At 40.8% G+C, this 57,671-nt stretch carries 46 protein-coding genes, 4 tRNA genes and 1 pseudogene; 28 read left to right on the plus strand and 23 right to left on the minus strand.

Features of this window, described 5'->3' with window-relative positions; genetic code table 11:
* Nucleotides 1–1,080 precede the first annotated feature (1,080 nt).
* Nucleotides 1,081–4,194, plus strand: coding sequence for a S8 family serine peptidase (locus tag ACYVIL_RS03595; protein ID WP_460311586.1), 3,114 nt, complete (start codon nucleotides 1,081–1,083; stop codon nucleotides 4,192–4,194).
* A gap of 104 nt (nucleotides 4,195–4,298) precedes the next feature.
* On the opposite strand, the pseudogene ACYVIL_RS03600 reads toward ACYVIL_RS03595, so the two are convergent.
* Nucleotides 4,299–4,397, minus strand: a pseudogene (locus ACYVIL_RS03600) (IS3 family transposase); the annotation flags it as partial.
* Between the two features lie 820 nt (nucleotides 4,398–5,217).
* Here ACYVIL_RS03600 and ACYVIL_RS03605 point away from each other — a divergent pair.
* The 5 genes from ACYVIL_RS03605 (at nucleotide 5,218) to ACYVIL_RS03625 (ending at nucleotide 7,184) form a co-directional block, all read left to right on the plus strand.
* Nucleotides 5,218–5,294, plus strand: a tRNA-Met gene (locus ACYVIL_RS03605).
* Nucleotides 5,295–5,318: 24 nt separating this feature from the next.
* Nucleotides 5,319–5,403: transfer RNA gene (locus ACYVIL_RS03610), tRNA-Leu, on the plus strand.
* Between the two features lie 7 nt (nucleotides 5,404–5,410).
* A tRNA-Gln gene (locus ACYVIL_RS03615) sits at nucleotides 5,411–5,485 on the plus strand.
* A 38-nt stretch (nucleotides 5,486–5,523) separates the two neighbouring features.
* Nucleotides 5,524–5,598 (plus strand) — tRNA-Gln (locus ACYVIL_RS03620).
* Nucleotides 5,599–5,726: 128 nt separating this feature from the next.
* Nucleotides 5,727–7,184, plus strand: coding sequence for an alanine/glycine:cation symporter family protein (locus ACYVIL_RS03625; RefSeq protein ID WP_460311587.1), 1,458 nt, complete (start codon nucleotides 5,727–5,729; stop codon nucleotides 7,182–7,184).
* 29 nt (nucleotides 7,185–7,213) lie between these two features.
* Here the strand turns inward: ACYVIL_RS03625 and ACYVIL_RS03630 are convergent, their stop codons facing one another.
* The gene (locus tag ACYVIL_RS03630; protein WP_460311588.1) at nucleotides 7,214–8,374 is read right to left on the minus strand and encodes an FAD-dependent oxidoreductase; all 1,161 of its coding nucleotides are present in this window, start codon (nucleotides 8,372–8,374) and stop codon (nucleotides 7,214–7,216) included.
* Between the two features lie 243 nt (nucleotides 8,375–8,617).
* Between ACYVIL_RS03630 and miaB the strand changes: the two genes are divergently transcribed.
* Genes miaB through lnt form a run of 5 tightly spaced genes read left to right on the plus strand, consistent with a single transcriptional unit; the run spans nucleotide 8,618 to nucleotide 13,987 of the window.
* Entirely contained in the window at nucleotides 8,618–10,054 is a 1,437-nt protein-coding gene (miaB, locus tag ACYVIL_RS03635) for a tRNA (N6-isopentenyl adenosine(37)-C2)-methylthiotransferase MiaB (RefSeq protein ID WP_303474776.1), read from the plus strand.
* Nucleotides 10,055–10,081: 27 nt separating this feature from the next.
* On the plus strand, nucleotides 10,082–11,128 hold the full coding sequence (locus ACYVIL_RS03640) for a PhoH family protein (RefSeq protein WP_460311589.1): 1,047 nt from the start codon (nucleotides 10,082–10,084) through the stop codon (nucleotides 11,126–11,128).
* Nucleotides 11,125–11,583 carry an rRNA maturation RNase YbeY gene (ybeY, locus tag ACYVIL_RS03645; protein ID WP_303474778.1) on the plus strand — a complete coding sequence of 153 codons (459 nt, stop codon included), beginning with the start codon at nucleotides 11,125–11,127 and terminating at the stop codon, nucleotides 11,581–11,583. Before ACYVIL_RS03640 ends, ybeY begins: the two co-directional genes overlap by 4 nt.
* 33 nt (nucleotides 11,584–11,616) lie before the next feature.
* A complete protein-coding gene (corC, locus tag ACYVIL_RS03650) occupies nucleotides 11,617–12,477 on the plus strand; it encodes a CNNM family magnesium/cobalt transport protein CorC (protein ID WP_303474779.1) in 861 nt (286 codons plus the stop codon).
* 13 nt (nucleotides 12,478–12,490) lie between these two features.
* Nucleotides 12,491–13,987 (plus strand): apolipoprotein N-acyltransferase, encoded by a 1,497-nt coding sequence (lnt, locus tag ACYVIL_RS03655; protein WP_460311590.1) that lies wholly within the window; start codon nucleotides 12,491–12,493, stop codon nucleotides 13,985–13,987.
* A 127-nt stretch (nucleotides 13,988–14,114) separates the two neighbouring features.
* On the opposite strand, the gene greA is transcribed toward lnt, so the two are convergent.
* The 4 genes from greA to dapB all read right to left on the minus strand — a co-directional run bounded on the left by greA (nucleotide 14,115) and on the right by dapB (nucleotide 20,234).
* Nucleotides 14,115–14,591 (minus strand): transcription elongation factor GreA, encoded by a 477-nt coding sequence (gene greA / locus ACYVIL_RS03660; protein WP_460311591.1) that lies wholly within the window; start codon nucleotides 14,589–14,591, stop codon nucleotides 14,115–14,117.
* A 106-nt stretch (nucleotides 14,592–14,697) separates the two neighbouring features.
* Complete coding sequence (carB, locus tag ACYVIL_RS03665; RefSeq protein ID WP_303474782.1) at nucleotides 14,698–17,922, minus strand: carbamoyl-phosphate synthase large subunit; 3,225 nt, start codon at nucleotides 17,920–17,922, stop codon at nucleotides 14,698–14,700.
* Nucleotides 17,923–17,941: 19 nt separating this feature from the next.
* Nucleotides 17,942–19,105, minus strand: a complete 1,164-nt coding sequence (gene carA / locus ACYVIL_RS03670; protein WP_460311592.1) for a glutamine-hydrolyzing carbamoyl-phosphate synthase small subunit — start codon at nucleotides 19,103–19,105, stop codon at nucleotides 17,942–17,944.
* Between the two features lie 325 nt (nucleotides 19,106–19,430).
* The gene (gene dapB, locus ACYVIL_RS03675; protein ID WP_460311593.1) at nucleotides 19,431–20,234 is read right to left on the minus strand and encodes a 4-hydroxy-tetrahydrodipicolinate reductase; all 804 of its coding nucleotides are present in this window, start codon (nucleotides 20,232–20,234) and stop codon (nucleotides 19,431–19,433) included.
* A 208-nt stretch (nucleotides 20,235–20,442) separates the two neighbouring features.
* On the opposite strand from dapB, the gene ACYVIL_RS03680 reads away from it, so the two are divergent.
* The 3 genes from ACYVIL_RS03680 to ACYVIL_RS03690 all read left to right on the plus strand — a co-directional run bounded on the left by ACYVIL_RS03680 (nucleotide 20,443) and on the right by ACYVIL_RS03690 (nucleotide 23,307).
* Nucleotides 20,443–20,970 (plus strand): PH domain-containing protein, encoded by a 528-nt coding sequence (locus tag ACYVIL_RS03680; RefSeq protein ID WP_460311594.1) that lies wholly within the window; start codon nucleotides 20,443–20,445, stop codon nucleotides 20,968–20,970.
* Complete coding sequence (locus ACYVIL_RS03685) at nucleotides 20,963–22,528, plus strand: PH domain-containing protein (RefSeq protein ID WP_460311595.1); 1,566 nt, start codon at nucleotides 20,963–20,965, stop codon at nucleotides 22,526–22,528. The genes ACYVIL_RS03680 and ACYVIL_RS03685 overlap by 8 nt, the downstream gene beginning before the upstream one ends.
* Nucleotides 22,529–22,605: 77 nt before the next feature.
* Nucleotides 22,606–23,307, plus strand: a complete 702-nt coding sequence (locus ACYVIL_RS03690) for a cytochrome b/b6 domain-containing protein (RefSeq protein WP_460311596.1) — start codon at nucleotides 22,606–22,608, stop codon at nucleotides 23,305–23,307.
* Between the two features lie 24 nt (nucleotides 23,308–23,331).
* On the opposite strand, the gene ACYVIL_RS03695 is transcribed toward ACYVIL_RS03690, so the two are convergent.
* From ACYVIL_RS03695 to grpE, 4 genes are all read right to left on the minus strand, one after another.
* Nucleotides 23,332–23,808: a c-type cytochrome gene (locus tag ACYVIL_RS03695; RefSeq protein ID WP_460311597.1), complete on the minus strand. Its 477-nt coding sequence runs from the start codon at nucleotides 23,806–23,808 to the stop codon at nucleotides 23,332–23,334.
* Between the two features lie 255 nt (nucleotides 23,809–24,063).
* A complete protein-coding gene (gene dnaJ, locus ACYVIL_RS03700) occupies nucleotides 24,064–25,203 on the minus strand; it encodes a molecular chaperone DnaJ (protein ID WP_460311598.1) in 1,140 nt (379 codons plus the stop codon).
* Between the two features lie 203 nt (nucleotides 25,204–25,406).
* Nucleotides 25,407–27,335, minus strand: coding sequence for a molecular chaperone DnaK (gene dnaK, locus ACYVIL_RS03705; protein ID WP_460311599.1), 1,929 nt, complete (start codon nucleotides 27,333–27,335; stop codon nucleotides 25,407–25,409).
* 102 nt (nucleotides 27,336–27,437) lie between these two features.
* A complete protein-coding gene (grpE, locus tag ACYVIL_RS03710; protein ID WP_460311600.1) occupies nucleotides 27,438–28,055 on the minus strand; it encodes a nucleotide exchange factor GrpE in 618 nt (205 codons plus the stop codon).
* Nucleotides 28,056–28,282: 227 nt separating this feature from the next.
* Here grpE and ACYVIL_RS03715 point away from each other — a divergent pair, with 227 nt between their 5' ends.
* Nucleotides 28,283–31,648 carry a PAS domain-containing hybrid sensor histidine kinase/response regulator gene (locus ACYVIL_RS03715; RefSeq protein WP_460311601.1) on the plus strand — a complete coding sequence of 1,122 codons (3,366 nt, stop codon included), beginning with the start codon at nucleotides 28,283–28,285 and terminating at the stop codon, nucleotides 31,646–31,648.
* Between the two features lie 46 nt (nucleotides 31,649–31,694).
* On the opposite strand, the gene ACYVIL_RS03720 is transcribed toward ACYVIL_RS03715, so the two are convergent.
* From ACYVIL_RS03720 to ACYVIL_RS03730, 3 genes are all read right to left on the minus strand, one after another.
* On the minus strand, nucleotides 31,695–32,069 hold the full coding sequence (locus tag ACYVIL_RS03720) for an MmcQ/YjbR family DNA-binding protein (protein WP_460311602.1): 375 nt from the start codon (nucleotides 32,067–32,069) through the stop codon (nucleotides 31,695–31,697).
* Between the two features lie 41 nt (nucleotides 32,070–32,110).
* Complete coding sequence (locus ACYVIL_RS03725; protein WP_303474794.1) at nucleotides 32,111–32,752, minus strand: response regulator; 642 nt, start codon at nucleotides 32,750–32,752, stop codon at nucleotides 32,111–32,113.
* Between the two features lie 132 nt (nucleotides 32,753–32,884).
* Complete coding sequence (locus ACYVIL_RS03730) at nucleotides 32,885–35,149, minus strand: TonB-dependent receptor (protein ID WP_303474795.1); 2,265 nt, start codon at nucleotides 35,147–35,149, stop codon at nucleotides 32,885–32,887.
* Between the two features lie 247 nt (nucleotides 35,150–35,396).
* Between ACYVIL_RS03730 and ACYVIL_RS03735 the strand changes: the two genes are divergently transcribed.
* The 11 genes from ACYVIL_RS03735 to ACYVIL_RS03785 all read left to right on the plus strand — a co-directional run bounded on the left by ACYVIL_RS03735 (nucleotide 35,397) and on the right by ACYVIL_RS03785 (nucleotide 46,394).
* Nucleotides 35,397–36,692, plus strand: a complete 1,296-nt coding sequence (locus tag ACYVIL_RS03735; RefSeq protein WP_303474796.1) for a GntP family permease — start codon at nucleotides 35,397–35,399, stop codon at nucleotides 36,690–36,692.
* A 29-nt stretch (nucleotides 36,693–36,721) separates the two neighbouring features.
* Nucleotides 36,722–37,963, plus strand: coding sequence for an E22 family MetX-like putative esterase (locus ACYVIL_RS03740; protein ID WP_460311603.1), 1,242 nt, complete (start codon nucleotides 36,722–36,724; stop codon nucleotides 37,961–37,963).
* A 12-nt stretch (nucleotides 37,964–37,975) separates the two neighbouring features.
* Entirely contained in the window at nucleotides 37,976–38,983 is a 1,008-nt protein-coding gene (locus ACYVIL_RS03745) for an extracellular catalytic domain type 2 short-chain-length polyhydroxyalkanoate depolymerase (RefSeq protein ID WP_460311604.1), read from the plus strand.
* A gap of 3 nt (nucleotides 38,984–38,986) precedes the next feature.
* Nucleotides 38,987–39,754, plus strand: a complete 768-nt coding sequence (locus tag ACYVIL_RS03750; RefSeq protein ID WP_460311605.1) for a 3-hydroxybutyrate dehydrogenase — start codon at nucleotides 38,987–38,989, stop codon at nucleotides 39,752–39,754.
* 87 nt (nucleotides 39,755–39,841) lie between these two features.
* Nucleotides 39,842–40,717, plus strand: a complete 876-nt coding sequence (nadK, locus tag ACYVIL_RS03755) for an NAD(+) kinase (protein ID WP_303474799.1) — start codon at nucleotides 39,842–39,844, stop codon at nucleotides 40,715–40,717.
* Between the two features lie 91 nt (nucleotides 40,718–40,808).
* Complete coding sequence (gene recN, locus ACYVIL_RS03760; protein WP_460311606.1) at nucleotides 40,809–42,500, plus strand: DNA repair protein RecN; 1,692 nt, start codon at nucleotides 40,809–40,811, stop codon at nucleotides 42,498–42,500.
* 112 nt (nucleotides 42,501–42,612) lie between these two features.
* Nucleotides 42,613–42,969 carry an outer membrane protein assembly factor BamE gene (locus ACYVIL_RS03765; protein ID WP_303474801.1) on the plus strand — a complete coding sequence of 119 codons (357 nt, stop codon included), beginning with the start codon at nucleotides 42,613–42,615 and terminating at the stop codon, nucleotides 42,967–42,969.
* 436 nt (nucleotides 42,970–43,405) lie between these two features.
* Nucleotides 43,406–44,998 carry an ABC-F family ATPase gene (locus ACYVIL_RS03770; RefSeq protein WP_460311607.1) on the plus strand — a complete coding sequence of 531 codons (1,593 nt, stop codon included), beginning with the start codon at nucleotides 43,406–43,408 and terminating at the stop codon, nucleotides 44,996–44,998.
* A gap of 31 nt (nucleotides 44,999–45,029) precedes the next feature.
* Nucleotides 45,030–45,521 carry a LabA-like NYN domain-containing protein gene (locus ACYVIL_RS03775; RefSeq protein ID WP_303474803.1) on the plus strand — a complete coding sequence of 164 codons (492 nt, stop codon included), beginning with the start codon at nucleotides 45,030–45,032 and terminating at the stop codon, nucleotides 45,519–45,521.
* A 117-nt stretch (nucleotides 45,522–45,638) separates the two neighbouring features.
* Nucleotides 45,639–45,929 (plus strand): YebG family protein, encoded by a 291-nt coding sequence (locus tag ACYVIL_RS03780; protein ID WP_303474804.1) that lies wholly within the window; start codon nucleotides 45,639–45,641, stop codon nucleotides 45,927–45,929.
* Nucleotides 45,930–46,115: 186 nt separating this feature from the next.
* On the plus strand, nucleotides 46,116–46,394 hold the full coding sequence (locus tag ACYVIL_RS03785) for a Na+/H+ antiporter NhaC family protein (RefSeq protein ID WP_460311609.1): 279 nt from the start codon (nucleotides 46,116–46,118) through the stop codon (nucleotides 46,392–46,394).
* A 129-nt stretch (nucleotides 46,395–46,523) separates the two neighbouring features.
* Here the strand turns inward: ACYVIL_RS03785 and ACYVIL_RS03790 are convergent, their stop codons facing one another.
* From ACYVIL_RS03790 to ACYVIL_RS03810, 5 genes are all read right to left on the minus strand, one after another.
* The gene (locus ACYVIL_RS03790) at nucleotides 46,524–47,723 is read right to left on the minus strand and encodes a serine hydrolase domain-containing protein (RefSeq protein ID WP_460311610.1); all 1,200 of its coding nucleotides are present in this window, start codon (nucleotides 47,721–47,723) and stop codon (nucleotides 46,524–46,526) included.
* 79 nt (nucleotides 47,724–47,802) lie between these two features.
* Nucleotides 47,803–48,462: a cyclase family protein gene (locus ACYVIL_RS03795; protein ID WP_460311611.1), complete on the minus strand. Its 660-nt coding sequence runs from the start codon at nucleotides 48,460–48,462 to the stop codon at nucleotides 47,803–47,805.
* A 17-nt stretch (nucleotides 48,463–48,479) separates the two neighbouring features.
* Nucleotides 48,480–48,950, minus strand: a complete 471-nt coding sequence (locus tag ACYVIL_RS03800; protein ID WP_303474905.1) for a nuclear transport factor 2 family protein — start codon at nucleotides 48,948–48,950, stop codon at nucleotides 48,480–48,482.
* A 195-nt stretch (nucleotides 48,951–49,145) separates the two neighbouring features.
* Nucleotides 49,146–50,492 (minus strand): class II 3-deoxy-7-phosphoheptulonate synthase, encoded by a 1,347-nt coding sequence (locus tag ACYVIL_RS03805; RefSeq protein ID WP_303474808.1) that lies wholly within the window; start codon nucleotides 50,490–50,492, stop codon nucleotides 49,146–49,148.
* 188 nt (nucleotides 50,493–50,680) lie between these two features.
* Nucleotides 50,681–51,166, minus strand: a complete 486-nt coding sequence (locus ACYVIL_RS03810; protein ID WP_460311612.1) for a low molecular weight protein-tyrosine-phosphatase — start codon at nucleotides 51,164–51,166, stop codon at nucleotides 50,681–50,683.
* Between the two features lie 98 nt (nucleotides 51,167–51,264).
* Here ACYVIL_RS03810 and pepE point away from each other — a divergent pair, with 98 nt between their 5' ends.
* Entirely contained in the window at nucleotides 51,265–51,966 is a 702-nt protein-coding gene (gene pepE, locus ACYVIL_RS03815) for a dipeptidase PepE (RefSeq protein WP_460311613.1), read from the plus strand.
* Here pepE and bioD read toward each other — a convergent pair.
* Genes bioD through bioB form a run of 4 tightly spaced genes read right to left on the minus strand, consistent with a single transcriptional unit; the run spans nucleotide 51,958 to nucleotide 55,737 of the window.
* A complete protein-coding gene (bioD, locus tag ACYVIL_RS03820; RefSeq protein ID WP_303474811.1) occupies nucleotides 51,958–52,635 on the minus strand; it encodes a dethiobiotin synthase in 678 nt (225 codons plus the stop codon). The two genes, pepE and bioD, sit on opposite strands and share 9 nt — an antisense overlap.
* A complete protein-coding gene (locus tag ACYVIL_RS03825; RefSeq protein ID WP_460311614.1) occupies nucleotides 52,632–53,432 on the minus strand; it encodes a methyltransferase domain-containing protein in 801 nt (266 codons plus the stop codon). Before ACYVIL_RS03825 ends, bioD begins: the two co-directional genes overlap by 4 nt.
* The gene (bioF, locus tag ACYVIL_RS03830) at nucleotides 53,425–54,624 is read right to left on the minus strand and encodes an 8-amino-7-oxononanoate synthase (protein ID WP_460311615.1); all 1,200 of its coding nucleotides are present in this window, start codon (nucleotides 54,622–54,624) and stop codon (nucleotides 53,425–53,427) included. The genes ACYVIL_RS03825 and bioF overlap by 8 nt, the downstream gene beginning before the upstream one ends.
* A gap of 3 nt (nucleotides 54,625–54,627) precedes the next feature.
* Nucleotides 54,628–55,737 (minus strand): biotin synthase BioB, encoded by a 1,110-nt coding sequence (gene bioB / locus ACYVIL_RS03835; protein ID WP_460311616.1) that lies wholly within the window; start codon nucleotides 55,735–55,737, stop codon nucleotides 54,628–54,630.
* Between the two features lie 98 nt (nucleotides 55,738–55,835).
* Between bioB and bioA the strand changes: the two genes are divergently transcribed.
* Nucleotides 55,836–57,125, plus strand: coding sequence for an adenosylmethionine--8-amino-7-oxononanoate transaminase (bioA, locus tag ACYVIL_RS03840; RefSeq protein WP_460311617.1), 1,290 nt, complete (start codon nucleotides 55,836–55,838; stop codon nucleotides 57,123–57,125).
* A gap of 7 nt (nucleotides 57,126–57,132) precedes the next feature.
* On the opposite strand, the gene ACYVIL_RS03845 is transcribed toward bioA, so the two are convergent.
* A complete protein-coding gene (locus ACYVIL_RS03845) occupies nucleotides 57,133–57,513 on the minus strand; it encodes a hypothetical protein (RefSeq protein ID WP_303474816.1) in 381 nt (126 codons plus the stop codon).
* Nucleotides 57,514–57,671 lie beyond the last annotated feature (158 nt).

A 57,671-nucleotide genomic window follows, 5' to 3' on the forward strand; every position in this document is an offset into this window, starting at 1 on the left:
GCCAGCGTTCAATCTGAGCCATGATCAAACTCTTCAATTAAACTTCTTTCGAAATATGAACTTTTTTTGGTAAGCACTCTTATAATGAGTGCCCACACAGATTGTCTTGTTGCAAATTGTTAAAGAGCGTTTAGTGCAAACTTATCAAAGCGTAATGCGGAACGAAGTGACGTCCGATTACTGCGATAATGTTTGCGCAAGGTGACTGTCATTACTTGACGTCGCCTAGGAAACTTTTTTACTTCGCTTAGCGAGCCCGTTAGGTCTCTCTCAAGCGGGAGGCGTATTCTACACTTCCGTTATTTGATGTCAACATTTTTATTTAGTTTTTTTGAATTTATTTCAAATCGCTAAATTGTCTCCATCCCGCTCCACACTTGCCTTACGGTGTGCTCTTAACTTCCCTATAAAGGTGATTAAGAAGAGACATTCTTTAAAGTTTGTCCCGAAGCGAGGCGCGCATTCTACAGACCATAATCGGAAGATCAAGCGCTATTTTAAAATAATTTGAAAAATCCGTTTGATTGCTGGTTTTTACGCCAAATATGAAGATTTAAACGCTTACTTTTATAATCGCTAACGAAATAGAGAGACCACTTAGAGAGATTGCCGAAATGACAGACCATTTTAGTCACTGTTAGCAGAAGAACTGTTGTTTCTAGATTCCCTAGCTTAATAAAACCTCAAATAAGCAAGAGCCTACTCATTACACACGAATTACAAAATTACTAATAATTCCTACATAAATAGCATTAATAAAAAGAAGGTAGCATAGATAAAAAACAAACAAATTGTGTATCAAACAAACAAAATTATGTCAGTATTTTTAACAACTTATGTTTAAACTTCTTAATGCAGCAAAAAATTATTATATATATCAGCGAGCTATATAGCGGGAATGTTTCTTGCTTCCGAAAAAGTCTAATTTACAAACACATCAAAAACAAAACGTTTTGATAGTGTAGAGATTAGATTTGGCCATCTTGGTCAAGTTACCAAACCAAAGAAGTTTGGAAAACGTTCCTAAACGTAAGCAGTAAATTACTGTTTCATAATTAAAAAATATAAAAGGAAATTTCTATGTTACGCAAACAGCTAGCCGTGCTCGGTACAGGGTGCTTTTTGGCGATGTCTGTACATAGTGCTTTGGCATTATCTAATCCAGACCGCAGTCTACTCAAATCAGATGCCTCAACTTTACCGTCTGTAAAATCTAGTACACGTTATATAGTACAACTAAAAGACCAACCAGCAGCCAATAGAAGTACAACATCAAGTTTGCCTCAAAAAGAAAATGGTGCTTTAAAAGCTGCAAAGTATGATGCAAATTCCCCAGCCTCAATTGTTTACCGAAAACAATTAGTAGATAAGCAAAAGCAAGTCATGAATAGTGTTGGAGTAAGTGAAGCGATTTATTCCTATGAGCACGCGTTAAACGGTTTCGCTGCTAACCTGACAGAAACGCAGATTACTAAGCTTAAATCTAATCCAGATGTAATAAATATTTGGCCTGACGAAATCAGAAAGATGGATACCTCGAATACTCCTGCATTTTTAGGTTTAACTTCACCTGATGGACTTCATAATTTAGGAAACAAAGGGGAAGATATTATTATCGGTGTGGTTGATTCTGGTGTATGGCCAGAAAACCCTAGTTTAGATGATGCAGGGTATGCGCCAATTCAGGACACTAGACCAGAATGGCCAGCTAAGGAGGATGTATGTGATGTAGGGACAGATCCCCTTTTCGATTGTAACAATAAATTGATCGGAGCCCGCTACTTCAATTCAGGCTTTTCGCCGGAATCAATTCTACCTGGTGAATTTGATTCCCCTAGAGACGCAGACGGGCATGGTACACATACTATAACAACAGCAGGTGGGAACGAGAGTGTTAACGCTTCAATTTTGGGTATTGAAGTTGGCACAGTAACCGGTATGGCGCCTCGTGCCCGTGTTGCAGCATACAAAGTGTGTTGGAATGGCAGTGCCGAAGGTAATAGCGGTTGTCCTACATCCGATTCAGTTGCCGCTATTGATGCAGCTGTGGCCGATGGTGTTGATGTTATTAACTTTTCCATCAGTGGAAGTACTACAGCCCAAGTAGATCCCGTTCATGTTGCTTTTTTCAATGCAGCTAGAGGTGGTGTATTTAGTTCACTTTCTGCTGGTAACTCAGGTCCAGGGGCCCAAACAGTTGCCCACAATGTTCCATGGGTTACTACAGTAGCCGCTTCTACTTATGACGGTGATACAGCATTAATAGGTAATGCGGTCGAAGTTAGCTACGAAGATGTGAATGAAAGTATATATTCTGTGCATGGTTCAATTACAACTACAATACCAGAATCCGGCCTTTCAGGAGAGTTGGTCGCGGCATCTCCCGCGTTAGCTTGTGATGATGGTCTGACTAATCCCGAAGAAATCGCTGGAAACATTGCTTTAATAGCGCGTGGCGTGTGTAATTTCAGTATAAAAGTACTAAATGCGCAAAACGCTGGTGCTACAGCTGTCGTAGTATACTCCGATGACCGCACTCCAACACCTATGGGTGGTGATGCGACTGGAATTACTATCCCTGGCGTAATGATTACAAATGAAAAAGGCTTAGAATTAGCCGGTTTGGTTGATGAAGTGACGGTAAGCGTTAATTTCACATATGATCCAATTTCAGGCGGTACAGCCACAGAAATAGGTAACCAAATTGCAGGGTTTTCATCTCGCGGTGAAAGTTTAGCAACCGCTGATATTATTAAACCCGACATCACGGCTCCAGGACAAAGTATTCTAGCTGGGACTTCTGGTTCACAAATCGATAGTGGTGTTATGGGCGAGAGCTATGCGTATCTTAGCGGTACCTCGATGTCATCTCCCCACATTGCGGGTTTAGCGGCATTGGTAAGAGAAACTCATCCAACCTGGAGTCCTGCAGCGGTTAAATCTGCGTTGATGACCACAGCACGACAAAATGTCACTAAAGAAGATGGTGTCACTGCTGCTGACCCATTCGATTATGGTGCTGGACATGTAGAACCTAATCTGGCTGTTGATCCCGGTTTAGTTTATGACGCAAATGAGTTTGACTACTGGGCTTATTTATGTGGGCAGGGCGAATCATCGTTCACTGAATCAACTTCTGGATTTAGCTGTGCCGCATTTGAAAGTGCTGGCTACCCAACCGACGCTAGTGATTTGAATATCGCTTCAATCGCTATTGATCAACTTGCAGAAACGCAAACCATCACTCGTTATGTAACAAATGTAAGCGATTCTGATAGCTATGTTGCTACTGTTGAAGCTCCTGAAGGTATTGATGTAACTGTTAGTGTCCTTGACTGGGATACAGGTTCGATAACCGACTCTGACACAATGAGCTTTGACGATAGTGGTCTCGGCATCTATCAATTAACATTTAGTAAAAATGATAGTGCTATATTTGATGAGTGGACATTTGGTTCAGTAACTTGGAGTGATGGAACACATAGTGTGCGCAGTCCAATCGCGATAGTACCAACTGAACCGGTTAGAGTTACAGCACCTGAAACTGTCAACCTTACTACCACTAGTTCTGCTGCACGTGTGACATTGTCAGCAGACGTGGGATATAACGGGAGACTTTATGTTCAAGGTATAGGTCTTGACGAGTCAACTACACAAATAGCTTCTGTATCACAGGATGAAGATCAGACGTTCGCGTTCAATGAACCTGGTTTAGGTTTCTATTGGCTAAATGTTCCTGAAGGCACAAGAATTGCGAAAATTGCAATCAAACCTGATGATTTACCTAATCCAGCTATGGATTTAGATTTGTACGTTTGGGCATGCCCTCAGTTTAGTTGTACGCAAGTTGGTTCAAGTCTGAATTTTGACTCCAATGAATCTGTGACACTTATTGATCCAGTTCCTCTGGCCAATTTGCCAGGTTTAGATACATACATAGTATTCGTTCATGGTTGGGACATGGCTGGTGAAGGCCCTACAGATGTGCCAATTCACGTCTGGACTGTAGATGAATCTGGTACAAGTAATATGACGGTCAGAGCGTCTTCAAGAGCTGTAGCCGGCCGTTCTAGCCGAGTTTACGTTGGTATGTATGGACTACAAGCGGGTGAAAACTACGTTGGTGGTGTCATATATAAAGATGAAAACGGTGACGAAAATGCGCTAACAGTTCTTGATGTAGAAGCTCAATAATTAGTTAGGATAGATTGACGTTTTAACTGTAAAAAGCCCGCTTTTGAAGTGACCCCATTAAGTTGGACTCATTTCTAAGCGGTAACCAAGGCCTGATTTCGATATTATATCGAACTCAGGCCTTTTAATTTCAGCTTAATCCGTTCGTTATTGTAATAATCGATGTATCCTCTGATATAACCCGTCTTCAATAATGTTGATACTTTTCAAACTTAATTTGGAGAGTGTAGTGCAATCAACAACTAAACATAATCAACGTGATTATTCCCCCGCTTTTAAATTGGCAGTTGTAGAGCAGGTAGAAAAGGGAATTAATCTACAAACAAGCACAATAGCACCACGGAATTCAGGGCCGTATAACGGCATTAGGTTGTCTGTTAAGCATGACCATACAATTGGTCTAGAGGAAAACCTAAGACTTTTCAACTAAGCAACCAGTTGATTTGCTAAACCTTAGATAGAAATGACGCCAGAATAACAAATCACGGCGTTAGAGTAAGAACTGGCTGATATAAAAATTAAGGCAGACGTCTTAAAAGCCAGTGTTAATGCAGTAGAAGTCAATTATGGCGTTGACCTTGTATAAAAACACAGGGTGAGCTCATCAAAGAAAACATAATTATTGATTTTAATAATAACCCAATCACTTAGCACGTATTGACGTTGTTGGTGCCCTATCCTATTCATGAAAATAGCCCCATTAGGTATCTCACTCACTATATATAGCGTTTTTATCCCACTGCGAGCTATCTTTTATAATAAAAATATCCACGCCCTAACCCTTTTTATAAATTAATACAGTTGAACAATGAAATTAAACCATCATGTATGAAAGTTAACATGACGCAAATTTTGCTAAGATAACCATCGATTCTGTATAAATTTATGTCATTTTGTATATTTTTTATGACGGTCTGGCTAGATATCGAGCAAACAAACAATTACGATAAAAAAAGTGTTGACGACCTTATGCCTAATCAGCATAATACGCGCCACTCCAAAGAGGAGTACCCAAAGATAGATGGCTACGTAGCTCAGCTGGTTAGAGCACATCACTCATAATGATGGGGTCGCAGGTTCGAGTCCCGCCGTAGCCACCAAGTCTTGTTTTAGGACAAGCATGTGCGGAAGTGGTGGAATTGGTAGACACGCTGGATTTAGGTTCCAGTGCTTCACGGCGTGAGAGTTCAAGTCTCTCCTTCCGCACCATCTTTGTTGGGGTATAGCCAAGCGGTAAGGCAGCGGGTTTTGATCCCGCCATTCGTTGGTTCAAATCCAGCTACCCCAGCCATCTTTTGCGTAGTAAGTGCATTTGCACTTGCTACCATTTGGGGTATAGCCAAGCGGTAAGGCAGCGGGTTTTGATCCCGCCATTCGTTGGTTCAAATCCAGCTACCCCAGCCATATTTAAGCCCAAGATTTTGTCTTGGGCTTTTTTATTGCTTGCAAATTGTTAGCATTCCTTCTCTTTACATGGGAACCAGATCACTTCAAACTGAACCTATAATAATTATAAGCAACTAAGGATTAGCGTGATTAACGACATAGTTAGTTTCATAAACGATTTATTATGGAACCGAGGGTTGAGTGTTCTATGGGAAACTGAGGGAGAGCAATCTAGTTTTTATGTTCCAATACTTGCCCTAATGTTGGTATGTGCTGGAATATGGTTCACTGTGCGATTAGGATTTTTACAATTCCGACATTTTGGGCACATGTTTAGCATCATGAAAAACAGCACCCAAAGCGATTCATCCGGTATAAGTTCATTTCAGGCATTGTGCACAAGTCTTTCTGCTCGAGTTGGAACCGGAAATTTGGCTGGTGTAGCAGTTGCCATTTCACTCGGTGGCTCAGGCTCGATTTTCTGGATGTGGATGATTGCCTTACTAGGCATGGCTACCGGCTTTGCAGAAAGCGTATTAGGCCAACTATATAAAGTAAGAGATATTAACGGTGAATTTCGCGGTGGTCCCGCCTATTACATACAACAAGGCTTAAATAAACGCTGGTTAGCTGTGTTGTTTTCATTATTTCTGTTTCTAGGATATGGATTTATTTTTAGTGCGGTACAAGCAAATACAATTACCGATGCTTTAAATCACGCCTATGAAATCCCCACCCATTATTCTGGTCTGGTTATTATCCTGATGGCTGGAATGATAGTAGTCGGTGGACTGCGTGCAATAGCAAGATTCGCAGAGTGGATAGTGCCATTTATGGCTATTTCATACGTTCTAGTAACCCTTGGTATCACTATTGCTAATTTTGATCTTGTTCCGGCAATGATTTCAGATATTGTATCTTCCGCATTTGGTTTACACGAAGCGGCTGCTGGGGCTTTAGGTGCAGCGATAAAGAATGGTATTCAACGCGGTCTTTATTCAAACGAAGCTGGTTCAGGAAGTGTACCTCATGCAGCAGCTGGAGCGTCACCCAATCCTAACCACCCAGTTTCCCAAGGTTACGTACAAATGCTTGGAGTGTTTATCGATACAATGATTTTGTGTACCTGCACTGCTGTTGTCATATTGTTAGCTGGGGGATCATGCAGTGAGCAAATGGAGGGCATTCGCTTAACGCAAGATGCTATGGGTAGTCACCTAGGTGAATTTGGTGGGGACTTTGTTGCCGCTGCTATTAGTTTATTTGCATTTACTTCTGTTGTAGCAAATTATGCTTACGGTGAAAGTAATCTGCATATGTTTAAACTAGATAACAAAGTAGGGCGCTGGGTTTATACTGCCGGTTATTTATTGATGATATTTTGGGGATCCATGGCATCACTGCCCAAAGTTTGGGCAATGGCCGATATGGCGTTGGGGCTGATGACTTTTATTAATATTATTGCCATAGTGTTAATGACACCCACTATCGTTTCGATTAGTCAGGATTATTTTGAAAAGCGTAAAAAAGGTCAAAAGCCAGAATATCTAAACGGTGACTGTGAGATCCAAGGTGAAACTGAAAAAGGAATCTGGGGCAAATAACCTCTCTTCTCCGCTGGATTGGCGCTGGTTTAGGTCAATCCCAGTGCCACCTTCATCACCTGCTTTTTAATTGGCCCAGCTTTGTCGGCCAAATTTAATCCAAAGTTTCTAAATAGTTTTAAAGGCAAATTGTCATTGCTAAATGCCGCGTATATTGCATCCATGGTAGACATCATAAGTAAATTAGACGATTTTCGCTTACTTTCATATTGTTTTAGCAAGGGTTGGACTGAGTTTTCGCTATTATCCCATCCACTGAGGCACTCTAAAAACACTGACACATCACGAAAACCTAAATTCACCCCCTGTCCTGCCAATGGGTTTATGGTGTGAGCGGCATCGCCAATTAACACACTGTTACCTTTGTAATACTGGTTTGCATGCATGCGGGTTAGAGGAAAACTTGCAGTTTGAAGTATTTCGAAGTCCCGCAATTTGTCGGGGAAATGCCCTAATATTTGTGCTTTTAAACTACTCGAATTTAAACGTTTTAATTCTGCCACTCTATCTGCCGAGTCATACCAAACTAAGGATGCAAAACCATCATACAATGGTAAAAATGCCACAGGGCCTGAAGGCTTAAATTGTTGCCAAGTAATATCTTGCTGTATAGCGTCCGCCAATTTTATATTGATAGCCAATGCATGTTGTTTGTATTGCCAACCTTGCTGGCCAATATTTAACGCACTGCGGACCTGAGAGTTTCCTCCATCTGCACCAACAAGCATTTTACACTCATAGGATAGATTGTTCCCAGTGCGAATAATATTTGGCCTACCACTCTCAATACCTTTAATCGTTACGCCACTAACCAATGTAATGTTTGGCAAAGTACGGATCCGATTTAGTAATGCCAACTGAATCAATCGATTCTCAACAATAAACCCCAATTGTCCTTGGTTTATTTCACTGCTATCAAACTGCGTTGCGCCTTTATCCTCCTCCCAAACCAACATTCTTTTAAATGGGCAAATTCGTTTAGATTCTACATCTTGCCAAACGCCTAAAGAATGTAATAGGGATTGCGCTTTGAGATTAATTGCAGATACCCGCATATCCGGTGGTTGTTCTGGTGAGTATTCGCAGGGTAATTTGACTTCAAAAACAACAACTTTGAGCCCCTGCTTTGCTAGCCCAACAGCCGTTGCAGCACCTACCATTCCCCCCCCCACTATACCGACATCAAACATATCTTCACATCACGCTGAATTAACTTTATTTACTATATCATACTGAATTAATATCTATTTATTCAGGGAAATATTAAAAAATTTAAGTATAAACATGGTACGTCAGTTAAATAACAGATGAGAGCTAGATCCTATGAGCAAATAGCGTTAAAATAGGCGGTTCGCTTAAGCTAGTATACAAGAAGTTGGTCTTGCATAGGCAGGCCGCAGTGGCATATAAATAGTAGGGTTTGAAAACGCAATATGAGCAAAAAGTTATACATTAAAACGTGGGGCTGTCAAATGAACGAGTATGATTCGGAAAAAATGGCCGATCTACTTGATTCTACTCATGGTTATGAGCTTGCTGACGAAGCAGAAAACGCGGATGTTATTTTGTTAAATACTTGCTCTATTCGCGAAAAAGCCCAAGAAAAAGTATTCCACCAATTAGGCCGTTGGAAAAACCTGAAAAAAGATAAACCTGAACTAATAATTGGTGTTGGTGGTTGTGTTGCCTCCCAAGAAGGAACCACCATTAGACAAAGGGCTCCTTTCGTCGATTTAATATTTGGCCCACAAACCTTGCATCGATTACCCGAAATGATCAATCAGATACAAGGTGGCAGTAAGTCAGTAATCGATGTCAGTTTTCCCGAAATCGAAAAGTTCGATCGGTTACCGGAACCTAAAGCAGATGGGCCAAGCGCCTTTGTATCCATAATGGAAGGTTGTTCTAAATATTGTAGCTTTTGTGTAGTGCCATACACTAGAGGCGAAGAAGTCAGTCGCCCAGTGGATGATGTCTTGCTTGAAGTAGCGCAACTTGCAGAACAAGGCGTACGTGAAGTTAACCTATTAGGTCAAAACGTGAATGCGTTTAGAGGGCCTCATTTCGATGAAAGCATTTGTACTTTTGCAGAATTGCTTGAATTAATTGCTTCCATCGACGGTATTGATAGGATCCGCTACACCACTTCCCATCCTGTTGAATTCACTGAAGATCTAATTGAAGCTTACGCTTCTATTCCAGAATTGGTTGATCACCTGCACTTACCGGTGCAAAGTGGTGCTGACCGCATTCTAAATTTGATGAAACGCGGCCACACGGCAATTGAATTTAAATCTAAAATTCGTAGACTTAAAAAGATTCGACCTAACCTGTGTATGTCATCAGACTTTATTATTGGTTTCCCAGGCGAAACCGACGAAGATTTTCAGGCAACGATGGATTTAATTCAAGCAATTGATTTTGATATGAGTTTCAGTTTTATTTACAGTGCACGCCCCGGCACGCCTGCGGCAGATTTGCCCGATGATGTCAGTGAAGAAACTAAGAAACAACGATTACAAATTTTACAAAGTAGAATTAATCAACAAGCCTTGCGAATAGCCAGAAATATGCTTAATACAGAACAACGTATTTTAGTTGAAGGTCCTTCTAAGAAAAATCCAATGGAATTATCCGGTCGAACTGAGAATAATCGAGTGGTTAACTTTGAAGGCACACCCGATATGATTGGCGAATTTATCGACGTCAAAATTACCGATGTATTTGCGAACTCTTTGCGAGGAGACGTTGTCAGACGTGAAAAAGATATGGGCTTAAGAGTCAGCATTGCACCTAAAACTATTTTGTCAAAACAAAGTACAAATGATAACCCGTTAGGTGTACAAAAATTTTCTCCCGTATCACATTAATTTTAATTAAAAAGGTAAATTTTAATTTTGAGTACTATTGTCAGCAACGAAGTATTTTTAGAACCCGCAGATAACAAACGTTTATCGAGCTTATGCGGGCCTTTAGACGACAACATAAAACAGATAGAGCGCCGTTTAGGGGTAGAAATTACTTACCGCAATAATGAATTTAAAGTACTAGGTGATCCGTCACAAAGTAACGGCGCAGCACAACTACTTAAATTACTTTATATCGAAACTCAACCTATAAAGGGTAAAATTCCAATTTTGGAGTCTGACCAAGTTCATCTAGCCATTCAAGAAGCGAAATGTTTAGAAAAAGCAGAAGCGGGACACTACGGTAAAGAAGTGCATATAAAAACCCGTAGAGGTGTTATTAAACCCAGAAACCCTAATCAAAGCCAATACGTTTCCAATATCTTGAACCATGATATCAGTTTTGGTGTGGGCCCTGCTGGTACAGGTAAAACCTATTTAGCTGTTGCTTGTGCTGTGGATGCGTTGGAGCGCCAAGAAATACGCCGAATATTGTTAACTCGTCCCGCAGTTGAAGCAGGTGAGAAACTCGGTTTTTTACCAGGAGATCTATCTCAAAAAGTTGATCCTTACCTACGCCCACTCTATGACGCACTGTTTGAAATGTTAGGCTTTGAAAAAGTCGAAAAATTAATTGAACGTAACGTTATTGAAGTAGCGCCTTTGGCCTATATGCGTGGACGGACATTGAACGACGCTTTCATCATCTTAGATGAAAGCCAAAATACCACTGTAGAACAAATGAAAATGTTTTTAACTCGAATTGGTTTTAATTCACGTGCAGTGATAACGGGTGACATCACACAAATAGATCTCCCCAGGGGGGTTCGTTCTGGATTGCGTCATACCATCGACGTATTAAAGGATGTTCAAGATATTTCCTTCAACTTTTTCACTGCTAATGATGTGGTAAGGCACCCAGTAGTAGCTCGAATTGTGCGAGCATATGAAGAGTTTGAATCTGCGCAAGAAAAAGCTAAGCAGCTTAAACAAGCAGAACTCAATGGCAAAGGCGACAATGAGAAACCAATTAAGTGAAAATTGACTTAGACATTCAAATTGCCTGTGAAAATACTAATTTACCTACAACAGAACAATTTGAACAGTGGCTTCAATTCGCATTAGCCGAACAAAAAATTGAAGAAACGGAATTAACTATCAGAATTGTTTCCCCTGAGGAAAGCCAACAATTAAATGCAACTTATCGAGAAAAGGATAAACCAACGAATATTTTATCCTTTCCTTTTGAGTCCCCAGCTGAAATAGAACTTAATTTTTTGGGGGATTTAGTGGTTTGTGCAGATATCGTTGATAAAGAAGCTAAACAACAGAATAAGCAATTATTAGATCATTGGGCACATATGATTGTCCATGGAAGCCTTCATTTACTTGGGTTTGACCATGAACATGATGACGATGCAAAAATTATGGAAAGTCTAGAAGTGCAAATTTTAGCAAAATTAGGCATTGACGACCCCTATCAAGATCATTAAATATAGTGATCCAAGGAACCTAAAAAAGACATTATGAGCGAAGACAACCCCCACTCTACTAGCGGTTCTACGAATAAAAGCTGGCTAGATAAAATAGTACAAACTTTTAACGCAGAACCGAAAAGTAAAGAAGCATTAGTTGATATTATTTCCGATGCTGAGCAGCGAGAAGTAATTGACCCTCAAACCAGAGAGATGATTGAAGGTGTGATGGGAGTGAACGAGATGCGTGTTAGGGATATTATGATCCCACGGGCACAAATGATGACCATCAACGTTGACGAATCAGTAGAAGAGTTTCTTCCTGTCATGCTCGAATCTGCCCACTCACGTTTCCCTGTCATCAACGAAGACAAAGATCACATTGAAGGGATTTTGTTAGCCAAAGATTTATTGGCTTATGCGTTTATTCCAGGAAAAGAATTCCATCTAAAAGACGTGTTAAGACCTGCGGTAATTGTGCCCGAGAGCAAACGGGTGGATGTGTTACTTAAAGAGTTTCGTCAAGAGCGCTACCACATGGCTATTGTCGTTGATGAATACGGTGGTGTATCTGGTCTAGTTACAATAGAAGACATTCTAGAGTTGATTGTAGGTGAAATAGAAGATGAACATGATATCGATGAAAATGAGTCTGATGATATTCGTCCACTAAATACTTACACCTACTCTGTGAAAGCCCTCACCCCCATTGAAGATTTCAATCAATTTTTCGAAACCCATTACGATGTAGAACAAGCTGATACTATTGGTGGGATCGTATTGAAAGCCTTTGGTCATATGCCAATGACTGAAGATGAGATCGAGATAGATGGTTTGGTTTTTAAAATTACGAATTCCGATAAACGCCGCTTGTTACAACTAAAAGTGACCTTACCAAACAAAGAAGACTAAGTTTAAAAAAGCCATGCTGCACTATATTGCTGTTCTTTTATTCGGTGCTTTACTGACGTTTAGTTATGCACCTTTTTCACTTTGGTTTTTAACGCCGATTTTACTAACAGGATTGTTTTATCGATTACTGTTAAGTAAATCAGGATTTAAAACTGGATTTGCATTTGGTTTAGGTTGGTTCGGAGCTGGAATCTCCTGGGTTCACGTTAGCATTGCTGACTTTGGAGGCCTCCCCTTGGTTGGCTCCGTCGGGCTAATGATTTTGCTCTGTAGTTTTTTAGCGTTATATCCTGGCTTGTTTTGTTTTGTTCTGAAACGTTATTGTCAGCCGCGCTTTTGGCCTTTACTAGCACCTTTTATTTGGTTTTTATGCGAATTTGTCCGGAGCTGGTTATTCACTGGGTTTCCCTGGCTATCAATAGGTTACAGTCAACTATCAGGCCCCTTATCCGGATGGATGCCAGTTTTAGGTGAAACAGGCGTAAGTGTTTTATTAATCGCCATCTGTAGTTCTATAGCACTTAGTATCAAACAAAAAACGGTTATTCCTTCTGTAGCGTTAACTGGTGTCGTTTTAATCAGTGGTTGGGCTTTAAATGCAGTTGAATGGGTGAGTGCAAAAACAAACAGTTTCTCCATAGCAATGGTACAGGGCAACATTAAGCAAGAAATGCGTTGGGCGCCAGAAGAAGAAGTCCCAACTATGACAAAATATCTCAAATTAACTGAAGAACATTGGCACAAAGAACTTATTATATGGCCTGAAGCAGCGATTCCACGACTAGAGTCAACAGCTGAGTCATTTTTACATGACTTAGACACGCAAGCTGCCAATAATGACTCAAGTTTAATTACCGGTATTGTCAATTATAATTATGATTCACGACAAGCATTTAATAATCTGATTACGTTAGGTAAAAAAAGCCCTTCAGATACCTCTGGTCAATATCATTATTTGCACGCAAACCGCTACGATAAACATCATTTATTGCCTTTTGGAGAATTCATACCATTTGAAAGCTGGCTAAGAGAGCTAGCCCCCATTTTTGATTTACCCATGTCGTCCTTTACAAGAGGAGACTACTTACAGCCTAACTTAATCGCAAATGGTATTAATTTAGCGCCCGCAATCTGTTTCGAAATTGCATTTCCTAGACAAATAGCAGCAAATTTAACGCCGGAAACGGATTTTATTATTACAGTGAGCAACGATGCGTGGTTTGGCCGCTCCCATGGCCCGGATCAGCATTTAGAAATTGCCCAAGTGCGAGCAAAAGAGTTTGGATTACCTGTTCTAAGGGCAACCAATAATGGTATTACCGCGTTCATCGGTTATGACGGAGAAATAATTAGTCGTTTACCGCAATTCCAAGCAGGCGTATTATCCGCTGAGATAGCCAGTACTTCAGGCTCTACCCCTTATCGACGATGGGGAGACTTACCTTTGTGGATTTTAAGCTTAATTGTATTAGCTTGGGTTTGGCGAGAAGCTGCCAAAAATAAGACATAGCGGGGATAAAGCGGAATATTAGCTTATGAGGTGAATATTTTGGCTGGCATCCTAAAAACCTAACCAGCCAAAACAGACTATATTCAATCTGAATTATTCTTTAATTCGAACAGTCGTGACCTTGAAATTAAATATATTCAACTTGTGATACTTCGTATTCCACTGTGCCGGCGGGCGTCTGAATGGTCACAATGTCATCTTCTTCTTTACCAATCAATCCACGTGCAATAGGAGAATTCACTGATATTAAGTTATTTTTAATGTCTGCCTCGTCATCGCCAACGATTCTGTAGGTTGTTTCTTCATCGGATTCAACATTAATAATGGTAACAGTAGCACCAAAAATAACTTTTCCGTTATTTGGTATCTTAGTTACATCAATAATTTGTGCATTAGATAACTTGCCTTCGATATCCTGAATCCGGCCTTCACAAAAACTTTGTTGTTCACGGGCCGCGTGATATTCGGCGTTCTCTTTTAAATCACCATGCTCCCTAGCTTCAGCTATGGATTGAATGATTTGTGGACGCTTAACAGATTTAAGTTCATTAAGCTCGTCGCGCAACATTTCTGCGCCTTTTGCGGTCATTGGATATTGATTCATTGATCAACGCTCACTTATATGTGCTTTTGTTTGTATTGAGGTTAATTAAAAAGTGCGCAGTGAATGCGCACTTTTTTCTAGAAAGTATACTTAGTTTACCACAAGTTTAGCGTTCGTTAACTCTCTGGTGTAAAGATTGCACCGAGTTAACATTTGCACGATCATCCGCAGCTTGTGCATTCACGGTTGCAAATGCAGCATTTAGCGTTGTGGTATAGGTGATTTTATTAAGCAAAGCTTCACGACGAATATAGACAGAATCATTGATCGCCTTACGACCTTCGGTAGTGTTGACTATATAGCAATATTCACCATTTTTAATGGCGTCAACAATATTAGGTCGACCTTCCGTTAGTTTATTTACGACACTACAGGTTATGCCAACATCATTTAACTGTTTAGCTGTACCTGAAGTTGCCTCTAAACTAAAGCCCTTTTCAATCATTTTACGTGCAAGTTCGACAACACGATTTTTATCGTTGTGACGAACAGAAATGAGCGCTTTTCCTTTTTGTGGAATTGGTGCACTTGCCCCTAAATTTGCTTTAGCATAAGCCTCTTCAAAGGTATCACCCACGCCCATTACTTCGCCCGTAGAGCGCATTTCAGGACCTAACAAGGGATCCACACCTTGGAACTTAGCAAATGGCAACACGACTTCTTTCACCGAATAAAACGGCGGAATAATTTCTTCCGTTACACCCTGAGAAGGCAGTGATTGACCTACCATTGCCCTAGCACCAATTTTTGCAAGTGCCATTCCTGTTGCTTTAGACACAAATGGAACCGTGCGAGCAGCTCGTGGATTCACTTCAATTAAATATACTTCACCATTTTTCACAGCAAATTGTGTATTCATCAAACCCACAACACCAAGCTCTAGTGCCATATCTTTCACTTGCTTACGCATGACATCTTGGATTTCTTGACTCAATGAGTAAGGAGGTAGAGAACATGCAGAATCACCAGAGTGAACACCAGCTTGTTCAATGTGCTCCATAATGCCCCCGATTACCACGTTTTCACCATCACACATGGCGTCTATATCAACCTCAATAGCGTCATCAAGGAATCGATCTAGTAATACAGGTGAATCATTAGATACTTTTACTGCTTCATTCAAGTAACGTTTTAAATCTTTCAAGTCATACACAATTTCCATCGCTCGACCACCTAGTACATAGGAAGGACGCACAACTAATGGAAAACCAATTTTTTCCGCTTCAACCAACGCTTGTTCCATATTGCTGACGGTGCAATTTGCTGGTTGTTTTAGATTCAATTTGTTAACCATGTGCTGGAAACGTTCACGATCTTCGGCTCTATCAATCGCATCAGGAGGGGTTCCAATTATTGGCACCCCAGCCGCTTCTAAATCACGAGCAAGTTTTAATGGGGTTTGCCCACCATACTGCACTATGACCCCAACAGGCTTTTCAATGCGCACAATTTCAAGTACGTCTTCTAGGGTAACGGATTCAAAATAAAGTCGATCAGAGGTGTCGTAATCGGTTGAAACCGTTTCCGGGTTACAGTTGACCATAATGGTTTCATAACCGTCTTCACGCATAGCTAAAGCGGCATGAACACAGCAGTAATCAAATTCTATACCCTGGCCAATACGATTCGGACCGCCACCTAGAACCATAATTTTATCTTTATCAGATGGATTCGATTCGCACTCTTCATCATAAGTGGAATACATGTATGCGGTGCTAGTAGAAAACTCAGCGGCACAGGTATCAACACGCTTATAGACAGGCATAACTTCCATTGAGTGCCTAACTTCGCGCACGTCACTTTCAGCCACATTGGTTAATTCAGCCAAGCGGGAATCTGCAAATCCTTTGCGCTTAAGAATACGCATCATATCTAAATCGATACCCGTTAAGCCAATTTCTGAAACCTGTTTTTCTAGATTGATTAATTCTTCAATCTGAACTAAATACCAGCGGTCGATATTGGTCAAAGCAAATACTTGATCCACTGACATACCCATTCTCATTGCATCCGCAATAAACCAAATGCGTTCTGCGCCTGGTTCCCTGAGTTCGCGTATAATGGTTTCTTCGCTTTCCGGATCGTCAATATCGATAATAGGATTGAGACCGTTAACACCAACCTCTAAACCACGTAACGCTTTTTGCAACGATTCTTGTAGATTACGACCGATTGCCATGACTTCCCCCACAGATTTCATCTGTGTGGTTAAGCGATCGTTTGCACCCGCGAATTTTTCAAAGTTAAAACGTGGTATTTTGGTAACAACGTAATCAATAGCAGGCTCGAAGGATGCAGGCGTTAAGCCTCCTGTAATGTCATTAGCAAGTTCATCCAAGGTATAACCAATGGCCAATTTAGCCGCAACTTTAGCTATCGGAAAACCGGTAGCTTTAGAGGCCAAAGCAGAAGAACGAGACACTCGAGGGTTCATTTCAATGATGACCATACGTCCGGTATTAGGATCAACACCAAATTGTACGTTTGAACCGCCGGTTTCAACACCAATCTCACGTAATACGGCCATCGCAGCATTACGCATGATTTGAAATTCTTTATCAGTAAGAGTTTGCGCTGGGGCAACCGTAATAGAGTCACCGGTATGAACGCCCATGGGGTCGAAGTTTTCGATGGTACAAACAATAATGCAATTATCGCTTTTATCCCGTACCACTTCCATTTCATATTCTTTCCAACCAATTAGCGATTCATCAATCAATAGTTCACTGGTTGGTGAAAGGTCTAAGCCACGACGACAAATTTCATCAAATTCATCAACGTTATAAGCGATACCGCCACCAGAACCACCCATAGTGAATGAAGGTCTGATGATACAAGGAAAGCCAATGCGACTTAGTACATCATGTGCTTGTTCAATGGTATGCGCAATTTCAGCTCTAGGGCATGCTAAGCCAATTGATTTCATTGCTTTGTCGAAACGCTCGCGATCTTCCGCTTTATCAATTGCATCAGCAGTTGCACCGATCATTTCTACTGAAAATTCGTCCAATACGCCATGTTTATTTAAATCAAGGGCGCAGTTCAATGCGGTTTGCCCCCCCATGGTGGGTAAAATAGCATCAGGACGTTCTTTTTCAATAATGCGTTTTACCACTTCCCAGTGGATAGGCTCTATATAAGTTGCATCTGCCATTTCTGGGTCGGTCATGATAGTGGCTGGATTGGAGTTAACCAAAATAACCCGATACCCTTCTTCACGCAGAGCTTTACAGGCTTGAGCTCCTGAGTAATCAAATTCGCAAGCTTGTCCAATAACGATTGGACCCGCCCCCAGAATCAGAATGCTTTTTAAATCAGTACGTTTTGGCATAGTATTCTTTCTCTCGGTATCAAGCTGAAGTTGAAGTTGTTGCTGATTTCGATTTTTCTATCAGCTCAATAAAATGGTCAAACAAGGGAGCTGCATCATGGGGACCTGGACTTGCTTCAGGGTGTCCTTGAAAACTAAATGCCGGTTTGTCATTTCTGCGTATGCCCTGCAAAGACTTATCAAACAAAGATACGTGAGTTACTTCTAAATTATCAGGCAAAGAAGATTCATCCACGGCAAAACCATGATTTTGGCTAGTAATCATAACCACATCACCCTTCAAATCTTTAACGGGATGATTAGCTCCGTGGTGACCGAACTTCATTTTTTCGGTTTTTGCGCCGCTAGCTAACGCTAATAGTTGATGGCCCAGACAAATCCCGAAAATCGGAATCTCTGTTTCCAGAAAGGTTTTGATGGCAGCAATGGCGTAATCGCAAGGCTCAGGATCACCTGGTCCATTGGACAAAAAGATGCCATCCGGTTCCATGGCCAATACTTCTTCAGCAGGTGTTGTAGCAGGCACTACCGTTAAACGGCAACTTCTATCTACTAACATACGTAAAATATTATGTTTGGCACCAAAATCATAAGCAACTACGTGAAACTTACAATCTTCTACATTTTCCGCATATCCATTTTCTAGCGACCAAACGCCATCTTGCCATGGATAGGTAGTCGTTGTAGTAACCACTTTAGCGAGATCCATCCCTTTCAACCCCGGAAAAGCTTTAGCAGCATTCAATGCTTCCGAAACATCATCTTGATTAAATTCATCAACAGTAACGATACACCCCTTCAAGGCACCTTTATCGCGAAGAATACGAGTCAATCGACGAGTATCAATATCAGCGATGCCAAGAATGTTGTTATCTTTCAAATAGTCAGAAAGAGAAGATTGATTACGGAAGTTACTAGCTAATAAAGGAAGGTCTCGAATAATTAGGCCTTTAGCCCAAATTTTTGTAGATTCCACATCTTCTTCATTCGTGCCAGTATTACCTATGTGGGGATAAGTTAAGGTAATAATTTGTTCAGCATATGAAGGGTCAGTTAATATCTCCTGATAACCTGTCATGGATGTATTAAACACCACTTCACCGACAGAAACACCAGAAGCTCCAATAGATGTGCCTTTGAAAACAGAACCGTCTTCTAACACCAAAAGAGCAGAAATAGCCAAGTCAACCTCCTAATTAAGGACAACCCAAGGTTTTTTCGCAAGCTAAGCTCCAAAACCCTATAAAAAACGGGTCGTAATTATTAATTTACATCCCGTTTACTTCATCACCGCTAGTATTTTCGGGAGATTTAGCACCTCTAATCCGAAAATTTGGCAAATTCCCGAGATCATACACTAATGGTTTTATTTGATCCAATAGATTGTAGAAAAATTACTAAAATGAGCATTTGACTCAAAATTCATAAGTAAATCATTAAAAGGTTAAATTAAGCGCTGAATGGCTATTATTAAGTTTCACGATAACCTTAAGGATAAAATGTTGGGTTTAATTGAGCTCCAACACATCTTGCATTGAATACAGGCCTGCAGGTTTGCCAACCAGCCACTTAGCAGCAGTCACTGCACCTTTAGCAAAGGTTAATCTGCTAGAAGCTTTATGTGTGATCTCCAATCTCTCTCCAATGTCAGCAAATAGCGCAGTATGCTCACCAACCACATCCCCAGCTCTTACGGTAGCAAAACCAATAGTTTCATGCTTACGTTCCCCTGTGTCACCTTCTCTGCCATAAACAGCGCATTGGTCTAAATCGCGGCCAACTTCATCTGCTATCGCTTCACCGATAGCCATAGCAGTGCCAGAAGGTGCGTCTTTTTTAAAACGGTGATGAGCTTCAAGGATTTCAATATCGGCGGTATCACCCATTGTTTTTGCGGCTTGACGAACCAAGTTCAGCATAAGGTTAACGCCAACACTGTAATTGGCAGCAAAAACGATTGGAATGCTCGTTGCTGCGCGCTCTAAGCTTTCTTTTTGTTTGTCGTTAAGTCCGGTCGTACCAATTACTATTGCTTTTTTATTTGCCACACACCAAGCTAAGTTTTGTTCTATCACATCTGGTAACGTAAAATCGATTACCGCATCAATTTGTGTTGTATTGGGTTCTAAACTGGCTGTAATTTTAAGATTCTGTTTAGAGATACCTGCTAATTCACCGGCATCCATCCCAATCCATTGAGAACCTTCTCTAACTGCAGCTGCAACTAAATTAATGTCGCTGTCCAAATGGGCTGCCTCTATTAATACGCGCCCCATTCGACCATTGGCTCCTAAAATACCAATTCCTGTCATTTTCCACTCATCTCTCATAGTCAATATCAATGATTATTGTGCAATATAAACCGAAAATTTGCAGCTGAAAAAAAGCGATAAGATATATTTGATTACACATTTATATGGCGGCGTTTTATAGCAATAGGATTTTGTAACCTTATATATATTGATTCAAAATCTGATTCCGCTACATTAGAGTAAACTTATTTAATGTTGCCCGACTATTGTGACTTATCAACTATTAGAAACATCTGACCTACCCGATCCATTGGAAATTAAGTTTGAGCCTCTGCATAGACATTATCGACCCACGGCTATTGCTACCATTTGGGCTTTTTCACTATTCTTTATGTTAATTATGACCTTAACCCGATGGCAACCGTTTGTTGCTATTCACCCCGAAATAACAGCTATTTATCCTCTAGGGCTAGGGATCGTATTGTTGATCTCAATTCTAATTAGCATTTATTTATATATTGCCATTCCATGCAAACAATATTGCTTAACAGAAACTGATTTGCATTTTGCCAGTGGAGTAATATTTCGAAAAATATACAGTCAACCAATTTTGCGAATACAACACGTTGAATTAAAACGAGGTCCAATTGAAAGAGCATTTAAATTAGCTTCATTGCAAGTGTTTAGTGCTGGCGGTTCTATGTATACCTTTGAAATACCAGGTTTAAGTTTGAATGAAGCGCAAAAAATTAGACGATTCATACTAGAGCATAAGAGTGTTCGCACTGATGGATAATAAGGAAATAGACTCCACATCTAACAATGAAAGTTGGCAAAAACTTTCTCCCATTGCGGTTTTATATTTTATTGCAAGCGGTATTAAATTAGCCGCTAATAATGCCATTTATTTGCTTCCAGCCATCGCTGTAAGCTACTCCACAGTGCAACAAAACCCTAAAATATGGCTGCCTATTGTAATCAGTGTTTTAGCTTTAATTATTGTTTCTTCTTGGCTTCAATACGCTTTTTACTCATTTCGACTAGTGAATGAAACAGTAGAGATCCGATCCGGTGTATTCTCAAAAACACATGTTGATTTACCATTTGCTAGGATCCAAAACGTAACTATCGACATTCCTCTTTATTATCGACTTACTCATACTTGTTGTTTACAACTCGATACTGCTGGTTCGGCAAAACAAGAGGCAAAAATAGTCGCTTTACCAGTGGAGTATGCTGAAACTTTAAAAACGTCAATTCTTCATAAAGAGCAAACACCGAATACACACTCTGCGGAACTAGTAGATAACGCGCAGATTGCCTCGGAACACCCACCCACGAAAGATGATAAAGAGCAAGTTCTGAATCAACGTTCAGTGAGCGATTTAATATTACACGGTATTACCAACAATAGAGTTTGGATAATTATTGGTGCTCTTGCCCCTTTTTATGACGATATTGCTAACTACTTAGCTTCATTTTCACAACAGTTAGGCTTTGATTATCAGCAATATTTTGATCCACAGTCATTGGGGATTTGGCAACTAGGACTGGCATTTTTTTCGTTAATACTTCTTGCAACACTTTCAATTACAGTTTTGTCTGTTTTAGGATCGATTGTGTTGTTTTACAACTATTCATTGGCAAAAACGACAGACAGATATATTCGTCGCAGTGGTTTATTCACTAAACAAGAAGTCTCCATGAAGCGTTCACGCTTGCAAGTGATTGCATTAAAGCAAGACTGGCTAGATGTGCTACTTGGTAGGATAAATTTAGAACTAAAACAAAATAGCAGTACAGCGCAAAATAACAGCGAATTGCAGGCCAACTCCAACAGAATACTAGTTCCTTCAGTGACAAAAAAAGAGTCAGACGTCATTGTTGAGGATGCTTTCCCTGGCAATAAACTGCATAAAATCACCTTTAAGGAAATCAGTAAAAGATTCATTTTACGTCAATTTTTGTGGTTGATCCCATTTAACCTGCTCATAAGCGCAATCACTTTTTCAAAGTCGGGAATAATCGGTATTTTACTCACTCAGGTGATATGTGGCCTAATTGTACTTTTGATATACTGTCGATGGAAACGCTGGGGTTACGCCGATGATGATGATTATATCTATATTAGAAAGGGGTTATTCGGTGTGGATTTTTACAGTTTCCCTAAATATAAGGTACAGCAAACTCAGTTCATACAAAGCCGAATGATGAGAAGACGCAATTTAGCCACAATCAATATTATTATGGCATCGGGTGTATTAAAGATCCCTTTTATAAACCATGTTGATGGAAAAAGAATTTTAGGCAACGCATTGTACATTGTGTCTAAACTAAAGCGTTCATGGATGTAATCTAAAAAGCGTGATTAAGACTAATTAAAATAAATATTTATTCGAGGATATTCTGACCTCTTTGGAGAAAAATGAAAATGCAAAAGAAATTAATCTGGGATTTACCCCTTAGGCTTTTTCACTGGTTACTAGTGCTCGCATTGGTTTGCCAATGGATAACGGCAGAATTAGGTAGTGGATATATGGATTATCATTTTTATATTGGTTACTTCACGTTAGGTTTAATTATCTTCAGATTGATTTGGGGGATAGTTGGCCCAAAATACGCGAGATTCAGTAACTTTTTATACCCTCCAAAGGCTATCTGGCAATATCTCATGTCATTTTTGCGCGCAAAGAATCCGCACTTCACTGGTCATAACCCCCTAGGTGGGCTCATTGTTCCTGCCGTCATTTTGGTTGTTGGTTCACAGGCAATAACCGGGCTGTTTGCGAGTGATGATGTACTTGCTTCTGGTCCTTATATGTCGGCAGTAAGCAGCGAAATCCAGAGCTGGTTAGACAGTTTACACCATCAAATATTTAATGTTATTTTGGCTATAGCGGGGGTTCATATCTTAGCTATATTTTGGTACCAGTTTGGCCGAAAAATTCCATTAATCGGGGCAATGTTTAGTGGAAAAAAAATGATTACTGATAAAAAAACCGATACGGCTCAAAACGGTATCGGTTCATCTAGATTAATTTTAGCGGTTATTATTGCAATTATAATTGCAGCCTTCCTGTATTGGTTAATTGCTATTGCAGCTCCTGTACCAGAAGTAGACTACTATTTTTAATTACAAACGACTTCTTACAAGGTGTTATTCCGCCTTGTAAGAATCATGACAACCTTTACACGATTTGAAGATTGCTCCAATGTTCGCCTTAAGTTGTCCTTCATCACCACTAGCAGCCGCCATTTTTAGGTTACTCGCCGCTTCAGTTAATGCTGTGATTTTTGTCTGGAAATCAGAATAGTCTTTCCAAATTGCCGGTAAAGCTTCAGTTTCAACACTGAATTTGCTGGTGTCGACTGAAAAGTAATCGTCCATCATCAAGGATAACTGCTCAATTCGCGTTGCATTTTTTTCTAATGTCTCAGCGCTCAAAGGAACGGCTCCCTTCGCCATAGCGCCCATAATCCCAACGTTACTTTTCACTAATTGCAATATAGCTTGACGATATTCTATTGCATCACCTGCATGCTTTTCCGATTTAGCAGGCGTCACTGCCACTGATGCGAAACTTGCAGTTAACAATGTAATACCTAACATCGCAGGAGCGATAATGTTTTTCATATTGACCTCGATTAAATGGATAGTTTATTGGATTCGTCGACTTAGATTTGACTCACTAAAAAGCAATTTACATTGTTATATCATTATAAATCAACCATTAATTAGCTAAGCACTGTTTATACTGATTTTTTAACACAGTCTGCTTATACACAGTTATTTACTTTACGTAACCTTTACCTAAATTAAAGCATAAAACTTAGGTATAAAAAAAGACGCCATAAAAATGACGTCTTAATCATACCACTTATTTTTAGATTAACTGGTTAAGTCATCGAAAAATTTCTTCACACCATCGAAAAAACCTTTCTCTTTTGGACGGTATTTTGCAGCTTCATCGCCTTTGCCCATTGAATTATTCAATTCCTGTAATAATTCCTTTTGTTTGCTATTGAGATTCACTGGCGTTTCGACCACGACGCGACACATTAAATCGCCTACGCTGCCACTTCGCACAGATTTAACACCTTTACCACGTAAGCGGAAAAGCTTTCCAGTTTGCGTTTCTGGGGTAATTTTTAATTTAACTTTACCATCCAAAGTAGGTACTTCAATATCACCACCTAGGGCTGCAACCGTGAAACTTAATGGCACTTCACAATACAAATTATTGCCGTCTCTGGTAAAGATATTGTGTTCACGCACATGCACCTGAACATACAAATCACCAGGATGAGCACTGCTTTCACCTGCTTCCCCCTCACCTGTCAAACGAATACGATCGCCAGTATCTACACCGGCAGGCACTTTGACTGATAAGGTTTTGGTTTTCTCAGTTCGACCATGGCCATGACATTCACGACAGGGATCAGAAATAATTTGACCGCGACCTGAACATGTTGGACAAGTTTGCTGCACAGCGAAAAAGCCCTGACGCATTTGCACTTGACCATTACCATGACAAGTTGGACAAGTAGTTGGTTTAGTGCCTTTTTTAGCACCAGAACCGTCACAAACCTCACATGCAACTAAGGTGGGTACTTTTATTTCAACGCTCTTTCCGCGCACCGCTTCTTCTAAGCTCAGCTCCAAATTATATCGTAAGTCGGAACCTTGACGAGCACGTGATTGACGTCCGCCGCGACCACCTCCGCCGAAAATATCACCGAAGACATCGCCAAAAATATCACCAAAATCAGCACCACCACCAAAGCCAGCGCCGCCTCGGTTAGGATCAACGCCAGCGTGACCATATTGATCATAGGCCGCTCGTTTTTGCGAATCGGTTAGGATTTCGTGAGCTTCTTGCACCTCTTTAAATTTTTCTTCCATGCCTTTATCACCCTTAGTTCTATCCGGGTGATACTTCATGGCGAGGCGTTTGTATGCCTTTTTAATTTCGCGCTCGTCAGCACTTTTGCTAACTCCAAGCACTTCATAATAGTCTCGCTTCGACATATCGCTTGTGTATCCTTTTTGATGACAAACACAACATAGTGTGTTTGAACGTGAGCAACTGTAGATGCCCTTATTATTCGGGCTTATCCCCTTGCCACCTAAACGCGAAATTAAGTAACAAGGGGATAACACTTAAAAGGCGCAGAAAGGTCATTTCTGCGCCTATTGTTATATTTCACCTGTCAATAGACAGGTTAAGACGCTTATTTTTTATCGTCTTTTACTTCTTCAAACTCAGCGTCAACTACGTCGTCTTCGCCTTCAGCAGATTCAGCTTGAGGTTGCTCTGCACCCGCAGCGGCACCATCAGCAGCAGCTTTAGCTTGAGCAATTTCCATCAGCTTAGCTGAAGCTTGGATCAATTCCTGAGTTTTAGCTTCAATCTCTGCTTTATCTTCACTCTTCACAGCTGTTTCAAGGGCTTCAATGGCTGTTTCAATAGTTGCTTTATCTTCAGCTGGTAAATCGTCACCCGCTTCTTCAATTTGTTTTTTGGTACCGTGGATCATTGCATCAGCTTGATTACGTGTTTGTACCATTTCTTCAAATTTCGCATCAGCATCTTTATTCGCTTCTGCGTCAGCTACCATTTGCTCAACTTCAGATTCACTCAAACCAGAAGAAGCTTGGATAGTAATTTTCTGCTCTTTACCTGTATCTTTATCTTTAGCAGATACATGCAGAATACCATCAGCATCAATATCGAAAGTGACTTCAATTTGAGGAGCACCACGTTGTGCAGGGCGAATACCTTCAAGGTTAAATTGACCTAGAGATTTGTTACCCGCAGCTTGCTTACGCTCACCTTGTAATACGTGCACGGTTACCGCAGACTGGTTGTCTTCTGCTGTTGAGAAGGTCTGAGATTTCTTAGTAGGAATCGTAGAGTTTTTCTCAATCAACGCAGTCATCACACCGCCCATGGTTTCAATACCAAGAGACAGAGGAGTAACGTCTAGTAACAATACATCTGTTACATCTCCGGCTAACACTCCACCTTGAATCGCGGCACCTGCAGCAACAGCTTCATCAGGGTTAACATCTTTACGAGGTTCTTGTCCGAAGAATTCAGTGACATACTTCTGTACCAATGGCATACGTGTTTGACCACCAACCAAAATAATATCGTTTACATCGCTCACTGACAAATCTGCATCCGCAAGGGCTTTCTTCACTGGTTCAAGGGTTTCCTTAACCATATCTTCAACAAGTGATTCCAACTTAGCACGAGTAACTTTAATGGTAAGGTGCTTAGGACCAGAAGCGTCAGCGGTAATGTAAGGTAGATTCACTTCTGTTTGTTGTGCAGAAGATAATTCAATTTTAGCTTTTTCACCTGCTTCTTTAAGACGCTGCATTGCAAGAGGATCTTTACGTAAATCAACGCCTTGATCTTTCTTGAATTCATCAACCAAGTAATTAATTACACGGTTATCAAAATCTTCACCACCTAAGTGTGTATCACCATTAGTCGCAAGTACTTCAAAGGTATGCTCGCCTTCAACTTCATCAATCTCAATGATGGAAATATCGAAAGTACCACCACCAAGGTCATAAACGGCAACGACGTTATCACCTTTTTTCTTGTCCATGCCATAAGCAAGTGCTGCAGCAGTTGGCTCATTGATGATACGTTTAACTTCTAATCCAGCAATTTTACCTGCATCTTTAGTTGCTTGACGCTGTGAGTCGTTAAAGTAGGCAGGAACAGTAATAACCGCTTCAGTGACTTTTTCACCCAAGTAATCTTCAGCCGTCTTTTTCATTTTTTTCAGTACTTCAGCTGAGATTTGTGGCGGAGCCAACTTCTCACCCTTCACTTCTACCCATGCATCACCATTATCCGCCTTGCTAATAGAAAATGGCATAATGTCGATGTCACGTTGCACTTCTTTATCTTCCCAACGACGACCGATAAGACGCTTGATAGCATATAAAGTGTTTTGTGGATTAGTAACTGCTTGACGCTTAGCAGGTGCACCTACCAAAGTTTCACCGTCGTTACTGTATGCAATTATAGATGGCGTTGTACGATCACCTTCTGCATTTTCTAAAATTTTAACTTTGTCGCCTTCTAAAACTGCGACACATGAATTTGTTGTACCTAAGTCGATACCAATGATCTTACCCATTAGCGTGTCTCCATAAAAAATTATTAAAACTAAGTCTTAGTATTTGTGGGGTTATTTTGATTTTTTTCAACATTAAATGTAAAAAAATCTCCACAAAAACTCTTATGCTTCGATGTCTACGCCACCTTCAGCGGCTCTAGAAACCATTACCATTGCAGGACGTAACAACCTGCCATTAATTTCATAGCCTTTTTGCATCACTGCCATCACCGTATTCGGTGGCAACTCTGCGTTTTCTTGCATCGACATTGCCTGATGCAACTCTGGGTTGAAGGGTTCACCTTGCGGATCAATCACTTTCAAACCGAATTTTTCGACTGTGCTGACAAAAGACTTAAGGGTAATGTCTACCCCTTCCATCATAGGTTTGAGGGATTCATTGTCAGGATCAGCTAATTGAATCGCTCTTTCCAAATTATCCGCCACTGGCAAAAGCTCTCCAGCAAAACGCTCCAATGCAAACTTACGAGCTTTTTCCACTTCGGCCTCTGCACGACGACGAGCATTTTCCATTTCAGCTTTGGCTCGCAAAACCGAATCTCTCTGCTCATTCACCGTCGCTTCAGCTTTAGCTAATGCTTCTTGTAACTTTGCAATTGTTTGTTCGGAATCTCCGGCACCGGCATTTTCAGCCGCTTGATCAACCTCAGCTTGTTCTGCTTGATTGAATTCAGGTTGTTCCTGTTGATTATTATCTGTTGGCTGTTGCTCTTTGCTCATGCCTTACTCCATCGCCTTTTTCACTAAACTTAATCGGATTAATTTCGAGTTGCGATATAAATGGGGTTTGTTTAAACGGCTTCAAGGGTAAAGACCCCAGTTTTTTTAATGAAATAGAAAAAACATTTCCAATTGGAATTAAAAGCAATCGGTTTTATAGTGAGTTTGGCTTAAAAAAATAATTATATTTCAATAAATAGCCCCTTAAAAAGGATAAGAATCAGCCAATGTTTTCCCTTGTTTCCATGTCTACTGTCATTTTTGTATATTTAATCACGCTGTTCCTAGTTGGCTACTTAGGTGATAAATACTTACGACAAGGGCGGCAACACCCGATAATTTATAGTTTAGCGCTAGGCGTTCATTGTTCATCTTGGGCGTTTTTCGGCACAACAACGCAAGCGACTCAGTATGGATGGGCTTTTGTACCCACTTACATGGGCATTATCATGGTGATGCTTTTGGGTTTTGGTGCGTTAAAGAAAATAGCAGAAATATGCCAACGGAATAACATTAGTTCACTTGCCGATTTTATTGGTGTGCAATACAACAGTGCGAATCTGCTTGCCGCGACTGTTTCTTTACTGTGTTTTATAGGCGTGGTGCCTTATGTGGCTTTGCAACTCGACTCAGTCGTAGATAGCTTAGCACTGTTGACGAATGAGTCATCAACTAGCATGGGGTTGTATGTAGCCATCGTTCTTGCAGTGCTGGCAATATTTCTTGGTGCCCGCTCATTTGATCTAACCGATAAAAAACCTGGTTTAATGATAACCGTCGCCTTTGCTTCAGCGCTAAAACTCATCGCTCTCTGTTTCGTTGGTATTTTCGTTTGTTATGGTTTATTTAACGGTGTATTTGATTTAATGGGTAAAGCGCAGTTATCTTCTAAAGCACAACAAGTTTTGCAGACGGATTCTGGGGGATGGGTTTACCTAAGCCATGTTTTTTTGGGGATATGTGCGATGTTTTGTCTGCCAAGGCAATTCCATGTTAACTTCGTCGAGTACAAATCTAAAACGGAACTGCATACAGCTAGGTGGTTGTTTCCTCTTTTCTTAGCAGGCATGGGGTTGTTCGTACTGCCCATCGGCTTAGCTGGTCACATAATATTTGATAAACAAGACATTTCTACAGATATCTATGCCCTAGCACTCCCCCTGAACGCAAATAATGGCATGACAACCTTAGTCAGTTTTATTGGTGGCTTAGCAGCAGCGACTAGTATGGTGGTAGTAGCAACGTTGGCGGTAGGAATAATGATCTCTAACAACCTCATTACTCCGGTTTGGGTTAAGTTCAAATTAATCAATCAAAAACAAAACAATTTAAGCCCTTCCATCATACTGTTTATTCGACGACTCACCATAGCGTCAGTATTAGCTGTTTCCTACTTTTATCACAAAGACGTCAGTTCAGGCTCACCCCTTGTGAATAGCGGTATTATTGCTATGGCATTATTGGCGCAAACATTTCCCATGATGCTCCTTAGCCTGTATTGGCAAAAATCAAATAAATTAGCAGCATATATTGGATTGCTGGTAGGTTCAGCAGGTTGGTTTTATTGGTTACTTTGGCCCAGTATTACTTCAAGTTATTATTTTGACGCAACGCCTACAGATTTAGAGTTGGGTCGGGGGTTTATATTCAGTTTATTAGCTAATGGAATATGTTTTGGGATCATCGCTTGGTTCAGTCCTTCCAGTCCTGCAAACCAACAAAATCATATTCAAACTAACCGTCCTCAGAAACATCCAATTAAGCTCTCTAAATTACTTGCTCTCACACAAAATGTGCTTAGCCAGGATGAAATTAACGGCCTTAAAAATAAACTCGGTAATGCTGGCTCAAATAGTTTTGCCAGTATGAGTATAGTTGAATCCGTTGAAAGCATGTTGGCTGCAAAAATAGGTGGCGCAAGTTCACGAATTTTAATTTCGGCAATTGCAGAAAAAGACGAGGTCCCGCTAACTGAATTAGTTGAATGGATGGAGGAAGCAGCGCAAACTTTTCAATTTAATCACGAAATTTTGCAATCCAGTGTTGAGCACATTCAACAGGGAATCAGTGTTATCGACCCAGACCTAAAATTAATAGCTTGGAATCAACGCTACATTGAAATGTTCGACTACCCTGAGGGGTATATCCATGCTGGTATCTCTATGCGAAAAATTCTGGCGTTTAATGCCCAACGAGGGCTGTTTGGAAGCGTAGATAACCCGCAGCAAGAGATAGACAAACGGATAGAGTATATTAAACAAGGCAGCATCTACAAATATGTGCGCAAGCAACCGAATGGTCAGGTAATAGAACTCAATGGCGGTCCTCTCCCCGGTGGCGGTTTTGTGACCACCTACAGCGATATTTCTGAGTACATGGAAATTCAACAACAATTAGAGCAAGCTAAATCGCAGTTAGAAAAACGCGTAGACTTGCGTACAGAAGAGCTTAAACATTCAAACCAAGCATTAACTAAAGCAAAGCTTCTCGCTGAAAGAGCTAATGAGAGTAAAACCAAGTTTTTAGCGGCAGCCGGACATGACCTAATGCAACCTTTCAACGCGGCAAGTTTGTTTGCTGAGTTGATACTGCAGAAATCCAACGAACCTGAAATTAAACAGTTAGGTCAATCCTTAAATGACTCCATCAATAACGCAGAAGAGTTGCTTTCTTTGCTGTTAGATATGACAAAGTTGGAATCGGGTGTGCTGGAGTCTCATATTCAAGAATTTCCGATAGATGACATTTTATCCCCTTTATTTAATGACTTTAATTTAATCGCACAACGGAAAAACCTGAACTTAAACTATGTGCCCAGCAGTGTGGTGGTCGTGTCTGATAAAAAGCTGCTAAAGCGTATTGTTCAAAACTTATTATCGAACGCAATACGCTATACCCAATCAGGTAAAATTGTCATGGGTTGTCGGCGCAACAAACAACATGTGAAAGTCTGCGTTTTAGACACTGGACCTGGCATATCGACAGCAGATCAAGACCATATTTTTGAAGAGTTTAAACAGTTAGACAAAACGAATGTTCAACAAGGATTGGGATTAGGACTTACAATAGTAGACCGCCTTTCATCTCTGCTCAATCATCCAATTCAGTTGCAATCGAAGATTGGTAAAGGCAGTAACTTTTCGGTTTCACTCCCCTTAGGTAAACGTACCAGAAGCCAAGTTAAAAGCGTCGGCGCAATGCCAATCAAAACCGAGATTTTACATGGTAAAACCGTGCTTTTAGCGGAAAACGATCTGCAAACACAAGAGGCGGTCGTGCAATTACTAGAAAGCTGGGAAGCAATGGTAGTAACGGTCGAAAACTTGGAAGATGTTGAAAGCTTAGACAAAAACAACCACATCGATTTAATGCTATTAGACTATCATTTGGATCATCATTTAACCGGACTAGACATCGCTAAAAATCTTAGAAACAACTTACCTTATCCCATTCCAGGCATACTTAATTCATCTGATCGTAGTGATAATATGCGTGAAAATGCACAAACTGCCGACCTACTGTTTCTTCCTAAACCCCTTAAAAGTGCCGCGCTAAAACGGATGTTGCGAAAGATTAAGTGGACTAAAACTTAACTAGAAGGCTGGTTAGAAGAACAGGTTTGCAACAGGCTGATGAAATTTAATTACCAACAGACTGCTGTAAACCAAGGGATTTTTGTTTGGCTTTGGAGAGGCCTTGAATGACTAACCCATATGACGCCTTAAGGTAATACGCCAACTCTTCGTTATTTCGCCCTTGAGAGTCAACTTGCTGTATCCATTTCATTCCTCTACTGGCGAAGTACGGTGCTGGAATATAGCCTGGTCGTTCACATAAAAAATGGTAATTTTGTTCCGAAGTTTTAAAGGTAAAAGCAGGTTGTTTATCCTTGCTCCAACCACCAATAGCAAAGACTTTACCGCCAACTTTCCATACATGTGAATTGCCCCACTGCATGACATAAGTCGTTGCTAATAATGCGCCACAAAATTGATTAAACTCTTGGTAATTCATATTGCTTGTTAGATATTAACCCTAGCTAGCCCGTGTTCACATTAGACTTGATTCATCAACTGTTTAAATAGTACGCCAGCTTGTGTGCGATTATTTAGTTTCAGCTTTTTAAGTATGGCAGAACCATGCTGTTTAATAGTCGTTTCCTTAATGCCTAGCTCGTAAGCGATTTGTTTGTTTAACAAACCATCAGCCATCATTTTAAGCACGACAAATTGTTGAGGCGTCAGTTGTTCCAAATTCTTAGCAAATTCAGACTCTTCTTCAGGTAACTTCGCTTCTACTTGGGCTACCAAATGTTCAGGTAACCACTGTAGTCCATCCAAAACTTGTTCTATGGCATTGGCTATGGCAGACAATGAACTGGACTTTGGGATAAAGCCGCTGGCACCTAAATTAATCGCTTTTTGAATAATTAATGGTTTCTCCTCACCAGACACTATCACCACTAAAACATCTGGATGAAGCAATCGAATTTGGCTCAATCCAAATAGACCATCATTACCTGGCATATTCAAATCTAGAAACACCAACTCAATTTCTGGATCATGATTTAGTGCTGATAAGGTTTCTTGTAAAGTCGAGGTTTCGGTGATGTCATCATCTAATAGCGCACTCACTGCCTGTTTGAGAGCAATGCGAAATAATGGGTGATCATCTGCGATAAGAGCTTTAACTGACATATTAAATGATTAATTACGACTACAATGGTTGGCAGCATATGAAAGGTTGCTGCCAAGCTCAAGTTATATTAACGGTAACAGCATAAAAAAAGGGCGACTAGGTCGCCCCCATGGGAACAGCACAAGGTGCTATTAGAAAGTATAGCCTACTGTAAGGTGAATAGTGCGTGGATCACCGTAGTAACCGATCAAAGTAGTATCGCCACCTAATCCGGGTAACAAATCACCGTCAGCATTTCGGCCACCAGTAAAGTTGTAACCACCTACTCGATATTCTTCATCTCCTAGGTTTTTGGCATGTAATCCCGCTGTCCATTGGCCATCATCGCTGTACCAATTTAAGCTAAGGTTTACTAACCCATAACCTTCTTGACGTAATAATTCATCAGGCGATTCGAATAACTCATAATCATCACGATAGTAATAATTACCATTGAAAACAAAATCGCCCATATCGGTGGTAAATTCATATTTAACGCCTGCATTGAAGGTAAAATCAGGCGTATTTGAAATTACAAAATTATCTGACAAATCAACAGGGTTACCTGCAGCATCTACAGAGAATACTTCGGTAAATTCCGCGTCAATTGTTCCTAAAGCACTGGTGAAAGTAAGCCCTTCTGAAGCAATATAAACCAGTTCAATTTCAAGACCTTTAGCATCTGACTCTCCCACGTTAGCAATTCGCTGGGTAGGTTCAGCCAAGTCATCAGAAGGGACATTTACAACGTATTGTCTGTCGGTGTAATCCAACCTAAACAGTGTTGCATTGAGTCTAAATGAATCGGTCACATCGCTTTTCATACCAATTTCATAAGAATCAACGATCTCGGGGGCGGCAGCAGGTTGAAAGAATGTGGCTCGAGGATTATACATTCCAGATTTGAAGCCCTGGGAATAACTTCCGAAAAACATAGTTGAGTCGGTTAATGCATACTCCAGTCCTAACCTTGGGGTTAAGCGCGACCAAGTTTCGGTGTCATCGATCACCACATTGGGTGCATAATCAGGTCTTACATAACCATCTACCCAACCAGAGTTAGGATAAGCTTGACCGAGCCGCGTTCCCGCTTCAACTACGCCGTGTTTTTCATCTTTTGTATAACGCAGACCCACAGTCGTCGAAAGTTTGTCAGTAATGTCATAAGACACTTGCCCATACAGAGCTAAACTCTTTGTATCTGTACAACCGCTTTGCTCAATGGAAATACCAAAAGCCATTAAATAGGCATCGTAGATACCACAAGCCTCAGCATCGTAGTAATAGGCACCTGACACAAATGTGACGCCGTCACCCACGTAATTTAGTTGGAACTCTTGTGAAATCTGTTCATCGGTATAGGTAGCTGGTGTATCAAAAATACCTAGTGGCGTACTATCAAAATCGATATTAGTAGGTGAATCACCCTCACGACTTGCCGTGACTGATTTAAATGCCCAGCTATCGTTAATATCCCACTCGACCGTTAGGCTCATGCCTTCGGTTTCAACTTTGTTCCATGTAGGTAGACTTGAATAAGAATCATAGACACTATCAGGTTGCGGGGCATCCGTTAAAATACTATCGGATAATCGATACCCCCCTTTCGCATTTGACTCATCTTTAGTTTTGTCATAATTGAAGCGAACAAACACATCTTCTGTAGCCTGATACTCCAAAGTAAATCGTGCAGCTTGTACATCTTTATTATAGTTTTCAGTATCTTGCCCTTCAGGAGCGACTAAAAATTCTCCAAAACCATCACGATTTAGGCTGGCAACAGCAAACCCAAAAAAGAGATCATCAGTAATAGGAATTTGCCCAGACACTTTTAAGTCTCTTTGGGAGTAGCTACCTAGAGTTGCATTCACTGACAACTCTGTTTCACCGGACATTTTTTTGGTGACATACTTAATTGCACCACCAATAGTGTTCTTTCCGTACAAGGTGCCCTGAGGGCCACGCAGCACTTCGACTCGTTCCAAGTCGAACAGATCTAAAACGGCACCTTGTGGTCTAGAAATATAAACATCATCGATGTATACACCAACACCGGGTTCAAATCCCCAAACCGGGTCTTGCTGCCCTACGCCGCGAATAAAAGCGGTTAACGTTGAGTTCGTTCCGCGACTAACTTGTAATGTGGTGTTTGGCGACTGCTGTTGGATTTCAGTCATGACCGACATCCCTTTTTCCATTAACTCAACAGCACCTATAGAGGTAAGCGAAACTGGAACTTCTTGTAGACTTTCTACGGTTTTACGCGCAGTAACTTCAATTCTTTCTAAACCACCTTTGGATTCTTCTTGTGCAGTAACTTGTCCAGATAAACAAGACAATGCGACTGCTGATGCTAGAGTTGAAAGTTTAAGCAACTTTCTTTTTTGAGCGCTAGATTGTGAGTGTGTGTGTTTCATAGAGTGTCCTTCTTAACACAGTTTCTTTTTATAAAGTTTTTAGTTTCGCTGCGGTCACAGTGACAGTGTAATTACTCTAATCTAGTTCAAAATGTTTTACCTTAGTACCATAGTACTATGTCCTAATCCGTTAAAAAGTTTAACACTATATCCCACACTCAAAACTGCATTTACTTAGGCAATTGAGTGAAATGATATGTCTCTCTGCGGTCACAGATTTTTGTATCATTTAAAAAAGGGAATAAAAATGCTGAGTCTCATTGGCTTAATCGGCGGCTTATTTTTACTCATAGTCTTAACAATCAGAGGCATGAATCTTTTTATTGCAGCCCCTCTATGCGCACTTATCGTTGCCCTAACGAGTGGATTACCGGTTTTTATCGGCGATATGAATTTTGTTGAAACCTATATGTCGGGTTTTGCAGGATTTGTCGCAAACTGGTTTTTCATGTTCTTGTTAGGTAGCTTGTTTGGAAAATTTATGGAAGACACCGGCGCGGCTGATGCTGTTGCCAAAGCTATTATTGGCCGCCTAGGCAAACAACACGCGGTTGCCGCTGTCGTTATAGCCTGTGCCATTCTAACTTACGGAGGTGTAAGTGTATTTGTGGTGGCGTTTTCTGTTTATCCTATGGCATTGAGCCTTTTTAAGGATGCTAATTTACCCAGGCGTTTCATTCCAGCCGCGCTCGCATTCGGCTCTGTTACATTCACCATGACCTCTGCTGGCTCACCGGAAATACAAAATTGGATTCCCATAAAGTACTTAGGAACCTCACCTTTTGCGGCATGGGAAGTCAGTTTGGTAGTGGCTATTTTCATGGCTACCCTCGGCTTTTGGTGGATTAGAAGAATGATGAACAAAGCTATCGCCGCAGGTGAATGTTTTGAAACCAAAGACCATGATCCAAAAATTACACAGCGGCATTACCCGCACTGGGTGACGGGATTAATTCCTTTGTTAGTCGTGTTAGTTTTATCCTATACCTTTCATGAATCACTGCAACAAATGGCGTTAATTGTTGCTTTGGGAGGGGGCGTATTGACCTTGATGATCATCAACTTTAAGTATTTCCATAACTTGACTGCAGCAGTTGGAGTGGGTACCACGGGGGCACTAATTGCCATTGGCAATACTGCTGCAGTGGTAGGCTTTGGTACTATCGCTAAATCCACTGAGGCGTTTCAAACTGCCGTTGAAGTGATGACTCAAATTCCTGGCAACGAATTGATTGGAGCGGCCATTGCTGTCAGCGTAATAGCTGGACTAACGGGTTCAGCTTCAGGTGGTCAGGCAATAGCGTTGCCTTTAGTTGGGCCTCATTATATGGACCAAGGTGTCGATCCAGAGCAATTACATCGAATTGTTTCAATTTCGTCTGGCGCACTGGATTCACTTCCTCATAATGGCTATGTTGTAACGACCATACGCGGTATCTGTCATGAAACACATCAGAGAGCATACTGGGCGGTAGGCGCATTAACCGTGGTGATCCCGTTAATTGGGTTAAGTTTAGCTATTGCACTGTTCACTTTCTTTTAAAGGTGAAAATGGAAATGAAGGAAATAAGTTTGAAATTCAATCGACCCAGTTGGCTTAAGCCCTGCTTTTTACTGTTATTGTGCTGCATACAATCAGCCTGTGCTAATACACAAAGTCTCTCAGAGAACGGGGTTAGTTCTGGTGATATTGAAAGCGTATCTCTGGTTCAGAAAAAATCATTTACAACCAAAAACTTCCAAACATTTGGTGGCAAAAACATTGAAAACGTGACTGTGGGTTGGGAAAGTTATGGCAGCCTAAATGCGAAAAAAGACAACGTAATTTTAATTACACACTTTTTTACCGGTAATTCCCACGCCGCGGGTAAATACAATAATAGTGATAGTGCAGCGGGTTACTGGGACGCCATTATCGGGCCTGGTAAAGCCATTGATACAAATCGCTTTTATGTCATAAGTGTAGATAGCCTTGCCAATTTAGGGGTACACAATCCTAATGTCATCACCACTGGTCCCGCCTCTATAAATCCTAAAACAGGACAACCATACGGTCTTGATTTCCCAGTAGTGACTATTCGTGATTTTGTAAACGTACAGAAACAACTGCTCATGTCCTTAGGAATTTCAAAATTATATGCCGTTGTTGGTCCGTCAATGGGTTCAATGCAAGCTCTTGATTGGGCTGTTGCATACCCCAACTGGGTTGAACGAATGGTTTCAGTTATCGGCTCTGGTCAAGCAGATGCTTGGACATCGGCTAAACTCGAACATTGGGCTACGCCCATCAAATTGGATAAAAATTGGCAACAAGGAAATTATTATTCAAGCCAAGCACCTGTAGACGGCTTAGTCGCTTCGCTGATGTTAATCACTCAAGATGCACTCTACCCTGATTTTTTCAATCAAGTTGGCAAAGAGATTAACTTTTCAGCTTTGGAGTCAGCAGCGCTTGACGATATACGACAATCTCCCAGCATAGTTAATTGGTTAAGAGCACGGGCTCTAGCGCGCGCTGAATCGATGGATGCAAACCACCTATTGTACTTAGTGAGAGCCTGTCAATTGTACGTTGCAGGTCATCAAGGTGATTTAAAAAATGCGCTAAAAAAAGTACAAGCAAAAACCTTGTTGTTACCAGCTCAGACCGATCTTTTATTGATGCCATATAATTTGCAATCTACCCAGCAAATGCTTTTGGACAATGGCAAAGATAGTCAGCTATCAATTCTGCCAGGCACCTTAGGGCATCTCGAAGGTGTTGTCGGTATTAGTAAACATGCTGCCCTAATTCAATCGTTTTTAAATAAATAGGTTAACAATCATATGAGAAAATTACGTAATTTAGTTATTTGTATGGGTTTAACCACGAGTGCCGCGATAAATGCCGAGACAGTCGATTTAGATTTAAATATTGATGAGATCACTGTGTCAGGCCTTTCGAGCGGTGGATATATGGCAAACCAATTTCACATTGCTTATTCTGATTGGGTTAAAGGAGCCGCTATTCTGGCAGCGGGACCATATTATTGTGCTCAAGGAAGCATTACAACGGCGCTGTCAGAATGTGTCAACAAACAATCAACAGAGTTCTCGTTAGATGTTTTAACAAGTCAATTACAGCAATATGCCAATCAAGGATTAATTGCCCCTCTATCTAACTTGCAAGACAGTAAAGTTTGGTTACTACATGGCAAATTAGATGCAAAAATTTCCCCACCAGTAGCCAATGCCCTTTATCAGCAATATCAAGAATTAGTGAAAGATGAAAACCTAACCTATATTAAAGATAAACCTTTCGCTCATCACTTCCCTACCCTTGCGACGGGATCTTCCTGTGATACCTCAGAGTCACCTTACATAGGAAATTGTAACTATGATGCAGCGGGTGAGTTCCTTAGTTTTTTGTACCCTCAGTTGAACTCCCCTAAGGCGAATATCAGCGGAAAAATTATCCCCATTAACCAACATAAACTAGGCGGAGAACCTGCAGATAGTATGGCTAAAGCCGGCTATTTGTATGTACCCCAAAGTTGCGCAGAAGGTCAAGAATGCCAGGTGCATGTTAACTTCCATGGATGCAATCAAAATGCTGAAACTATTGGTCAAGATTACATTGCTGGCAACGGGTTAAATCGCTGGGCAGATAACAACCAGTTGGTCGTATTATACCCTCAAACCACTACCTCCATGATGCTGCCAATGAATCCTCAAGGTTGTTGGGATTGGTGGGGATACACCGACGAAAATTACGCGACCGCCCAAGGCCAGCAAATTCAGGCCGTAAAAAACATTGTCAACGCCCTCGCCGTTGAATCGAAATCGAAAGGATAAAAAATGCAAAATAAGACCATACTAATAACTGGCGCTGCTAGCGGTATTGGATTAGGTATAGGCCAATATTTAGGAAAATTGGGACATAAAATCATTGTTGCTGATATTAACCTTCAATCTGCACAAAACGCAGTGGATAAATTAATTGCTGACGATATTGATGCCCTCTGTGTGCAATTAGATGTCAGTGATCCAGAACAAATAGAAGCGTTACCGCAAACACTGTTACCTAACACTGTTGATGTGTTAATTAACAACGCTGGAATTCAACATGTATCTCGTTTAGAAGACTTTCCGGCACAAAAGTGGCAACAACTCATCAATATCATGTTGGTAGGTCCCGCGCTATTAACCAAAGCATTTTTACCCCATATGCGCGAGCAAAATTATGGTCGTATTATCAATGTTGGCTCTTTACACTCAGTGGTCGCCTCCCCTTACAAATCAGCATATGTAGCAGCCAAACATGGTCTTTTAGGTTTTGCAAAAACCTTAGCCCTTGAAACGGGTGATTGTGATGTAACCATCAATACATTGTGTCCTGGATACGTTAAAACGCCTTTGGTTGAACAACAAATTGCTGCACAAGCCGTTGAGAATGGGATCAGTGAAGAAGACGTGATCAATAAAATTATGCTCGAGCCTATGCCTAAAAAAGCGTTTATTGAAATAGAAGAGTTGGCGAGCACAACTGCATTTTTAATCAGTGATGCAGCCAGAAACATGACAGCACAAGCGTTGGTTATTGATGGAGGTTGGACCGCCCGTTAAACATTATTTGAGACAGTATTGCCTATCATGCTTGGTTTTCATTACTAAGCATGGTTATACTGAGTTTTTGATTTTAAATAGAAAGTTATGCCATTTAAAACTATAGGTCTAATTGGAAAGCCTGCACATGAAGGTGCAAACAAAAGCCTTAACGCTATATTGCAGTTTCTGAAACGAAAGCGATGTCGCATTTTGGTTGAAACTAAAGTATCAAACATGCTGCAAGGCAATGGCTTTGAAACGGCTGAATTAGAAAATATTGGTTTACAAGCAGATCTAGCCATTGTCGTGGGGGGTGATGGGAATATGCTTGGCGCAGCTAGAATACTAGCGCAACATGATGTAGCTGTGGTTGGCGTTAACCGCGGTAATCTTGGTTTTTTAACCGACATCCATCCAGACGATATAGAGCGTCAATTAGAATGCCTGTTTAACGGCGAATTCGTCAGAGAGCAACGATTTATTTTGCAAGTTGATGTATTCCGAGAAGGCAAACAACAAAGCTCCAATTCGGCTATCAATGAAGTGGTACTGCACCACGGTAAAGTAGCTCATATGATGGAATTTGAAGTATACATTGACGATAACTTTGTATTTAGTCAACGCTCCGATGGACTCATTGTTGCCACTCCTACAGGCTCAACTGCATACTCTCTGTCTGGTGGAGGACCGATTCTAACCCCCAATCTAGATGCCTTAACCTTAGTGCCCATGTTTCCACATACATTAAGTAGCCGACCTATAGTGGTAGATGCAAATAGTGTGGTAAGAATGAAAGTATCCTGTGACAACACAGATAACCTGCAAGTAAGCTGTGACAGTCACATTGCTTTAACCGTATTTCCTGGTGATGAAATCTATATTAAGAAAAATCAAGATAAACTGTCACTGATCCATCCAAAAGACTACAACTACTTCAATGTTTTGCGCACTAAACTAGGTTGGGGTTCAAAACTATATTAGTTTTTAAGCGTTAAATTGTAATTCTACTTTACATGCAGAAAATATTGTATATATTTACAGTTACTGTATATATAAACATGTATTTATTGTTATGTTAATTCATTTATCCGTCCAAAATTTAGCTGTTGTAAAATCCTTAGATGTCGATTTTAAGCAAGGTCTAAGCGTCATTACTGGTGAAACTGGTGCCGGTAAATCTATTGCCATAGATGCATTAGGCTTGTGTTTAGGTAATCGCGCCGATGCAGGCATGGTGCGACCAGATTGCGATAAGGCTGACGTTTGCGCCACCTTTGATATTACCCATCTTCCTAAAGTGAAATTATGGTTGAATGAAAATGACCTAAGGGAGAATGAATTAGCAGAAGATGAACCTCAAGAGTTGATGATACGTCGCGTCGTTTCCTCTGAAGGGCGCTCCAAAGCCTACGTAAATGGGTATCCAGTTCCCGCACAACAGCTTAGAAATCTAGGTTTACAGTTAATTAGTATCCATGGTCAACATGCACATCAATTATTGCTTAAACCTGAAATCCAAAAACAATTGTTGGATAATTTTGCTGAACATGGAAATTTAGTTAGTACTGTAAAACAACAATATGAATTGCTTAACCGTGCGCAAAAACAAATGTCTGTGTTACTAGCAGGTACACAAAAGCGTTCAGACCGTCGCAACTTATTACAATATCAAGTGCAAGAATTAAATGAATTCAATCTAGCCGAGGGTGAGTTTGTTGAATTAGAAGTTGAACATAAAAAGTTGAGTAACAGTCAAGCACTTCTAGAGCAATCTCAAAAAAGTTTCTATCAACTGTATGATGCCGATGAAGGTAGTGCCTTAAATGCAGTGCAAAGCAGTATAGATATGCTTGGAGAACTTCAAGAACATGATCCTGAATTAGGGCCTATTGTCACTATATTAAACGAGGCATTAATTAATATCGATGAAGCGTCGAGTCAATTGCGCGCTTATACAGATCGCTTGGAAATTGACCCCATGAGAATGCAACAAATTGAACAACGTTATTCTCAAGCTTTAGATTTAGCCCGAAAGCACGGAGTGCGTCCCGAGGAACTGTTTGATCATCATCAACAATTATCTGCAGAGTTAGCCGAATTAGACAATCAAGATGAATCACTCGAAGAGTTACAGGGTAAACTTAGCCTACTGCAGCAAAATTATATCTGTGCCGCTGAAAAATTAAGTAAAAGCCGTAACAAAGCAGGTAATAAATTGGCGAAATTAGTGGAGCAACATATTCAGGAAATGAATATGTCGCAAGCAAAATTCTCAGTTAGCGTAGATTTTGACACCGAGTTAGCCCCTTCACCTTCAGGTTTAGACAAAGTGAAGTTCTTAATCTCTACAAATTTAGGGATTCAAGCAGATACTTTGGAAAAAGTCGTCTCTGGCGGTGAACTTTCTAGAGTTGGTCTTGCCTTACAGGTGATTAGTGCGAAAGGTAACTTGATTCCAACTATGATTTTCGATGAAGTAGACACAGGTATTAGTGGCCCTACTGCATCGGTTGTTGGAAAATTGTTGCGCAAGCTTGGACAAACAAGCCAAGTTATATGTGTCACTCATTTACCTCAGGTAGCAGCAAGTGGCCATCAACAAATGTTTGTCACTAAGTTTTCAGATAAGAAAACCACAGAGACACATATGCTTTGTTTGCAGGAAAGTGAACGAATTGAAGAATTAGCACGCTTGTTAGCGGGCGATACTTTGACTAATTCTGCTATCGAAAATGCAAAAGAGTTGTTGAGCAGTTATCATTAGTCTCGATTATTTATTGATTGCAGACCTAATGGTGAGTTAGCATGCGTGTCCAGAAATAAGCTGCCCTAATGGGCTTGGCTAAATTGATTATTTAACTTAAATGAAAGAATGAATGAAGTATAAAAGTATAATAGTTGCTGTAGTTACCACATTATTTTTGTCTGGTTGCACAGATTGGATATACCGTATTGACGTTCCCCAGGGCAATTTCCTTCAGGAAAAAAGCGTGAAACAACTACGCGTTGAAATGACCAAAGAACAAGTGATTTATGTACTCGGACGCCCTGTTGTCCAAGACTCATTTGACCATGATACCTGGTATTACGTTTATGAAATGAAGCGAGGTATGAGTAAGCGAGGTGAAGACTTCCGCAAAGAGTTAATCATTCACTTTGAAGACGAAAAAGTGGCAAGGGTGACAGGTGACTTTGAGCTTTCCGAAGATTTTAATACCCCACTAGATCAATAATACGAGTCTAAAGTATCACCTATATTTTGTTACCTTAAATAATTATTTAAGGTAACAAAATGTAGGTGAGTTAACACTGAATCTGTTTCAGGCTCTGAAACTCTAACTCAGTTTTGTTCTGTTGATACCCCCTCACATTGCTAGCCGTTAGCGCTTAGACTAGGCCTTAATCTGCAAACTCACTGTATTTTCACTAACGCCTCTCGGTTCAGTGCTATTTACACTGACCTATTGGCTACCTTTACCAAGTTGCTTGCAAACCAGTCATAAAATTTTATTCAAGTTAAACATTTAGTCACAACCACTTAGCCATGCTCTGTAAAACTATTTAAAGGGTTATCTGTGATTATTATCAACAAACCCCATCAAAATGAAGTTATTTGTGGCATAATCCCGCGCAAAATTTATATGTAATTAGTCAATAGGAATTGCCATCGTGTTAGCTACTGCCAATATCACCATCCAATTTGGTGCCAAGCCTCTTTTTGAAAATGTTTCAGTGAAATTTGGCGAAGGAAATCGTTACGGCCTAATTGGTGCTAATGGCTGTGGTAAATCCACCTTTATGAAAATTCTAGGAAATGATCTAGAACCATCTTCAGGCAATGTCACTAAAGATCCTAATGAAAGAATTGGCAAACTAAAACAAGATCAATTCGCCTTTGAACAATATTCTGTTATCGATACGGTCATCATGGGTCATGAGGAACTGTGGAAAGTAAAAGAAGAGCGTGATGCGATTTATGCCAACCCTGAAATGACAGAAGAAGATGGTATCAGAGCAGCTGAGTTGGAATCTGAATTTGCTGAAATGGATGGTTACACCGCTGAATCTCGTGCTGCTGAATTACTCACTGGTGTAGGTATTGAAGAAGCCTTGCATTATGGCCCTATGAGTGAGGTTGCACCGGGTTGGAAATTGCGAGTGTTATTGACTCAAGTCTTATTCGCCGATCCCGATATCATGCTTCTTGATGAACCAACTAACAACTTGGACATTGATACTATTCGCTGGTTGGAAGATACCTTGAATTCGCGTAACTGCACCATGATCATCATCTCTCACGATCGTCACTTTTTAAACAGTGTTTGTACGCACATGGCAGACTTAGATTACGGTGAGTTAAGACTTTTTCCAGGTAATTACGATGAGTACATGACGGCGGCTACACAATCTAGAGAGCGTCTACTTTCTGACAACGCTAAGAAAAAAGCTCAAATAGCAGAACTGAAATCCTTCGTGAGCCGTTTTTCTGCTAACGCTTCTAAATCCAAACAAGCCACATCAAGGGCTAAACAAATAGATAAGATTCAGCTAGATGAAGTAAAACCCTCTAGCCGACAAAACCCATTTATTCGTTTTGATCAGGAGAAAAAACTCCATCGATTAGCCCTTGAAGTTGAAGGCCTAAGTAAATCTTTTGATACTCCTCTTTTCTCCAACCTAGATTTAATGATTGAGGTGGGTGAAAGAGTCGCTATCATTGGTCCTAATGGCGCAGGTAAAACAACCTTAATGCGCTGTTTATATGGCGACATTGCAGCTGATAGTGGAAATGTAAAGTGGTCTGAAAATGCCTCTATAGGCTATTACGCGCAGGATCACGCCCAAGACTTTGAAGAAGACAAAACCTTATTAGATTGGATGTACCAATGGGGTAAAGAAGGCGACGACGAGCAAGTTATTAGAGGGACATTAGGCAGACTTTTATTTTCCCAAAAAGAAATTGATAAATCCGTTAAGGTCATATCTGGTGGCGAACAAGGTCGAATGATTTTCGGCAAGCTTATTTTGCAGAAAAACAACGTATTACTAATGGATGAACCAACCAATCACTTAGATATGGAGTCTATTGAGTCATTAAACCTAGCCCTTGAAAACTACCCTGGTACCTTATTATTTGTCAGTCACGACCGTGAGTTTGTATCTTCACTAGCAACGCGAATATTAGAAATCACTGAAAACGGAATCGTTGACTTTAGAGGCAACTACGAAGATTACCTAAGCAGTAAAAAACTCGTTCAATAGCTAACTTAACTAACCTGTAGGCGGTAAGGGTATGCAAAATAAAGAGAAAAACATCGGCGTTTTTGTTGATGTACAAAATGTGTACTACACTTGCCGACAGGCTTATCACAAACAATTCAATTATCGTAAGCTATGGCAAGAATTAACTTATCGCGGAAATATAGTTGTGGCTAACGCGTATGCTATCGCGCGGCAAGATGACCAACAAATCAAATTTCAAGACGCCCTTAGACATATAGGTTTTGAGGTCAAACTTAAACCTTTTATACAACGTAGCGATGGCTCAGCTAAAGGCGATTGGGATGTGGGTATTACCGTTGATATGATCGATCAATCACCGCTTCTAGACGAAATTATTTTACTCAGTGGCGATGGCGATTTTGCAGTGTTAATGGGCTATATCAAAAGCAAGTACCAGGTCTCAACACAGGTCTACAGCGTCCCCCAATTAACCGCTAAAACCTTAAGCGATTGCGTTGATATTTATCATCCTATAGAAGCCAATTCGTCCTTTCTTAAATAAATTAAAACTGCTTTTCTCCATTAGAATTTCACCTCAACAAAATACTGTACATACAAACAGTGTTGAGCTATATTTATACTCGATGGCACCAAAACAACCGAAATATGAGGAAACGTAATGGCGATTATTGTGAGATATGTTGTTGAGCGAAATGGAGAAGAAAAACTAGTGACTTCTGACAAAAAGGCGGCTGATCAATACGACAAAATGCTTGATGTTGCCGATAACCTGGGCACTTATATTCAAGCAAAAGGCATTAAATTACCGAATGAAATAGCCGAAGACCTCACTATCTTGTTGTCGAAAAATAAAGACGTCATTGCCAAATTATTTAAAGGCACAGATGCCGACTCTATATTAGAGCAAGAAAAAGCTGAAGTTGTTAAAATGGACAAAAAGAAAGCATAATCAGACAATGATTCAATTTATTTGAAAAATAAATAACGCTTATTACAAAATGTAAGCGTTACGCTCCCCTAAACCTCTTGTTGAGTTGGCATTCATAGCATTAGGTACAGGATCATCATAGGGAACCGTGGCAATCTTAAAGCCATTAGTTTTACCCTTAAGTTGGAAAATTGGAAAATTGGAAAATTGGAAAATTGGAAAATTATAAACCAAGACATAGATATTCCAACTGTGGCTAATATGTACCTATTTTATTTGTCAATATCAGCAGTTTTAGCGGGTTTACGCTGGGGCGATAATAGCTCGCCCATGTCAGATACCACGGCCTTATCTTCTATGGCGTCAAAATGCGATGATGTTCAACACCTTCGTATCCCAATGCCCTATGCACTGATTGTCGGGTTTGTCCGCATTTGTCGTAATTATGGCATTTGTCGTAATAATGCTAAACACCCTAGCGGCTAGCTTTGGCTTTGGGTGGTGGCGTAGGCTTAGGATGGTGGCTTGGCTTGCTCGTCGGTGCTGCATATTTAATGGTAACCATGCAAATCATAAGTAACGAAGCTAACCAAACCCAATAACTAACCTGTCTTATCAGTCGTTTTGCTGCAAATCAATGGCAACCTTAATCCGATCTATAAATTCGAAGCGTTTCCGATTCAAATCGGCATCGCTAGCTGTTGGCCAATTACCATTAAATGCAATCACAAGATCTCTATTTGGGTCAATAAATATAGTTTGCCCAAATATACCTCGAGCAGTATAACTTCCGTCATTGAATGTCCACCATTGATACCCATAGCCTCTGTCGGGAAATCCATAGTCAACTTGTTTAGTAGTCGCCTTTGCTACCCAATTATCAGGGAACACTGACTCCCCTTCTATTTGCCCATTTTCCAACATAAACAAACCATAACGGGCAAAATCACGTAAGCTAGCTTGAATACAACATCCTGATATTTCGTTACCATCAAAACCCAAAATCCAAGTCGCTTTTTGTGCCATCCCAAAGGGCTGCCAAATTTTTTCAGTCAAATATTCGCTAATATTACGCCCAGTTGCTCGTTCAACTAAAATACCAATTAGGTTGGTTTCCCCTGAAGAGTATTGCCATTTTTCACCCGCTGGGTAGGCTCTAGATAAACCGCGCATATAACTGACAATCGTGGGTAAACCACCTTGTGCTTGATGATTGTTGAACAAGGCTACATCTGAATCTGGATCAGTGTAATCTTCATTCCATGCAACACCAGAGGTCATGGTAAGTAATTGTTCAATGGTTACATTATCGTAAACAGAGCCTTTTAAGCCGGTAACATATTCAGAAACATTGTCGTTAAGACTGCGTATGTGGCCTTCTTTTAAGGCAATTCCAACAAGACTTGAAGTGAATGATTTAGCCACCGAAAAGCTAGTCCACCTGGAGTCAGCTGAATGTCCGAGACCATATTTTTCAAACCTGATTTTGCCTTTATGCAGTATTAAACCACCAGCTAAACGCTGCTCCTCAAAAAAACCATCGATATCTTCATTTAGTATCAACTCCTCACCAATAGGCAACTCTTTTACTTTGCTATTTGGCAATATTTCACGAGACTTAACGAGAAGAGAAAACTGATCCATAACTTGAAAAGCTGCATCACGCTGACTTTGACTCCAAAACAGAATGTCAAGATCTTCAGGCGGATCTAGAAGAAGGGAACGCCATTTAGGACCAACCCACCACCACCCTAAGGCGGAAAAAACCAACAATGCTATTAGCCCACGACCTATCCATTTCAACGTTCTATTCATTTTATTTTCTCTCCCTGATTATCTTTAAACGGACGCAAACTATTACTTTTTAAACTTTAACACCTTAATACTATTATCATTATTCCTGTAACTGCGCAAACGCACGTACTGGAAAGGTTCCAAAACCTTTTATTTTTACTGGTACGGCATAAAAATAAAAACCATTTACTGGTATCGGTTGTAAATTGCACATGTGTTCAACAATTAAAATATCAGCTCCTAATAATGTACTATGCACAGGTCTCCCACCGCCGCTAGTATCATCAATATTATGGCTATCAATTCCCACAAGCAGCACACCATTTTTTTTCAAAAATAATGCCGCACCTTCGGTAAGAAAGGGATGATTCTCATAATATAACTCGGTGTTCCAATGACGAGACCAATTGGTTTGAATGAGTACTGCCTTACCCGTTAGCTCCATGTCAGCGAAATAACTCTCATCGATTGCAATGATATGTTGTGGAATCTTTATTTTCACGCCATCTAAATGTGCTACAGCGTCAAGATCAAGTTCAGAAAGGTCATCGCCATCCACATAACGATGAAATGGTGAATCAAGATAGGTTCCGGTATTAGAACACATTTCAATTTTGCCAATCTGAAATGAAGTACCTTCTTCATAGTGTGACTTAGATGCTTCTCGGCTCAGATAGTCACAAATTATTGGAGCAGGTAAACCCTTGTACGTGACCAAGCCATCTTCGACGGTATGACTTAGATCTATTAATTTAGCCATTAATCATTTTTCACTATTTATAACGCCAGTTCACTCAAACTTGGATAGTCATCGGGTCTATTCTGTGTTTGCCATACCAGTTTGCGCTGGTCTTCATTAATGGCCATATCGTTGATACTTGCAATGCGTTTTTGCATATATCCATTTTTATCAAACTCCCAGTTTTCATTTCCATAAGAACGAAACCAGTTACCTTGTTGATCGTGCCATTCATAAGCAAAGCGAACAGCGATACGATTATCTGTGAAAGCCCATAGTTCTTTGCTAAGCCGATAGTCCAATTCCCTTTTCCACTTATTCTGCAAGAAGCTCACTATAGCGTCCCGCCCAACTAGGAATTCTGAACGATTTCGCCATCTGCTTTGCGCTGTATAAGCGAGTGATACTTTTATCGGATCTTTTGAATTCCAAGCATCTTCTGCCATTCTAACTTTTCGAGCGGCCGAGTCTGCCGTAAACGCAGGTAATGGGTGTCTTGGGAGGTCAATCGTATTCAATTCACTTTCCTTCTTGAGGTTATAAAGCGGTAGTAATACTAGATTACCAATCGCGTGCTGCGTCTAATTATAAGTTTGCATTGATTAACAACAAAACAAACAATTTTTATACTCTTAAAATGAAAAAGCCAGTTGAATTAGCAACTGGCTGAAATAGTAAAAAAGTACAAAGTAGTCAAAACTACATTATTTACCACTTTTCAAATGATCTGCCACTAAAAATGCCATTTCTAACACTTGATCAGCATTCAAACGCGGATCACATTGAGTTTTGTATGCTTGAGCAAGATCGTCGTCACTGATTTGGTATGCCCCACCAGTACACTCCGTCACATGCTGCCCTGTCATTTCTAAATGGATACCACCTGGATGTGTCCCTTCAGCACGGTGAGCTGCGAAGAACTGTTGGATTTCACTTAGAATATCATCAAAGTTTCTAGTTTTGTAACCACTCGATGCTTTTTTAGTGTTGCCGTGCATTGGATCTGAACTCCACACGACCTTTCGTCCTTCAGCTTTCACTCGACGTAGTAATTTAGGCAGATTTTGCTCAAGCTTATCTGCCCCCATGCGGGTAATAAACGTCAAACGACCAGCGCTATTATCCGGATTCAAGGTATCGATCAACCTCATCAATTCATCTTCTTGAATGGTAGGCCCAATTTTAACCCCAATTGGATTATGTATGCCACGGAAGAACTCTATATGCGCATGATCCAATTGACGAGTACGCTCACCAATCCACACCATGTGTGCAGAACAGTTATAAGGCTTGCCAGTTAAAGTATCAATGCGGGTTAACGCCTGCTCGTAATTTAACAATAGCGCTTCATGGGAAGTAAACAAATTGGTTTCATGCAACGTTGCGTTATTAACATGGTTGATACCAATTACATCCATGAACTCTAGCGCATCTTGCAAGCGGTTAGTGACGTCTTGATAACGCTCACGTAACGGATTGTTCTCAAGAAAGGTCATATTCCAACGGTTCACTTGATGTAAGTCAGCTAAACCACCTTGCGCGAAAGCACGTAATAAGTTTAGGGTGGAAGCCCCTCGATGATATGCCTCAAGCATCCGGTTTGGATCTGGCATTCTAGACTGTTCAGTAAATTCAAAGCTATTGATGATATCCCCGCGATAACTCGGCAGAGACACGCCATTAATCGTTTCTAGGTCAGACGAACGCGGTTTTGCATACTGCCCAGCCATTCTGGCAACTTTTGTTACCGGACATTTTCCTGCAAAGGTTAAAACGATGGCCATTTGCAGGATAACTTTAAAGGTATCTCTGATTTTGGGCGCATTGAATTCATCGAATGATTCGGCACAATCACCGCCTTGTAACAAAAACCCTTTACCTTCGGCAACATCACCTAGTTGTTTGTATAATTGCCTTGTTTCTTCAGCAAATACCAACGGAGGATAACTATGCAGTTTGCTTTCTACGTCTTTTAGTAACGCTTGATCTTGATAAGTAGGTTGTTGCTGGATCGGTTTAGACCTCCAGCTGTCAGGTTGCCATTGGCTCACACGCTTTCCTTTAATAAAGTCAAAAAAAGCAGGATAAACCTGCTAAATAAAATTTAAGGGAAATTACCCTATTATGGCAGTATAGTACAATGTCTATATGCACTAATCTATTCGACTATCGACTATAGTTGCGAATAATTATGTTTATAGAGGATGTGGTATTTGATGCTGAAACGTTATCTAAATTATTAATCTTCCCACACGATTAACGCAGAAATATGTTCAATCAGACCATCTGCTGATGATTCGATCAAATCCAGTACGTACTCAAATCCTTTTTTACCGCCATAGTAGGGATCAGGAATTTCTTCTTCCTCTAATCCTGAAAAGGACATAAACAACTTAATTTTATCCTGATGCTCATCAGGACATTCACTTTGTAACCCCCGCAGATTCATTTCATCCATGGCAATCAAAATATCGAAGTCGTTAAAGTCTTGTTTGGTAATCTTGCGGCAAGATATTCCCTCAAAATCATAGCCCCGTGCTTCACCAACAGTAACGGAACGCTCGTCTGGTGGCGCACCAACATGATAACCCTGGGTTCCTGCCGAATCTATTTTCAACAACAATCCTTTTTCCTTGGCCTTTTTTCTAAACACGGCCTCTGCGCTTGGCGAACGACAAATATTACCCAAACATACAAACAATACAGAGCGAATTGTTCCAGCCATTCAAGTTGTTTCCTATTCCAGATTCTCTTATGCTTAATATTCTATTCTATCTAGCTAAAAATGCGCGTCTAGCGTTAAATTCATTTCAAAGGAAAAAAATGTCAAAAAAACGAGTACTCATGCTAAGCAGTTCTAAAGTGGGGAATGAAGAATACTTGGCGAACCCGAAAACAATGATACTGCCATTTTTAGATAACGTTCGAACGGCAATCTTCATCCCCTACGCAGGTGTGACAATGTCTTGGGATGACTACACAGATAAAGTACAACAAGCGTTACCAGAGTTAAACATTTGTGGAATACATACGGTTGAAGACCCAGCTGAGGCTATCGAACATGCCCACGCAATAATCGTGGGCGGTGGTAATACCTTTAATTTACTTTATCAGTTACAAACTCATGACTTAATTCATCCCATACAAAATAAAGTGAACGCCGGTACCCCTTATGTAGGTTGGAGTGCAGGATCTAACATTTGTGGACTGAGTATTAAAACCACTAACGACATGCCGATAATCCAACCCCAATCATTTTCTGCCTTAGCATTGCTGCCGTTGCAAATTAATCCTCACTACAGCGATTATCAACCACCGGGTCATAATGGTGAAACAAGAGCTCAACGCATTGAAGAGTTTTGTGTTTTAAACCCAGACATCCCCGTTGTGGGTATCAGAGAAGGAAGTGGGTTATTGCTTGATGATAAAGACCTAACCCTACTGGGTGATTTAGATGGGGTGATATTCAAAGGCAGAGATCATCACAGTATTGCTGCCAAATCAGCCCTAAACCACTTATTGTAATAGTCTTTCAATCGATAAATACTCTGCAGCTTGTTTAGTGTTTGCCAGTTTAGGGACAACACCAAGACAAGGTGCGGGTAGCAAGGCTTTTAAACTGTCAATATTGTCCTGCAAATATAACATCTGGTCATCAATCTGATTCGCAACCCAGCCAATGACTTCCAGACCATCAGCGCTGATAGCTTGATAGGTCAGTAATGCATGATTTAAACACCCTAACTTCATCCCTACCACCAGCACCACTGGTATTTTATGTTGAATGACAAAATCAGATAAAAATGCACATTCGGACAAGGGTAATCGCCAACCTCCAGCCCCTTCCGTTAGCAGCAAATCTGCATTTTGATTCACTAAATACTGGTACGCAGAACTAATTTTCTGAGTCTCTACGGTAACGCCCATTCGCTTGGCAGCTAAATGGGGGGCAACAGGATCAGCGAAAGCAATAGGGTTAATGCGTTCATAGGCCATCCCTTTAGTGCTGGCAGCTAACAAGGCAAGGGCATCATCATTACGTAGTCCTTCTGCAGTTTCACTGCAACCCGCCGACACAGGTTTAAACCCAATTGTGCTGAGTCCTCTATCTGCTGCGAGTTGCAGAATTGCTGTCGCGATAACGGTTTTTCCCGCATCCGTATCCGTTCCTGTTATAAAAATTGAATGACTCATATGTTTTTACTCAAGACTAAAAAACTCACTTCATAAGACAAGGGTAATTGCCCATTAATCGCAAAATCTTGATTATATATGCGGGCAAACTCTGCTAATGATTGACGACTCAATCTGCGGTGATTACCCGTTTCTGGCACTACGTTTGCGCCAATATGACGAATACTATTTAATAAATGAATCGCTGTTTGGTGCCAGGTAGTATAGGTTTTTTGATGTTCTTCTACGCTGAATCCACTTTTTATCGCAGCGCTGACTAATTCACGGTGAGACAAGAACTGATTGACTCTTGGCACGGCATCAACCTTTGCCCAGGTTTTGTGTAATTCAACCATTGAACCTGCGCTCAACAAGGCTAAGACCCCTTTGCCTTGGTCGGTTAAAACACGATTTATCTCATCTAAGCTAGTCTGAATGGGCGTACACCACTGCAATGCCATGCACGAAAATACGTTATCAAAGGATTTATCGGCAAATGGTAAAGCTTCTGCATCTGCAACATGGAAGTCAATATGCCCTTTAGTATTTTTAGCTGGGTTACACTTTTTCGCCTGCTCTATCATACCCGTTGCTAAATCGACACCAGTAACACCTTGAAACTTATCTGCTAACCTTTGGGTTAATCGTCCAGTGCCACAGCCAATATCTAATAAACTGCCGGACTTATTCCCGGTGACCAATTGAATGGCATCAAATCCAATATCCAATTGTACTTGTGCAATATCATCATAGCGGTGAGCAGATTGACTAAATTGATAAGCAATTCTGCGCTTCTTTTCAGCAAGAAGACTATTCATTTAGCAACACCTGATAGCGCCTGAGCACTATCTCTAAACCATCCACAAACGCCTCTATATCAGTATTTTTATGACTTGCAGATAAGGTTATACGCAGTCTATCTGTGCCTTTAGGCACTGTTGGATAACGAATAGCCGTTACCCATAATCCTAGCTGTTTTAAATCTTCGCTAATTCTCAAACAGGTAACTGGATCGCCTATTATTATGGGTTGAATAGCCGTGCTTGAATCCGTTAACGGGATGCCCTTTTGTTGACATAGCAATCTAAATTGGGCTATTCGCTGGGTCAATGCTTGTTGTTTACTGCCATCTGCCAAAGATTGAAAACTTGCATGGGTAGCCAGCGCCATAGCGGGTGGCATTGCGGTGCTATAGACATAGTGTTTAGCAAAGTTAACTAAATAGTCGATAAGAATTTGTGAGCCCGCCACAAAGGCACCAGATGTCCCTATACCTTTACCAAAGGTTCCCATTAGAATTGGCACCTGTTGTTGGCTTAAATTAAACTGCTCTACACTGCCTAAGCCTGTTTTTCCCAACACGCCCATGCCATGGGCGTCATCCACCATTAACCAGGCATCATGCTGCTGAGCGACGTTTTGTAGCTCATTTAAACGTCCCAAATCACCGTCCATGCTAAATATTCCTTCGCTGACAATCAGCTTATCTGTAGCAGAAGACGACAAATCTGATGATGGATTAGTCTTCAGTAAATTGGTCAGATGATTAACATCGTTATGTCGAAAACGTTTAAACTTAGCGTCGCAGAGTTTACCCGCTTCCATGAAAGAGGCGTGCATTAACTTATCGGCCAAAATACATAAATTAGGGTGAGACAATGCTTGGCAGACTGCTTGGTTTGCAGCAAAACCAGAGTTGAATAATAATGCAGCTTCTCGGTTTAAACCCGTTGCTAAAAAGTCTTCTAGCTGTTGATGTGCGTCAGTATGACCAGTAACCAAAGGAGACGCACCGCTGCCTACACCGTAGCTAGAAATTCCCTCAACCCAAGCCTGCATGACGGCGAGATCTTGGCGTTGGCCAAGGTAGTCATTACCGGAAAAACTTAAATAGTGCCGACCATCAATTTCGATCATAGCGCCAACGGAAGAACCAATTATCTTACGTTGACGCAATAAGCCTTCACGTTTACGAGCATTGAGTGCATCTTGTAAATAAGCAAAAGCCACTGGCTAATTAGTCGTCTCAGACAAAACCGTCACAGGTTTAGTGGCATCATAAAACAACTCACTTTCTGCTTGTCCAGCTTCTTTGTCTTGAATCTCTTCCATTAATGCAGCTTCGTGGGCTTCGTCTGAATACTCGCGAGTTTGTTTTGAGTTAATTCCCAACTTTTTAAATAACATCACATCTTCGTGGGTATCTGGATTAGAAGTGGTTAATAATTTACATCCATAAAAAATCGAATTTGCCCCCGCCATAAAACACATTGCTTGCATTTGTTCATTCATGGCCTCACGCCCGGCAGACAGACGTACAAAAGACTTAGGCATTAAAATACGCGCTACTGCAATGGTACGTACAAATTCAAAAGGGTCCAAATCTTCTACATCATCCAATGGTGTGCCTTTAACTTTCACTAACATGTTAATGGGTACACTTTCCGGATGCTGTTCTAAATTCGCCAACTGCATTAATAACCCAGAACGGTCATCAGACTCCTCGCCCATCCCAACAATACCGCCAGAGCATACATGCATACCCGCATCACGGACATTCTGTAAGGTATCTAAGCGGTCTTGGTATGTGCGAGTGGTAATTATATCGCCGTAATATTCTGGTGAGGTATCCAGGTTATGGTTGTAATAATCTAAACCCGCTTGCTTTAATGCGATTGCCTGATCCCGTGTTAACATACCCAACGTCATGCAGGTTTCAAGGCCAAGCTTTTTCACCTCTTTGATCATCTCCAACACATAAGGCATATCGCGATCTTTTGGATTACGCCAAGCGGCTCCCATACAAAAACGCGTTGAACCTGTGGCCACTGCCTCCTTGGCGCGCTGAATGACTTTTTCAATTTCGAGAAGGCGCTCTTTTTCTAAGCCGGTATCGTAGCGGACACTCTGCGGACAATATTTACAATCTTCCGGACAGGCCCCAGTTTTAATCGACAATAGTGTGCTGACCTGCACATAATTAGGATCGAAATGTTGGCGATGAATACATTGAGCCTGAAAAAGCAAATCATTAAACGGTAAAGCGAACAATGCATTCACTTCATCCAATGTCCAGTCGTGTCTAATCTCTGCGGTACCTGAAAAATCTGCTGGAATCGCCATATTTGGTCCTTTACTATCGAATTATGTTCGCATAGTCTAAGCGCCGCTTAAACATTGTCAACTCTTATCAGCTATCCAGATTTACAAGTGAGTAAAATTTGAACAATCAAAATCTTTCTGACCTCGAATTCGATCAAAAGCATATTTGGCATCCTTACACTTCTGCCATTAACCCCCTTCCCTGTTATGAAGTTGAATCTGCTGAAGGGGTATGGTTGACGCTTAAAGATGGAGAACGCTTAGTTGATGGCATGTCCTCTTGGTGGGCAACCATTCATGGATATAACCACCCAAAATTAAATCAAGCCGCCACAACACAGCTAGCAAAAATGTCTCATGTCATGTTTGGTGGAATTACCCATAAACCCGCTATCGATTTATGTAGAACCTTAGTCGATATCACCCCGGAAGGCTTGGAACGGGTATTTCTAGCGGATTCGGGCTCTGTCTCGGTTGAAGTCGCTATGAAAATGGCGTTGCAATATTGGGCATGTCAGGGTGCGCCTGAGAAGTTTAGATTTATCACCCCTCGAAATGGTTACCATGGCGACACCTTCGCGGCTATGTCAGTGTGCGATCCAGTCAACGGTATGCACAGTTTGTTCAATCAAGCATTAAGCACTCAAATATTTGCTCCTGCCCCACAAACTCGCTTCGAACAAACCTGGAATGAAGATGATATTGGGCCTCTAGAGGACTTAATTCTCGCCCATAAAAACGAAGTGGCAGCGTTAATAATCGAGCCCATAGTGCAAGGTGCCGGTGGCATGCGAATATATCACCCCGAATATCTCCATCGCTGTCGTCAACTGTGCGATCAGCACAATATCTTACTAATTTGTGATGAAATCGCCACAGGCTTCGGGCGCACTGGAAAACTGTTTGCATGCGAACATGCTAACATTAGTCCAGATATCATGTGCGTAGGTAAAGCGCTAACTGGGGGCTATATGACATTGGCTGCAACTCTGTGCACAGAAGACGTGGCGTTAGGAGTGTGTGCGGGCGAACCAGGTGTGTTCATGCATGGTCCTACCTACATGGGAAACCCGCTAGCTTGTGCCGTTGCCAATGCGAGTTTAGCATTGCTAGGGGATAACAAATGGCAATCACAAGTGGCCAATATTGAAAAGCAACTGCAACACCAGTTGTTGCCATTAAAAGATCATGTTGCCGTTGAAGATGTCCGAGTGTTAGGGGCAATTGGCGTTATTGAGTGTAAAAAAGCGGTTAATGTTGCTGAATTACAAAGAGTGTTTGTGGACAATGGGGTTTGGATACGCCCATTTGGAAAACTCATTTACATTATGCCGCCGTTTATTATTAATCAGCAACAACTTAGTCAACTTACTGCAGCCATTGCAATTAGCTTGCAAACACTCAACTAAGACGGACTTATAAATCAGATAATATCCACACTAAAACAACCACACTAATCGCCAATAGGATAATAACATTTATCCCAAAATAATCGTTTCGGCGGCGGGTGCGATAGCGCCGCATAAATAACACAAACAGGCTCATAAAAGTACATAAACCCAGCAGCAAAATTAAGTATATGCTAAGTGACATAGACCAGTCTTCTCGCCCGGTTACTCCCCAATATTCTTGCACACCAGATATCAATTCAGGTCGGGCATAATGGAAAACAATCAAGGAAGCGACAAATATCACCCAAGCAACGATATTCAATCCCAATACAATTTGGTAAAATTTATCGTGGCTTCGTGGCGTTTTTCGGCGATTTTCACCCTGCCAAGGGAATGGATCAGACATATTCTCTGTTTAGCGCCTATTTTTACTTGAGTCTGTCATTTAGCTAAGTAAGATTACACACCTTATTTAAATGATAGAATCTAGTGACATTTTAATTATCTAGCATATTAACTGTAGAGCATTAACTAAGTTTCATCTAGGTGATTGTTTATCCTAGT

The sequence above is a fragment of the Aliiglaciecola aliphaticivorans genome (genome assembly GCF_054782055.1).

Coding starts and splice junctions, on each gene's coding strand:
- ACYVIL_RS03695 (WP_460311597.1), bottom strand. CDS start 23,808: ATGAAAAACATTATCGCTCCTGCGATGTTAGGTATTACATTGTTAACT.
- dapB (WP_460311593.1), bottom strand. CDS start 20,234: ATGACAGGAATTGGTATTTTAGGAGCCAATGGTCGAATGGGGCGCGTA.
- bioD (WP_303474811.1), bottom strand. CDS start 52,635: ATGAGTCATTCAATTTTTATAACAGGAACGGATACGGATGCGGGAAAA.
- ACYVIL_RS03630 (WP_460311588.1), bottom strand. CDS start 8,374: ATGTTTGATGTCGGTATAGTGGGGGGGGGAATGGTAGGTGCTGCAACG.
- corC (WP_303474779.1), top strand. CDS start 11,617: ATGAGCGAAGACAACCCCCACTCTACTAGCGGTTCTACGAATAAAAGC.
- ACYVIL_RS03845 (WP_303474816.1), bottom strand. CDS start 57,513: ATGTCTGATCCATTCCCTTGGCAGGGTGAAAATCGCCGAAAAACGCCA.
- ACYVIL_RS03795 (WP_460311611.1), bottom strand. CDS start 48,462: ATGGCTAAATTAATAGATCTAAGTCATACCGTCGAAGATGGCTTGGTC.
- ACYVIL_RS03810 (WP_460311612.1), bottom strand. CDS start 51,166: ATGGCTGGAACAATTCGCTCTGTATTGTTTGTATGTTTGGGTAATATT.
- ACYVIL_RS03715 (WP_460311601.1), top strand. CDS start 28,283: ATGTTTTCCCTTGTTTCCATGTCTACTGTCATTTTTGTATATTTAATC.
- greA (WP_460311591.1), bottom strand. CDS start 14,591: ATGAATCAATATCCAATGACCGCAAAAGGCGCAGAAATGTTGCGCGAC.
- ACYVIL_RS03780 (WP_303474804.1), top strand. CDS start 45,639: ATGGCGATTATTGTGAGATATGTTGTTGAGCGAAATGGAGAAGAAAAA.
- grpE (WP_460311600.1), bottom strand. CDS start 28,055: ATGAGCAAAGAGCAACAGCCAACAGATAATAATCAACAGGAACAACCT.
- ACYVIL_RS03825 (WP_460311614.1), bottom strand. CDS start 53,432: ATGAATAGTCTTCTTGCTGAAAAGAAGCGCAGAATTGCTTATCAATTT.
- ACYVIL_RS03690 (WP_460311596.1), top strand. CDS start 22,606: ATGCAAAAGAAATTAATCTGGGATTTACCCCTTAGGCTTTTTCACTGG.
- ACYVIL_RS03790 (WP_460311610.1), bottom strand. CDS start 47,723: ATGAATAGAACGTTGAAATGGATAGGTCGTGGGCTAATAGCATTGTTG.
- dnaJ (WP_460311598.1), bottom strand. CDS start 25,203: ATGTCGAAGCGAGACTATTATGAAGTGCTTGGAGTTAGCAAAAGTGCT.
- miaB (WP_303474776.1), top strand. CDS start 8,618: ATGAGCAAAAAGTTATACATTAAAACGTGGGGCTGTCAAATGAACGAG.
- ACYVIL_RS03685 (WP_460311595.1), top strand. CDS start 20,963: ATGGATAATAAGGAAATAGACTCCACATCTAACAATGAAAGTTGGCAA.
- ACYVIL_RS03765 (WP_303474801.1), top strand. CDS start 42,613: ATGAAGTATAAAAGTATAATAGTTGCTGTAGTTACCACATTATTTTTG.
- dnaK (WP_460311599.1), bottom strand. CDS start 27,335: ATGGGTAAGATCATTGGTATCGACTTAGGTACAACAAATTCATGTGTC.
- lnt (WP_460311590.1), top strand. CDS start 12,491: ATGCTGCACTATATTGCTGTTCTTTTATTCGGTGCTTTACTGACGTTT.
- ACYVIL_RS03595 (WP_460311586.1), top strand. CDS start 1,081: ATGTTACGCAAACAGCTAGCCGTGCTCGGTACAGGGTGCTTTTTGGCG.
- nadK (WP_303474799.1), top strand. CDS start 39,842: ATGCCATTTAAAACTATAGGTCTAATTGGAAAGCCTGCACATGAAGGT.
- ACYVIL_RS03745 (WP_460311604.1), top strand. CDS start 37,976: ATGAGAAAATTACGTAATTTAGTTATTTGTATGGGTTTAACCACGAGT.
- ACYVIL_RS03735 (WP_303474796.1), top strand. CDS start 35,397: ATGCTGAGTCTCATTGGCTTAATCGGCGGCTTATTTTTACTCATAGTC.
- carB (WP_303474782.1), bottom strand. CDS start 17,922: ATGCCAAAACGTACTGATTTAAAAAGCATTCTGATTCTGGGGGCGGGT.
- ACYVIL_RS03750 (WP_460311605.1), top strand. CDS start 38,987: ATGCAAAATAAGACCATACTAATAACTGGCGCTGCTAGCGGTATTGGA.
- ACYVIL_RS03725 (WP_303474794.1), bottom strand. CDS start 32,752: ATGTCAGTTAAAGCTCTTATCGCAGATGATCACCCATTATTTCGCATT.
- bioB (WP_460311616.1), bottom strand. CDS start 55,737: ATGGCGATTCCAGCAGATTTTTCAGGTACCGCAGAGATTAGACACGAC.
- pepE (WP_460311613.1), top strand. CDS start 51,265: ATGTCAAAAAAACGAGTACTCATGCTAAGCAGTTCTAAAGTGGGGAAT.
- ACYVIL_RS03730 (WP_303474795.1), bottom strand. CDS start 35,149: ATGAAACACACACACTCACAATCTAGCGCTCAAAAAAGAAAGTTGCTT.
- recN (WP_460311606.1), top strand. CDS start 40,809: ATGTTAATTCATTTATCCGTCCAAAATTTAGCTGTTGTAAAATCCTTA.
- ACYVIL_RS03720 (WP_460311602.1), bottom strand. CDS start 32,069: ATGAATTACCAAGAGTTTAATCAATTTTGTGGCGCATTATTAGCAACG.
- ACYVIL_RS03775 (WP_303474803.1), top strand. CDS start 45,030: ATGCAAAATAAAGAGAAAAACATCGGCGTTTTTGTTGATGTACAAAAT.